Here is a 57,186-nt window from a genome sequence, read left to right as displayed (position 1 = left end):
TCCTCGCCGTCGAAGGGCGTCACCACCACCCGCCAGGTCTCGCCGTGGCGGAGCACGTTGGGCGGCACCCGGTCGCCCTTCACGTCCACCGGGACGCCGTCGCGCGTCCAGGCGTAGCGGTACTGGATCGGATCGCCGTCGGGATCGGTGGCCGGCGCCGTCAGCACCGCGGCCACGCCGGTCGCCGCCGAGGGCGCCTCGGGGACGAGCGACACCTGCGGCGCGGAGGGCGGCGTGTTCTCGACCACCAGCTCGGCGGCGGCCGCCGGGCCGGCCTCGGTCGCGTCGCGCGGGGTCACCGTCACGCGGAGCCGCTCGTGCTTCTTGAACTCGCCGGGCTGGAGCGCGTCGCGCCCCTCGACGCCCTTGGCGCCGTCGCGGGTCCAGGCGTAGGCGTACGTGACGGGGTCGCCGTCGGCGTCCACCGACGGGCGCGCCAGCGCGACCTTCACCGGCTGGCCGGCGCGCGGCCGCTCCGGGGAGAGGGCCACGAGCGGCGCGGTGGGCGGGGTGTTCCCGACGCTCGCGGCGGCGCGGGCGCGGGGCCCCTCCGCCTCGCCGTCCGTGGCCCACACCTCCACCTCGAAGCGGTCCCCGCGCGCCACCTCGCTCCCCGGCACCTCGCGCGCGTCGGCCGGGAGCGGGAGCGGCTTGCCGTTCTTGGTCCAGGCGTAGCGGTAGGCGAGCCGGTCGCCGTCGGCGTCGGCCGCCTCGGCGAGGAGCACCGCCCGCAGCGGCCGGCCCCTGCGCGGCGCCTTCGGCTGGATCGCCACCGGCGGCGCGGCCGGCGGGGCGTTGGCGAGGATCACCTCGGCGCGGGCCGCCGGCCCCTCGAGCTCGCCGTCGAAGGCGCGCACCTCGACCGCGACCTTCTGGTGCTTGCGGGCCACCCGGGCCGGGAACTGCGCGGCCGAGAGCGGGAGGTTGCGCGGCTGGCCGTCCACGGTCCAGCGGTAGTGGTAGGCCAGGGCGTCGCCGTCGGCGTCGGTGGCCGGCGCGAGGATGCGGGCCAGGATCACGTCGGAGCGGGAGGCGCGGTCGGGCTCGAGCGCCAGGCCGACGGGCCCCGGCGGCGTGTCCACCACCCGCCCCTCGACCGTGGCGAGCTCCGACTCGGAGACGGTGTCGGCGGCGACGGCGCGGAGCGAGAGGAGCTGCCCCTTCCTGAGCTTGTCCGCGGGGAAGGTCTCGCCCTTCACGCCGGTGGGCTGGCCGTCGAGGAGCCACTCGTAGCGGTAGGTGAGCGGATCGCCGTCCACCGAGACCGAGGGCTTCACGAGCTTCGCCTGCACCGGCCCGGCGCGCGAGGGGGCCTTCGGCTCGAGCGCGAAGCCGGGGGGCGTGGGGGGCGTGCCGAGCACGGTGACGGTGGCGCTCCGCGCCACGCGCGAGCCGACCCGGGGCACGAGCACGAAGCTCCAGCGCTCGCCGCGCTTCGCCGTGCGGGGCGGGACGGTGCGGCGGCCGTCGAGCTCCTCGACCACCTGCCCGTTGCGGTACCACTGGATCTCCACCTCCGGCTCGGGATCCTCCGGGCCGGCGTCGAGCGACACCCACTTCCAGGTCGCCGCCAGCGCGTCCTCGGTGCGCGGCTTCTCCGGCGCGAGCCCGAGGGCGCGGAAGCTGGGGGGGTTCGGGCCGAAGTGGCCGCTGCGGGCGGCGTCGTGCCCGCTCGCGAGCCAGGGGCCGCTCGCGGGGACGGTGCCCATGCGCGGGGCGCGGATGGCCTGCAGCATGGGGCCGGCCCCGACGAAGATCGAGTAGCCGCCGTCCTGGGCGAGGTCGAGGAGCAGCGGCGTGGCGCCGACGTCGGCGGCGTCGAGCCGGGTCGGGAAGCCGTGCAGCATGCGCCCCTCGGCCGAGAGCGCTGCCACCTGGCCGTCGGAGGTGACCGCCACCACGTCCGGGCGGCCGTCGCGGTCCACGTCGCCGAGCACCGGCCCGCCGAAGATGCGCGAGCCGATCCGGACCGGGAAGCCGGGGAGCGGCTCGCCCTGCCGGTTCACGGCGTAGACGCTGCCGTCGGCCGAGGTGAAGACCACGTCGAGCTTGCCGTCGCCGTCGAGGTCGCCGATGGCCGGCGACTCGTAGACGCGGTAGCCGGTCGAGACCGGGAACCCGCGCAGCGGCTGCCCCTTCGCGTCCACCGCGTAGAGCTTGAAGTCCTGGCTGCCCACCACGAGGTCCATCGCGCCGTCGTCGTCGAGGTCGGCGAAGGCCGGCGCGCCGGTGACCTCGAAGGAGGTGGCGAGGGGGAACCCGGGCTTCTCGGCGCGGGTGGCGAGGTCGAGGACGTGCACCTTGCCGTCGGCGCACCCGACCGCGACCACCCGGCTCCCGGCGAAGCGGCTCGAGGAGGCGGTGCTGCTCACCGGCGCGCCGAGCGACACCGGCCACCCCTTCGCCTCCTGCCCGCTCTTCTTGAAGGCGTGGAGCCGGCCCGACTCGTCGCCGACGAGCAGCTCCGGCTTGCCGTCGCCGTCCACGTCGGCGAAGGAGGGGCCGGCGCGCGAGCCGGCCCCGAGCCGCACCGGGAAGCCGGGCGCGATCCGCCCCTCCGACCAGAGGAAGAGCCGGCCCGAGAGCGTCACCACCGCCACCTCGGTCCGGCGGTCGCCGTCCATGTCGCCGGCCGCGGGGGCGCCGCTCGCCGCCTCGTCCCGGCCGAGCGAGAAGGGGAACCCGCGCGGCGAGGAGCCGTCGGCGCGGAAGGCGACGACCTGCTCCCCGGCCACCGCCACCACCGCCGGCGCGCCGTCCACCTGCGCCCCGATGGCCGACTGGGTCACCGCGCCGCCGGCGTCGCGGGGGAAGTTCGTGAGCGCTCCGGCACCGAGGACGATGGAGAGGAGCAACGCGTTCATGCGCTCTCGCGATCAGTTGGCGGAGAAGACGAACCCGTGCTCCACCGTCACCACGCCCGACGGGTGGAACTGGGTGCGCCAGGTCCGCATGGTGGCAACGATGCAGCTCGCGACCTCGCTCGAGCCGATCCCGTTCTCCACCGCCTGCACGTCGGAGAGGGCGCCGGTCTCGAGGATGGTGAAGCGGATGCGGATCTTGCCCCGGAGCCCCGGGTTGCGCTTGAGCTGGCTCTCGTAGCAGGCCTTCACGGCCGACATGCGCGCGCGGATGAAGGCGCCGAGCCGGGCCTGGTCCACGTCGGGGGAGTCCACCTCGGCCTCCTCCATGCCGACCGAGCCCGAGACCTTGGCCTCGGCCCGGGCGCCGTAGTCCACCTTGCCGCCGCCGCCGGTGGTGCCGAGGTCGCCGATGCGCGCCGCCCCGGTGCTGGCCGCCGCGCCGCGCCGGCCGCCGGCGCCCGCCGCGCCCTCGCCGGAGGCGACCGCCACGCCGCCGGCGCCCGCGAGCGCCGCGGCGACGTCGGTCGCCCCGCCCTCGCCGAAGACGTCCTTCACCGCCGCGCCGCCGAGCCCGCCGCCCGCCCCGCCCAGCGCGCCGAGCACCTTGAGGATGCCCTTCGACTGGACCGCCTTCGTCACCTCGGCGGCGTGGCGGGCCTTCTTCTCGGCCACCACCTCGGGCGGATCCTCCGGCGCCGGCGCCTCCTCCTTCGGCTTCTCCTCCGCCTTCTTCTCGGCGACCTCCGGCCGCTTCTCCTCGACCTTGGCCTCGGGCGGCTGCTCCGGCGCCTTCTCGGGGATGAGGATGCGGGCGAAGCGGTCGGGGATCTGCTCCAGCGTCACCTCCTCGCGCGGCGGCGTGCGCGCCAGCGCCGCGTAGGCGCCGACGTGGCTCGCGAGCGAGCAGAGCAGGATGACGAGGAAGGCCCGGTCGAGGCTGCGGAAGCGGTGGCCGTGCGGCACCGCGGGGAGGCCGCTCGCGGGGACCGGCGATGGGCTGTGGGCCTGGTTCGACTTCGCCATCGGCAGTTCCCGCTCCTAGAAGGGGTCCTTCTCGGCCGCCCGGGCCACCTTCGACACGAACGACGGGCTCCGGTCGAGCTCCCCCACGCTCAGGTTGGCCCGGGGCATCAGGAACATCGCCTGCGGCTTCCGGATCCGACCCTCGACCTTCATCTCCTCGAGCCGGAGCACCTTCTTCGGCGCCGGCTTCTTGCTGGGCGGCTCGGCCCGAACGGGACCAGCCCAGATGGTTAGCACGGTGGCGAGTAGCCGTACAAGCGAGCGGAAGGTGGTCATTTCGCGAGCTGGGCGGGGGGTGCTGCCGCGGGCGCGGCGGTGGGTGCGGGGGCGCCGGCGACCGGGGGAGCCGCGGCGGTGGGTGCAGGTGCGCCGGGGGCCGGGGGAGCCGCGGCGGCCGCCTGCTTCGCCGCCGCCTCCTCCTTCTTCTTCGCCTCGGCGACCTTGCGGAGGCGGTCCTTCTCCTCGCGCGCGAGCCGCTTCTTCTCCTTCTCGAGGAGCGCCTGCGCGTCCTTGCGGTACTGCGCGAGCCGCGGCTCCTCGCCGCCCTGCTTCCGGTAGGTGTCGAGCGAGGCGATGGCCTGCTCGTAGCGGCTCGCGGCCGGGAGGGACGGGTCCTCGACGTCGAGGAAGAGCACGCCCAGGTCGAAGTGGGCCTCCACCATCGACGGGTCGAGCGCGAGCGCGCGCTCGTACTCGGCCCGGGCCGCCGGCAGGTCCTTCAGCCCCCGCAGCGCGTTCCCGAGCCCGAGGTGGGCGGGGGCGAGGTCGGGGGCGTAGCGGAGCGCGAGCTCGAGCTCCTTGCGGGCCCCGGGGAAGTCCTCGGCCTCCACGAGCAGGTTGCCGTAGTTGACGTGGGCCTCGACGTAGTCCTCCCGGAGCGCCGCCGCCTTCCTGAAGGCCTCGAGCGCCTGCGGCCGGCTGCCGGAGGCGAGCTCGACGAAGGCGAGCCGGTTCCAGACCACCGGGTCCTGGGGCGCCACCTGGCGGGCGTTGTCCACCACCATGCGCGCGAGCTCGAGCCGCCCCTTCGCGAGGTAGACGGCGCCGAGGGTCGTCATGGCCCGCATGTCGCGCTCGTCCTGCTTGAGGACGGCCTTCGCCTCCTGCTCGGCCTCGTCGAGGCGGTCGCCGGCGAGGAGCACGGTCAGGAGCTGATCGCGGAAGGCGAGCGCCGCGGGCTGGGCGGCGATCCGGGCGCGCAGGTCGGCCTCCGCCTCCTTGGCCCGGCCGGCGCGGAGCCGGAGCCGGGTGAGGTTCTCGCTCGCGCCGGCGTGCCCGGGCGCCGCCGCGAGGACGGCGCGGTAGCTCCGCTCGGCCTGCTCGGGCTTGCCGAGCCGCTCGGCGGCGACGCCGGCGTCGAAGCCGGCCTCGACGAGCGTCGGATCGGCCTGCCAGCCCTGGTCGAAGGCGGCGAGGGCCTCGCCGAGGTCGCCCTTCGCGGACGCGGCCAGGCCGCGGTCGAGGAGCTGCCGCGCCCGGGCGGCGTCCTCGGGCTTCACGGAAGGCGCCGCGGCGCCCGGCCGGCCCGGCGCGGCGTCCGCCCCCGGCCGCTGCGCCCCGGCGCAGGCCGCCGCGAGGGCGAGGGCGAGGAGCCCTGCCCGCGAGGCGAGTGCCGGCACCGGAGCGCGCGTCCGCATCGGGATCACTTCCCCTTGGGGGCCTTCTTGAGGCGCGCCTTGGCGAGGGCGATCTGCGCCTTCGCGTCGGCGACCTGCGACTTCGCCACCGTGTCGGTGACGCCCTTCAGCGAGGAGAGCTGGCTCCAGGCCTCGATGGCCTTCTGGTCCTGCTTCGCCTCGGCGTAGAGCGCGCCGGCGCGGTAGAGCAGCCGGGCCGCCGAGTTCGGGTCCTCGGCCGCGCACTTCGGGTCGCTCGCGAAGTCGTGGTAGCGCCGCGCCCCCTCCGCCTTGCTCCCGCCGAGGTCGGTCTCGACGCCCAGGTTCTGCAGGGCGAGGCACCGCTCCTCCGACTTCGGGTACTTGGCGAGGTAGTCGGCGTAGAGCTTGGCGGCGGCGCCGTGCTCCTTGGCGTGCGACCGGGCGCTCGCGAGCGCCAGCATCGCCTTCGGGGCGAGCTTCGAGTCGGGGTAGTCGGCGAGCAGCTTCTCGCGGACGGCGGCGGCGCTCTTGTGGTTGCCGGCCTTGTCCCAGGCCACGCCGGCGTTGTAGAGCGCGCCGGCGGCGTCGGGGTCGTCCTTGTTGTCGGCCGCGTAGCGCTCGAAGGCCTGGGCCGCCTCGGCCGCCTTGCCGGCGTTGAGCATGGCCACCGCGCCCGCGTAGCCCTGCTGCTGCTCCTGCTTCTGGAGCTGCTCCTCCATCTTGGAGATGCGCTCCGCCTGCTGCGCCGCCTCGGGGTTGGACTTCGCCAGCTCCTGCTGCTTCACCAGGGCGGCGTGGATGGCCGGGCGGGCCTTCTCGAGCGCGGTGCGCCGGCCGGCGTCGTCGCCGGTCATGAGGTAGCTGTTGGCGTAGAGGGCGGCGGCGTCGGCGGACTCCGGCGTGCCGGGGAACCGGTCCATGATCCTGGCGAGCCGCTGCCGGGCCTCCTCGACGTTGTGGTACGAGAGCTCCACCTGGCCGGTGAGCAGCTCGAAGTTGGCCGCGATCTCGGCCGCGTTCTTCACCTGCGCGTCGCTCGCGTGGACCTGCGAGTAGACGTCGGCGAGGTCGATGAAGCGGCGCCAGACCGTCGGCGGCGGGCGCGGCTTCAGGGCCGTCTTGCCGCCCGGGATCTTGAGCGGCTCGAGCCCGCCGGCCTTGATCTGCGCGAAGGCCTCCTGCTGCAGCGCGCCCGCCCCGAAGCGCGAGGCGATGGCGCGGGAGACGTCGTTGGCGGTCGGGTCGGCGCGGAGCTTGTCGGCCGCGTCGGCCGCCAGCGTCCACTCGCCGGCGCGGTAGAAGTTCTCGAGCGCCGCGCGCTGGTAGGTGAGCCGCCACTCCGACGAGCGGAACCGGTCGGCGAGGTGCTGGAACTGCTCGCCGCCGACGCGCCACTCCGCCCGCGCCTCGTCCATGCGGCCGGCGTCGCGCATCTGGCTGCCGCGCTCGATGTGCAGCTGGGCGTCGCCCACCGCGGCCCGCTCGGCCTCGTCGTCGATCTCCCGCTTCTGCGGGACCACGTGATCGGCCTGGTACTTCTTCAGCGCATCGGCCCGGGCGACCTCGCTCCCCGCCCCCGCGGCCAGCAGCGCTCCCAAGAAGATGGCATTCCACGTCCTGTTCATCTGCCCCTCACCTTTCCTCGTTCGTTCGGGCACCCGCGCCAGGCGACTCGCGCCCCGCAGCGGCTCCGGCCAGCGCCAGCGGCGAGAGGTCCTGGGGGACCATCCGACCCTTGGCGTCCTTCAAGATGGGATACTCCTTCGGCCGGTAGCGGGCCAGCGATTCGCTGATGCGCCGGGTCCACTCGTTCTTCACGTGAAGCTCGCGCGCGGCCTGGATGGCCTGCACGTACACCGCGACCGCCTGGTCCTCGTACGGCTGGGCGAACTGCGCCAGCTGATCCTGGTAGGCGGCGAGGTACTCCTCCTGGCCCGGCTCCTTCAGCTCCGGCGGGACCGGGGCCTCGTACAGCGTCTGCGCCAGCCGCTCCAGCAGGAACGCCTGGCGGTAGAAGGCGGCCAGGGTCCAGTCGGGGCGGCGGTACTTCTTCACCTCGTTGTAGAGCGGCGCCAGCCGCTTCATCTCCGAGAGCTTGGCCTCGAGCGACTTCTGCAGCTTCTTCGGGTTGGCGGTGGCCGGCAGCGCGATCCGGTCCCAGCGCTCGAACTCGTGCTCGGCCAGGCGGAAGCGGGCCTCGGCGGCGGCGGCGGCGCCCAGCAGGTGGGTGGCCGGGTCGAGCTTGCGGCGCGCGAACTCGGCGACGGCCGCGCCGTACGTCTCCCGGGCCTTCGCCTCCTCGCCGAGCGCGCGCCAGGCGAGGGCCACCTTGAGGTGCGACTGCACGATGAGCTCGTGCTCCCGCCCCCCGGCGAAGCGGCGCTGGAACGCCTGCAGCGCCTCCACCTCGCGGCGCCACTCGCGCGTCTTCTCGTAGACGAGGGCGGCGTGGAACTGGGTGCGGGCGGCGTCCTCGGCGTCGGGGTAGAGCGCCGCGTAGCGCGCGAAGGCGCGCGCCGCCTCGTCGTAGCGCTGCAGGTTCTCGAGCGAGCGGGCCGCGTTGTAGAGCGCGTCCTTGCGCTGCCGCGAGCGCGGGTACTCGTCCACGAGCCGCAGGTAGTTCGCGACCGCCTTGTCGAAGTCGTAGGCGTTCTCGGCGGTCCAGGCGACGCGGAAGAGCGACTCGTCGGCGTAGAACGAGCCCGGGTACTCCACCGGGATCCGCTCGTGCAGCCGGAGCGCCGACTCGAACCGGCGCGCCTGCTCGAAGCAGGCGGCGGCGTTCCAGAGCGCCTTGTCGGCGTGCTCGTGCTTCGGGTCCTCGGCCACCAGCGCGAGGAAGAGCTGGGCCGCCTCGTCGGGCCGCTTCTGCTCCATGAGCTGCATGGCCCGGTTGAAGCGGCCGCCCAGCTTGAACTTCTGCAGGCTGCGCTCGAGCGCCGGGGCGGCGCGCGCGGTCTCGGTCTGCTGCAGCCGCGCCGCGGTGGCCTCCACCGCCGCCCAGTCGCCGCCGGCGAGCTCGAGCTCGACGAGGAGGTTGGCGGCGTACCCGGCCACCTCGGCGCGCGGCCAGCGCGCCACCACCGCCTCGAGCCGGCGGCGCGCCTCGGGGAAGTCGTCGTGCGCGTAGGCGAGCTCGCCGGCGCGGTAGGCGATGGCGGGCGCCTTCGGGTGCTCGGGCACCTTCGCGAGCAGCGCGTCCGACTCGCGCACCAGCGCGGCCCGGGCCGGCGCGAGCGGCGCCGCGCGCGGTGCCTCGCCGGCCTTGCGGTCCTTGGAGAGGAGCACGCGCACCGGCGCGAGCTGCCCGGCCTTCTCGAGCCGCCGCGCCTCCGCCTCCCAGGCGACGACCGCGCCGAGGGCGGCGTCGGCGCGGAAGCGGGCGTCGGACGGGTCGTCGCGGACCTGCGCGTACACCTTCGCGGCGCGCGCCGGCTCGCCCGCCTCGAAGAGGCAGTCGGCGAGGGCGTAGGCGAGCTCGTAGGCGCTCGGGTCCTGCGGGAACCGGCGCACGAAGTCGCCGTAGGCCCGCGCCGCGCGCTGGTACTCGCCCACCGCGTCGGCCCCGCGGCCGGCCGCCTTGAGCGCCTGGGCCCGGCCGTGGTGGAAGGCGCCGACCCGCGCCAGGCTCTTCTGGACCTGGTCGCGGACCTCCTTCGAGAGCGCCGGGTCCTTGCCGTGGCGCTTCCACCACGCGCCCGGCTCGTCCCAGGCGGCGAGCCAGGCCTCGCGCTCCGCGACCTCCTTGTCGGGGTCGCGGGCGCGCACCCAGGCCTGCACGATCCGGGTGTGGACGCCGGGGGCGCCGGCCGCGAGCGGGTCCTCGTCGATGGAGGCGCGCCAGGCCGCGGCGGCAGCCGGGTAGCGGGTCTCCTCGAAGTAGAACTCGCCCAGCCGGGCGTAGACCTCGGCCTCGTAGGGGCGGCCCCCGAGCTTCTCGAAGAAGGCCCGCGCGCGCTCCACCCCGCCCCACCTCTCGTCGGAGAAGCAGAGGGCGACGTACTGCACCGCCTCCGGCCACAGGTCGCCGCCCGCCGGCTTGCCAGCCTTACGCCCCTCGGCGGCGTAGAAGTCGAGCAGCCTCGAGAAGGCCTCCACCGCGCGCGGGTAGTCGTCGAGCCGGTAGAAGGTCCAGCCGAGCTTGTAGACCGCCCGGGCGTAGAGCGGGTGCGTCGGGAACTCGTAGAGGTGTCCGAAGGCGGCGGCGGCGCGGGCGAGCGAGTCGCGCCGCGTCCCGTCGAAGTGCCAGTCGCCCATCCGGACCCAGGCCTCGGGGACGAAGGGGCTCTTCGGGAAGCGGACCACGAGCTCGGCGTAGACGCGCTGGGCCTCCTCGCCCTGCCCCATCTCGCCGAGGCAGTAGCCGAGCAGGTAGTGGATGCCGTGGTTGAAGCGGTAGGAGGGGAAGCCGGTGATGAGCCGCTGGTAGAGCCCGATGGAGCGGGCGAAGTCCTTCTGCGGCTCGGGGAGCTCGCGCCCCTCGGCGCCCGGCCGGCGGCTCTCCTCGCGCCACTGCTCGACGGCCTGGGCGTAGGCGTCGTTGGAGGCCTCGTAGTAGAGCTCGGCCAGCCGGAACATGGCGTCCGGCGTGAAGGCCGGGTCGGAGGGGTGGCGGGCGAGGAACTCCTCGAACTCCGCGATCGCCTCCTGCCGCTCCTTCCGCTCCTGCAGCTCGAGCTCGCGCAGGGTCCGCTCGTAGCCCTCGGCGACGGCGCGGCGGCGCTCGGCCCGCGCCTTCGCGGCCGGGTCCTGCGGCTCGGCCGGGGACGGCCCGGGCTCCGCCTCGGCGCGCCTCACGGCCGCGACGGCGGCGTCGAGCTCGGCCTGGGTCACCGGGCCGGCGCCGGGCCGCGGCGAGGCGGCCGCGCCGGTCGCCGGCGTCGCGGGCGCCGGCGGCTGCGCGGCGCCGGCCGCCGGCGCGGCGGCGAGGAGGGCGGCGAGGGCGAGCGCGGCCGGGATCACCGCTCCACCTTCCCGGGCGCGCCGCGGGCCTCGGCGTCGAGGCGGTCGAGCTCGGCCTGCTTCTGCGCCGAGAGCTGCTGGATCCTCTCCGCCCGGTCGCGCTTGCGCGCCCAGGCGACGTCCACGAGCCCCACGTCGGCCTCGAGCACGAGCTGCTGGAACTGTCCGCGGACCCGCTCCAGGGAGCGCGTCGTCACGCGCCCCACGGCGCGGCGCACCTCCTCCTGCAGCCGCTCCAGCTCGGCCTGCTCGCGGCCGAGCTCGTCCGCCTGCGCCTGGGCCTGGGCCCGCAGCGCCTCCCGTCCGGCGGCGGCCTGCGCCGCGAGGCGGGACCGCGCCGCGGCCGTGGCCGCCTCGAGCGCGGCGGCGCGCCCGCGGGCGGCGTCCACGGCCTCGAGCCGGCCCGCGGCCGGGCGGCCCTGGCGGGCGCGGGCGAGGAGGGCCTCCTCCTCCGCGAGCCGCGCGGCGAAGGCGCTCCGGAGCTTCTCGTCGCCGGCCGACGCCGCCTGGGCGCGCGCGGCGTCCTCGGCGAGGGCGAGGTCGAGCCGCAGCTGCCGGGCCTCCTCGGCGTACCCGCTCACGATCTCCCGCTGGCGGCGCAGCTCCTCCGCCACCGCGGCGCGGTCGGAGGGGTCGCGCGCGGCCGGCGCCCTCCGCTCCAGCCAGCCGCGGGTGCCGGCGATGGCGGCCGACTCGGCGCGCGCCTCGAACCCGAGCCGGAACGCCTCGGCGTCGAGGGCGTCGATCCCGGCGCGGGCCCGCCGGACCCGCTCGTCGGCCGCCGCCGCGCTCGCGGGGAGCGCCGCCAGGCGGCCCTCGAGCGGCTGGCGGGCGGCGCGCAGGCTCGCGAGCTCGGCGCGGTCGCCCGCCTCGAGCCCGAGCTCGGCCTCCTCGGCCCGGGCCAGGGCGGCCCGCGCGAGCAGGAGCCCGTTCGCCACCGCGTCGGCGCGGGCCAGCGCCTCGCGGGCGCGGGGCGTCCCCTCGCCCTCCGCCGAGAGCGCGGCGCCGAGCCGCGCGGAGAGCTCGGTCGCCTCGCCGAGGTCGCGCCGCCCCTCCTCCAGCGCGCCCACCACGCCGAGGGCCCGCTCCAGGCCGCCGTCCTCCGCGGCCCAGCGCCGGGCGAGCGGCGGCAGCACCGCCGCGGCCTCGAGCCCGGCGTCCGGCCGGCCCACGATCTCGTTGAAGGAGCGGAGCGGATCCTCGCCGGCGGCCAGGATCGCCTCGAGCTCGTCGCGCACCGGGCCCCAGCGGCTCACCACGCGCTCGTAGCTCTCCACCGCCGGGCGCCAGTGGCCGAGCTCGAGCTCGAGCCGGCCCTGCAGCAGCAGCGCCTCGGGCGCGAGCGGCGACTCCGGGGCGAGGTCGGCGAGCAGGGCGGCCGTCCGGAGCGCGAGCGCGTGCTTCTTCGCGCGGACCCAGGTCCAGGCGAGCTCGTAGAGCGCCTCGTCGAAGCGCGGCGAGTCGCGCGAGACGCGCTGGTACTGCGAGATCGCCTCGGCGGTCCGCCCGGCGTCGCCGTACAGCCGCGCCAGGGCGAGGTGGCAGAGCTCGCGGAGCTCGCGCTGCCGCGGCTCCTTGCCGTCGAGCCGGGTGCAGCCCTCGAAGCGGGCGACCGCCGCGTCGCGGGCGCCGGCCTCGAGCTGCAGCACGCCCTGCAGGTACGCGGCGGCGAGGTGATGCGGGGCCGGCACCGCCTCGAGGGCCGCGAGCGCGCGGCGGCGCCGCTCCGCGTCCGGGAGGTCCCGCCGCCGGAACGCCGCCTTGGCGGCGGTGTAGGCGAGGTCCGGGGGGAGCTTCCCGAGGAGCGCCCGGGCGCGATCGGCGAGCGCCGCCGCCCGGTCGTAGCGCCCCGCCCGGAAGGCCGCGTCCACGGCGCGGGGGAGCGCCTCCCGCTCGCGCGGGCCGCGGAGCGCAGCCACGCGCTCGAAGGCCCGGGCGGCCGCGGCGGTGCTGCCCTGGCCGTCGAGGGCCTGCGCCAGCAGCCAGAGCGCCTCGGCGCCGTCGGCGGTCCCCTCGAGCGCGGGCGCCTCGGCCGCCTCGGCCAGCAGGGCCGCGGCGCGAGCGTGGTCGCTCACGGCCAGCCGCGCCCGGCCGGCGGCGAGGGCGCGGCGGGCGCGCTCGGCCGGGCCGGCCTCCGCCGGCGCCGCGCCGGACTCGAGCCTCGCGGCGTCGTCCTGGAGGGCGCGAAGCCGCGCCTCGACCTCCTCCACGGCCCCGGCGCGGGCCGCCGCGGGGGCGGCGGCGACGAGGGCGAGGGCGAGCGCCGCCGCGAGGCGGGCGGGGGCCCGGCGCGGGCTCACCGGGCGTCGCCCCCTGCGCCCCCGGCGCGCGGAGCCTCCTCGCGCGCGGTGGCGAGGTCGAAGCGGAGCGCCGGCCGGTCCTTCGGCTCCGCGCCCTGCTTCTCGTAGCCGGTCAGCTTCACCCGGCTGACGCTCCCGGCCTGCGCCTCGAACGTGTAGGACGACTCCACCTTGAACCGGTAGCCCTCGAGGTAGTCGAAGAGCCCCGAGCCGTGGCCGCGGTACACGAGCCGCACCGAGAGCTGGTGCTTGCCGGGGTCCACCCGGCCGCTGAAGACCTCGAACTCCTCGCGCCGGTCGAGGCTGCCGTTGGCGTCCACCTGGGTGAACACCGGGGCGCCGTCGAGCGCGAAGGCGGCCGACTCGAGCACGTAGGAGGAGCCCATCTCGTTGCGGTGCACGAGCACCGCCTTGGCGCCGGCGGAGACGTCGCCGCCGAGCACCAGCTCCTGCAGGTGCTGCAGCCGCGCCTTCGTCCGGAAGATCCGGTCCTTGAGATCGGTGACCCGCTCCTGCAGCGCGCGGACCTGGGCCTCGGACTGCTCGTCGCCGAGGGCCGGCGCCGCCTCGCCGGACGGCTCCGCGGCCGAGGCCGGCAGGGCGAGCGCGAGGAGCAGGGCCAGGCGGCAGGTACGGTGCGGGTTCACCATCGCCTCCGGGGAGCGGCCGGCGGGACGCCGGCGACGGCTTATACCACCTCGAGAGCGGGCTCAGCCGCCCTTCTTCAGCTCGGTGAGCACCAGCTTCGCGACCGCCTTCAAGGTGTCGAAGACGCCCTTCCCGACCGGCGCGACCGCCTCGAACTCCGGCACGCCGCGCGGGTTGAGCTCGCGCCGCAGCTCCTCGAGCGGCAGGGCCGAGGGGAGGTCGCGCTTGTTGTACTGCACGACGTAGGGGAGCTTGTCGAGGTCGTAGCCCTGCTCGCCCAGGTTGGCGCGCAGGTTCTCGACCGACTCGAGGTTCGCGTCGATGCGCTCCTCCTGCGAGTCGGCCACGAAGACCACGCCGTCCACGCCCTTGAGGATGAGCTTGCGGGACGCGTCGTAGAAGACCTGGCCCGGCACCGTGTAGAGGTGGAACCGGGTCTTGAAGCCCCGGATCTCGCCCAGCGCCAGCGGGAGGAAGTCGAAGAACAGGGTCCGCTCGGTCTCGGTGGCGAGACTGATCATCTTGCCCTTCGACTCGGGGTTGGTCTTCGCGTAGACGTACTGGAGGTTCGTCGTCTTCCCGCAGAGGCCCGGGCCGTAATAGACGATCTTGCAGTTGATCTCGCGGGAGCTGTAGTTGATGAAGCTCATGACCGGTCGCTGAAGAGGTTGTCGATGTCCTCGTCGGTGATCTCGGCGAAGGGGCTCTGGGCGGCCGTGGAGGCCTGCCGCTTCGCCACCTTCTCCAGGACCCGGCCGATCTCCTCGCTCGCCTTCTTGACGCGGAGGCGCACGAGGCCGAGGGAGCTGCGGGCGTCGAAGACCACCACCAGCACCACCCGGCCAGCGACGATGCTCATGTGGAGCGACTCGCGCTCGCCCTCGTGGAACTGGGTCGGGAACTCGCGCTCGCCGATGAGCTTGGCGAGCCCGCCCATGGCGGCGACGTTGCCGGCGGTGAGCGAGGCGAGGGAGGTGGTGTCGAGCTCGCCCTTGGCGTGCCCGCTCGAGGTGATGAGCTGGCCGTTCTTGTCCACGAGGAAGACGACGTTGGCGTTCGCGTCGCGGCACAGGTGCTCGCAGACGGCGGTGATCGCCCGAAACTCCTCGTCGTACATGACCAAGCCGGAATTCATGGCCGCTCCAGAGCCCCTCGGAGCGTCCAGAGGTACCAGGGAACCCGTCCCGGGGCAACGTTCGGACCCTGCGCCGGTGAAGGCGGCCGTCCCACATCCGCGCCGCGCCGGGCGGCCCGGCTACAGCTCGCGCCGGCCGCTCAGCGCGCGCGCCAGGGTCACCTGGTCGGCGTACTCGAGATCGCCGCCCATCGGGAGCCCCTGCGCGATGCGCGTCACCCGCACGCCCGACGGCGAGAGCAGCTTCTTCAGGTACAGGGCGGTCGCCTCCCCCTCGACGTCGGGGTTGGTGGCCACCACCACCTCGTCGGCCGGCTCCCGCTCGAGCCGCAGGAGGAGCTCGCGGATCTTGAGGTCGGAGGGGCCGACGCCGTCGAGCGGCGAGAGCGCCCCGTGGAGCACGTGGTAGCGCCCCCGGAACTCGTGGGTGCGCTCCACCGCGACGAGGTCCGGCACGCTCTCCACCACGCAGACGAGGCGCGGGTCGCGCTTCGGGTCGGCGCAGATGGCGCAGGGGTCGCGGTCGGTGAGCGTCTGGCAGACCGAGCAGCAGCGCACGTCGCGCACCACGCCGGTGATCGCCTCGGCGAGCGCCCCGGCCCGCTCCGCCCCCTGCTCGAGGATGTGGAAGGCCAGCCGCTGGGCGGTCTTCTCCCCGATGCCGGGCAGGCGCGCCAGCTCCTTCACCAGCCGGGCGATGGGATCCGCGACCGCCATGGGCGCTAGAACTGCAGCGGCATCTTGAGCCCGCCGGTGGCCTTGTTCATCGACTCGTTGGCGGCGGCGCTGGCCTTCTCGGACGCGGCGTTGATCGCGGCGGCGATGAGGTCCTCGAGCAGCCCCTTGTCGTTCGGGTCGATCGCCTTGGGGTCCAGCTCGATCCGCTGGACCATGTGGCGGCCGTCCATCTTCACCTTCACGAGCCCGCCGCCGCTCTCGGCGTCCACCGAGAGCTCGCCGAGCTTCTCGCGGGCCTGCTCCATGGCCTGCTCCATCTTCTTGGCCTGCCGCATGAGGTACTGGATGTCGATTCCGGGCATGTGGGCTCCTCGCGGCGCCGCCGGGCGGGCCGCCGTGGTCTGGTCCTAGAGGTCGTCGACGCGGTGGATCTCGCCGTCGAGGATCCGGACCGCGTCCTGGATGTTGGGGTGGCCGCGGGCCTCTGCCTCGCGCTTCGCGTGGAGGGCGGCCCGCTCCGCCTTCTCGGCGGCGAAGATGGAGGTCGGCGCGCCCGGCGCCGGGCCGGCGGCCGCCGCGGCGGGCGGCGGCGCGTCGCCGAGGGAGAGGACGAGCTTCATGGCGCGCCCGAAGAAGCGCGACAGCGACGCCTCCGCCTCCGGCCGCTTCCGCTCGGCGGCGGCGGCCATGGTGGAGCCCCGCGGCAGGGAGAGGGAGATCGCGTCGGCCTCGATGCCGAGCAGGGCGGCGTGCTTGAGCGCCTGGGCGACGAAGGGGCTCTGGCGCTCCATCGACTCGACCGCGGCGCGCCAGCGCTCGGCCGGCGGGGCGGAGGGGTCGTCGCACGGGCCGGGGGCGGCGGGCGCCGCGGGCGCGACCACCGCCGGCGCGGCCCCGCCGGCGCAGCCGGGCGTCCCGAAGGACGCGATGGGCGAGAAGCCCGCGGGGGCGGCGGCGTCCCCGGCCCGGGCCGGGGCGGCGGGGGCCGGCGCCTCGGCGCGCTGGGAGTGGAACGAGGGCGCCGGGGCGGCCTGCGCCGGCGCGGCGGAGCGCGGCGCCCCCGGCCCGCCGGAGCCGGGGCCACCGGCGCCGGGCGGGCGCGGCGGGAGGGGCGCGCCCGCGGCGAGCGACTCGAGCCGGGCGACGAGCTCGCCCACCTCCTGCCCGGGGGCGAGGTAGGCCGCCTTGAGCAGCGCCACCTCGAGCGCGTGGCGCGGCTGGTCGGAGAGCTTCACCTCGGAGATGGCGCGCTGGGCGATGTCGAAGAGGCGGGTGAGCTGCGCCGGCTCGGCGGCCTGCCCCTGCGCCACCACCTCGGCCCGCTCGTGGTCGGTGAGGTCGAGCGGCGCCTGCGGCACGAGCCGGGCCACCACCACGTCGCGCAGGTGGCGGGCGAGCTCCTCGGCCACCCGGCGCATCTCCTGGCCGCGGCCGTGGAGGGCCTCAATCTCGGCGAGGAGCGCGGCGCCGTCACGGGTGACGAGGGCGCGGCCGAGCCGGGCCACCGCCGCCGCGTCCACCGCCCCGACCGCCTCGGCCACGGCGGCGTCGGAGGTGTCGTCGCCGCAGGCGGCGCGGACCCGGTCGAGCGAGGAGAGCGCGTCGCGCATGCCGCCCTCGGCGGCGCGGGCCACGAGCGCGAGCGCGGCGTCGGAGACGCGCATCCCCTCCGCCTCGGCCACCTTGCGCAGCTGATCGACGATCTGCTGCTGGGTGAGCCGGCGGAAGTCGAAGCGCTGGCAGCGCGAGACGATGGTCTCGGGGACCTTGTGGACGTCGGTGGTGGCGAGCACGAACTTCACGTGCTCGGGCGGCTCCTCCAGCGTCTTGAGGAGCGCGTTGAACGCGCCCGTCGAGAGCATGTGGACCTCGTCGACCACGAAGACCTTGTAGCGGTCGCGGGCCGGCCGGTACTTCACCGCCTCGATGATGTCGCGGACGTTGTCCACGCCGTTGTTGGAGGCGGCGTCGATCTCCACCACGTCCACGCAGCGCCCCTCGGCGATCTCGACGCAGGGCGGGCACTCGCCGCACGGCGTGGCCGTGGGCCCCTTCTGGCAGTTGAGCGCCTTCGCGACCAGGCGGGCGCTGGTGGTCTTGCCCACCCCGCGCGGGCCGGTGAAGAGGAAGGCGTGGGCGAGCTGACCGCTCTTGAGCGCGTTCGCGAGCGTCCGGACCACGTGCTCCTGGCCGGCCATCTCTCCGAAGCTCTGGGGGCGGTACTTGCGGGCGAGGACGAGGTAACCCATGGGCCTCTCGGGAAAGCCGAATCAGGTACCAGCTTTAGCCCTGGAACGGAAGTGGCGCTCGCGCAGGCCGCCGGGGCAGCGGAGGCGTTTCGGGAAGGAGGCGCTTCGCGCAAATAAAAAGCCGGCTCACAATCCCCGGGCGCACGGAGAACCTCCCACCGTTGCTCCCTTCCGGGCCTGGCGGGGTTCGGAAGCGCCCACGTCGCCCGAGGATTCTGAGCCGGCTCGACTGCCGGGTACAGCTTGGCGGAGAGGGTGGGATTTGAACCCACGGTACCGTTCCCGGTACACACGATTTCCAGTCGTGCACCTTCAGCCGCTCGGTCACCTCTCCAAGATGTACGGAGAGCGTGGGAGTCGAACCCACGGTACGGTTACCCGTACACCTGATTTCGAGTCAGGCGCCTTCGGCCACTCGGCCAGCTCTCCGCGGACCGATCTAACCGATCTCCCTCGGCCGGCCAAGGGGGTTCGCGGCTCTCCCCCTCCTTTTTCAGTCGGCCTCCGGCTCCCCGGCCGCCACGGGCGCCCGCGCGCGGCGCCGTTCCTGGAAGAACGCCCGGAGCAGGGCCCCGCACTCCTCGCCGCGGAGCCCGCGCTCCACCGGGAACCGGTGGTTGAGCCGCGGATCGGAGGTGAGATCCATGAGCGACCCGACCGCGCCGGCCTTGGGATCGCTCGCGCCGAAGACCAGGCGGTCGATCCGGGCCAGCACCAGGGCGCCGGCGCACATGGCGCAGGGCTCGAGCGTGACGACGAGGGTCACGCCGGTGAGCCGCCAGCTCCCGAGCGCGCGCGCCGCCTCCTGGATCGCCAGGAGCTCGGCGTGGGCGGTCGGGTCGTTGGCCCGCTCCCGGGCGTTCCGGCCGCGGCCCACGATCCGGCCCTCGAAGAGGGCCACCGCGCCGACCGGGACCTCCCCCTCCCCGGCCGCCTGCCGGGCGAGCGCCAGGGCCTCCTGCATGGCCTCGTCGATGGTCACGGAGGTGGTGTACCCCGGCCGCCGGGCCGACGCGAGCACCTCGGCGGCGGCGCGGCCCGGACCCGGGGCGTGTAGGCGGACCTCCGCCAACTTGACCCCCTCCTGTGTGTCCCGGATACTTCGGGGGCTCCCCTTCCGAGGTCACGCCATGTCCATCCGCCGCATCCTCGCAGTTGCCTTGGCCCTGCTCGCGGGCGCCGCCTGCTCGGGGAGCAAGACGACGAGCGTCCCGTCGCAGCCGCTCGCGGTGACCGTCTCGGCCGCGACCGTCATGGCCGACGGCACGAAGACCGTCACCGTCCACGTGGCGAACGCCGCCGCGGGCGCGGTGGCGCTCACCACCACGCGCGGCACCTTCCAGGAGGGGACGCGCACCACCGCGGTGCAGGGCCCGGCGTCCGACGCGGTGCTGACCACCTGTGACGCGACGCTCGACGCGAGCTGCCAGGGCACGGCGACCATCACCGCCACCGACGCCGCGCTCCGCACCGCCTCGGCACAGGTCTCCTTCCTCGGCGCCGAGGTCTGCAACAACGGCGTGGACGACAACGGCGACGGGCTCGTGGACTGCCAGGACTCGGCCTGCGACAGCAAGGCCTGCGTGACCGCCGGCGGGGTCGCCGGCACCTGCCAGGCGCTCACCTGCGTCGCGCCGGTCTGCGCCCCCACCGCCTCCTCCGAGACCAACTGCCAGGACGGCCTGGACAACGACTGCAACGGCACCATCGACTGCCTCGACAGCGCCTGCGACGGCCAGGCCTGCAAGGCCGGCTCGCCCACCTTCCGCTGCCAGAGCCAGAAGTGCGTGGACATGGGCTCGGGCTACGGCCTCTCCATCACCCCCGCCCGCGCCCGCATCCCGGCCGACGGCAAGGCGAGCACGCTCGTGACCCTCTCGGTCTCGAAGTCGGGCAGCGCGGCCGCCAACGCCACCGTGAACCTCTCGACCACGCTCGGCACGCTGTCGGCCCCGTCGGTGCAGACCGACTCCACCGGCAAGGCCACCGTGCTCCTCACCTCCGACGAGAACGGCGGCATCGCCACCATCACCGGCACGGTCGCGCAGGCGCCGCTCGTCTCGATGACGGCCACGGTCGCCATGCCACTCCTCGGCTCGATCACGGTGGTCCCGGTGACCGCGCCGGTCCTGGGCGCCAAGTACTCGGGCTTCAACGAGCAGATCCCGATCTCGGTCCTGCTCCTCGACACCAACCAGCAGCCCTACCCCGACGGCCTGGCGGTGCGCTTCGAGCACCAGCAGCTCGGCGGGTCGGAGATCTCGAAGCCCTTCACGGCCGACACCTCCACCTGCACCGCCGCCACCCACTGCCTCGGCTACCTCGGCGCGACCGCCTCCACCAAGACCGGCAAGGCCGACTCGGACGGCCTCGCCGCGGTGAACCTCTACTCCGGCACCGTCGCCGGGCCGGTCGCGATCAAGGTGACCGCCACCGCGGGCGGGCTCCAGCGCAGCTACGTGATCCAGAACCTGGCGGTGGTGGGCGCCAAGGCGAGCGGCGCGCAGGTGTCGATCGACTGCACGCCGAAGAACCTCCCGGCGCTCATGGACACCAACTGCACCCAGACCTTCTACGCCAAGCAGGACGTGACCTGCACCGCCTACTTCGCCGACCGGTTCGGCAACGTGCTCGGCGTGCCGACCCTCGCCACCTTCCGGAGCGAGGCCGGGGCGGCCGGCCAGCCGGTCACCACCACCGCCTACGACCCGTCGAAGGGCACCGACCAGACCTCGACGCTCGGCTTCGCCAAGAACACGGTCCTGGTGGGCGGCTACGGGCTCCCGCTCGACGTGGAGCCCTTCACCGGCGAGCCGAGCCACGCGCTCGCGGCGCCCGACGCCTGCGGCGTGAGCACGCGGAACCCGCGCGACGGCCTCGTCACCATCCTCGTCGCCGTGAAGGGCGAGGAGGGCTTCGTGGACCTGAACGGCAACGGCATCTGGGACCAGGGCGAGCCGTTCGTCGATCAGGGCGAGCCCTACCTCGACGAGAACGACAACGGCGTGCACGACGCCAACGAGCCGTACATCGACGTGAACGGCAACGGGCTCTACGACGGGCCGAACGGCAAGTGGGACGCCGACACGACCATCTGGGCCGAGACGCGGGTGCTCTACACCGGCCTGCCCGACCTCGGGGTCTCCACCTGGTCGGCCGCGACCTTCAGCGTGGCGGCCTCCCCGGCCACCTCGAAGCTGGTGAGCGCCACGCTGCTCGACCCGAACCTGAACATCCTCACCTCCGGCGCCAGCTTCGCGGTCTCCTCCGTGATGCAGAACGCCAGCGCGACCATCGTGAACGGCCCGATCACCTTCGTGGACAGCCTGGGCATGGGCTTCAGCCAGCTCTACTGCTCGACCGAGGCCCCGACGACGCTGGCCGGCTGCTCCGCCACGTGCCAGACCTCGCCCTGCTACCGGGTCTCGACCGTGAGCGGCTTCAGCACCGGCGACGTCATCCCGGTGCTCGTGACCGGCGCGAAGGCCGGCGGAGAGACGGTGGACCTCAAGATCACCGTCGACGGGATCTACGAGTTCTTCCCGCTGAACGGCACGGTCAACTAGAGGGCGCGCCAGCCCGATGCGTCCGAGGAGGGCCGGCCGCCGCGCCGGCCCTCTTCTTTTCTAGCCCTGCAGCACCGGCAGCCCGGGCCGCAGCTCCGGGTGCCCGGCGCAGTCGAGCCCGCAGGCGCGGCAGGTCTCGACGTGGCACTTGGGCGTGATCTTCGCCCCGACGCCGCGCCGGTACTCGCGCGCCAGGAAGCGCTTCTCGAGCCCCTGGTCGATGAAGTCCCAGGGGAGCCGGTCCTCGACCGGGATCTCGCGGCCGGCGAACCACGCGGGGTCGTGCGGCCAGGCCGGCAGCGCCTTGCGCACGTCGCCGCCGTGGTCGCGGGCCGCCGCCTCGAGGAGGTCGGCCACCCGGCGGTCGCCGCGCGAGAGGAGCGACTGGAGCGTCGCCTCGCGCGGCGAGAGGAAGTCCACGTCCACGCCGCGGGGCCGGAGCGTCTTCTCGAGCAGCCGCCGCTTCTCCTTGAGCCGCTTCTCCTCGCACATGGGCGCCCACTGGAACGGCGTCCAGGGCTTCGGGACGAAGGGGTTCACCGAGAGCGTGATGCGCCCCATGCGCCCGCGCTCCTTCGCGTAGCGCATCATCACCTCGTCGCGGATCCGCAGCGCGAGGCGGGCCATCCCGAGCACGTCGTCCTCGGTCTCGGTGGGGAGCCCGCACATGAAGTACATCTTCACGTGGGCCATGCCCTGCGAGAGGGCGTTCTCCGCCGCCCGCACCACCAGGTCGTCGGGGAAGTCCTTGTTGATGACCCGCCGCATCCGCTCGGTCCCGGCCTCCGGGGCGATGGTGATGGAGCGCTCGCCGCCCTCCGCCATGCGGCGCGACAGCGCGGGGGTGATGGCGTCCACGCGCAGCGACGAGGGGCTGAAGGTGCCGCCGCCCTCGCCGATGAAGCAGGTGAGCGGGTCGAGCCCGGTGTGGTCGCTCGTGTCGGGGCCCACGAGGCCGACGCGCAGCCCCCGCTCCATCCCCTTGCGCGCCTCGGCCCGCAGGGTCTCGAGATCCACCTCGCGGTAGGGGCGCTGCACGAACCCGGCGGCGCAGAAGCGGCAGCCCCAGAGGCAGCCCCGCGCCACCTCGGTGAGGAACAGGTCCCCGAACTGGGCGTCGGGGGAGTCGAGCACGCGCGAGGTGGGCCGGCCGCGCAGGTCGGCGACGTACAGGCGCCGGGTCCGCTCCGGCGCGCCCTCCCTCGGCGCGAAGCGGGTCACCCAGCCCGGGCCGCCGGAGCGCGTGTCGGCGTACTCCACGTCGTAGAGCGACGGGACGTAGGCGCCCGGCAGGGAGGCGAGCCCGGCGAGGAGCTCCTCGCGCGAGAGCTCCCGACCGGCGAGCGCGCGGACGCGGGCGACGAACGGCGCCGCCAGCTCCTCGGCCTCGCCGACCAGGAAGGCGTCGAAGAACGGCGCCACCGGCTCGGGGTTGATCTGCACGGCGATGCCGCCGGCCACCACCAGCGGCTCGCCGCCCCGCCGGTCGGCCGCCCGCACGGGCAGCCCGGCCCGCAGCAGCAGCTCGACCACGTGCACGTAGTCGTCCTCGAAGGAGAGCGAGAACGCCACCACGTCGAAGTCGGCCAGGGCGAGCCCCGACTCCTCGCTGCGGGGCGGCTCGCCGGGCGACTCGGGGAGGAAGACCCGCTCGCAGAGCGCCTCCGGCTGATCGTTCAGGATCCGGTAGACGGCGTGCAGGCCCAGGTTGGCCATGCCCAGGCGGTAGGCGTTCGGGTACACGAGCGCCACGCGCAGCCTGCCGCCGCGCTCCTTGCGCACCGCCCCGCCCTCGAGGTCCCGCCGTTCCCGATCCACGATCCCCTTCTAAACGAGCGGCCCGCCCCCTACAATCCAACCCCTCCTCCGACACAGCCGGACGGCACCACCCATGAAGAAGATCGCCCTCCCCGCCCTCGCCCTCGCGAGCGCCCTCGCCCTCCTCGCCGCGGTGCGCCCGACCCGCGCCCGCGCCGCGGCCGCGCCCGACCTGTCGCAGCTGCTCCCCGAGCTGCCGCTCGAGCGGCTGACCCCGGCCCAGCGCGAGGAGCTCACCAAGGCCCTCTCGGGGCAGTACTGCTACTGCGGCTGCCCGCACACGCTCATGGGCTGCCTGAAGGAGCACAAGGGCTGCCACCACGCCCCGCGGATGGCCGCGGTGGCGGCGCGGCTCGCCGCCGGCGGCCTGCGCGCGCCCGACATCTCGAAGGCGCTCTCCGAGTACTACGCGAGCTTCGAGAAGAACAAGCGGGCGAAGCTCGACGTGAAGGACTTCGGGCCGCCGCAGGGCAAGGCGAGCGCCCCCATCACCATCGTCGAGTTCTCCGACTTCACCTGCCCGTACTGCCAGCTCCTCCGGCCCCAGCTCGAGGACTTCGTGGACCAGCGGCGCGACCGGGTGCGGCTCTTCTACAAGCCGTTCCCGCTCCCCATGCACCCGCGGTCGATGGAGGCGGCCCAGGCCGGCGAGTGGGCGCGCGAGAAGGGCTTCTTCTGGCCCATGCACGACGCGCTCTTCACCCACCCGCACGACCTCAAGGACCAGGACCTCTCCACCTACGCGCGGCAGCTGGGCGGCGACCCCGGCGACCTGCTCAAGGCGCTGCAGGCGAACCGCTACAAGGCGAAGGTGGAGGGCTCGAAGGCCGAGGCGACCGCCGCCGGCCTGACCGGCACCCCGACCCTGTTCCTGAACGGCCGCCGCTACACGCTGCCGGACTACTCCCCCGCCACCCTCGAGTTCACGCTGCAGGACGAGGAGGAGTGGCACAAGCACGGCGGCTGGCAGCACGACTGACGACCCCGCGCCGCCAGGGCTCCCCGTGAGCGACCGCCCCGCCCCGAGCGCGCCCTTGACCCTCGACGTGGACGCGCACGGGCGCGTCGCGCCGGGGGACGACCTCGCGCGCCGCGCCCTCGCCGACCGGGCCGGGCGGTTCCTGCTCCTGCCGAGCGCGCCCGACCTGCTGGTGGCGCGGCGCTCGCCGGGCGGGGGCGGGGCGGTGGCGCCGCCCCGCTGCGTCCTCGCCGGCGACCTCTCCGCGTTCCCCATCGCCGACCTCGTCACCTTCATCCACCAGTCGCGCCTCTCCGGGCGGCTGGAGGTGGCGGCCGCCGGGGTCGAGCGGGCCATGGTCTTCAAGGACGGCGAGGTGACCGGCGCGACCAGCGCCGCGCCGGGCGAGCGGATCGGGGAGGTGGCGGTGCGGCTCGGGTACGTCACCGCGGCGCAGGTGCGCGCCGGGATGCGCTCGGGGCGGCCGCTCGGGAAGCACCTCGTCGAGGCCGGCGCCATCAGCTCGGCCGACCTCTGGAAGTGCTTCCACGAGCAGGTCTCGGCGGTGTTCCACGCGGTGCTCCTGGCGCGCGAGGGCGTCTTCGTCATGCTCGACGGGGCGCCGGACGACCTGCACGGCACCCCGCTCTCGATGAGCACGCAGGCGCTGCTCATGGACGCCATCCGGCGCATCGACGAGCTGAGCCTCTTCCAGTCCCGGATCCCGGGGCCGCAGGCCTTCCTGCGCCGGCGCGAGCCGCGCAGCCCGGTGGCGCTCAAGCCCCTCGAGCAGCAGCTCCTCGACCGCGTGGACGGGCGCACCCGCGTCGCGGGGATCGCGGCGGCGCTGCACCTCAACGAGTTCGACGCGATCAAGGTGCTCTACCACCTCGCCGAGGCGGGCTACGTGGAGGCCGCGGCCGAGCCGCTGGCCGGCCCGGCGGAGGCGCCGGCGGAGCGGCTCGGGGCCATCTGCGAGGGGATGAACGAGCTCTTCCGGGTCATCGGCGCCGCGGTGGGCGCGGGCGGGATCGAGCCGGTCCTGGCCGGCAGCCGCCCCTTCCTCTCCGACCCGGCGAGCCGCTTCGCGCCGCTCTACCGGAAGCTCCAGCCGGCCCGCGACCTCTCGCTCGAGCCGGCCGCGCTGCTCCTCAACCTCGAGGCGCTCGACCCGAAGCGGCTGCGCGAGCTCGAGCCCTCCGGCGACCGGGCCGGCTACCTCTTCGACGCGCTCGCCGAGCTCATGTTCTTCTACCTGTTCCAGGCGGGCGAGAAGCTCCCGCGCGCGGCCGACGAGGCCCTGGCGCGCGAGGTGAAGCGGCGCTTCGACGCCCTCGCCAGCCTCAAGGCCACCCCATGACCCTCCCCTTCGTCACCGCCGACCTGCCCGGCTCGGGCGGCGCCATCAAGCGCTCGCCCGAGGACTTCCGGGTGGACGAGGTGCCCGCCTACCTGCCGCAGGGCGACGGCCCGCACCTCTACCTCCTGGTCGAGAAGCGGGGGCGGACCACGCCCGACGTGGTGCGCGGGATCGCCCGCGCGCTCTGCGTGCCGGAGCGCGACTGCGGCTACGCCGGCCTGAAGGACCGCGAGGCGGTGACGACGCAGTGGCTCTCCTTCCCCTGCCCGCGCGACCCCGACCCGGAGAGGCTCGCCGGCGAGGGCTACCGCGTGCTCCGGGCCTCGCGCCACCAGAACAAGCTCAAGGCGGGCCACGCCCGCGGCAACCGCTTCGGCATCGCCGTGCGCGGCGGCGACCTCGCGCGGGCCGCCGCCTGCGCCGAGGGGCTCGCCGCCCGCGGGCTCCCCAACTTCTTCGGGGCGCAGCGGTTCGGGCGCGACGGGGACAACGCCGCGGTGGGGAAGCTCCTCCTGCAGGGGCGGCTCGAGGATCCGCGCGCCCGGCGCGCCGCGCGCGACCGCTTCCTGCGGCGGCTCACGCTCTCGGCCTGGCAGTCGGCGCTCTTCAACCGCTGGCTCGCGGAGCGGCTCGCCGACGGCCTCTTCGCCGCGGCGCTCGCGGGCGACGTGATGAAGAAGCTCGACTCCGGCGGGGTGTTCGACTGCGCCGATCCCGCGGCCGACGCGCCGCGCGTGGCGGCCTTCGAGATCTCGCCGGCGGGCCCGATGTTCGGCCACAAGCTGCGCCCGGCCTCGGGCGAGGCGCTCGCGCGCGAGGAGCGGCTCCTCGCCGCGGAGGGCGTGACCCTCGACGACCTGCGCCGAGGCGGCGGCGAGGCCGAGGGGACGCGCCGGGCGGCGCGGCTGCCGGTGCAGGTGTCGCTCGAGCCGATGGAGGGCGGCTACCGCGCGAGCTTCGAGCTCCCTAGGGGCTCGTACGCGACGGTGGTGATGGGGGAGCTGACGAAGTCGGAGGCGGACCTCGGGGAGGCGGAGTAGCGGCGCAGCGCCGGTGCGCCCGCAGGAGGGCGCGCGCCGCGTCGGCCACGGCCCGCGCGTCCGCCGGGGCGAGCCCCCGGGCGTCGTCGAACCACCCGGTCTCGCGGGCCACCGACCCCTCCCGCGCCAGGGCGAGCCGGGTGGAGACGAGGTCGCAGCAGCCCCGCGGGTTCCCGGGCTGGACGTAGCGCGGCGCCCAGCGGCCCGGCCGGGCCCGGCGGACCGCGCGCGCGAGGGCGGCGAGCCGGGCGGGATCGGCCTTCAGCCCGGCGCAGGTGCCCGCCAGCCGCGCCAGCGTCACCTCTCCCGCGCTGGTGACGGTGACGGTCGCGTCGGAGAGCGGGCCGGCGAGCCCGCCCGACTCGGCGTAGGTGACCTGCCAGGCGGGGGCGGCGGCGAGCGCCGCGAGCGCGAGCGGGGCGACGACCATCGGCGCGAACATCGGCGGGCCTCCGACCGCAGCCTACCGCAGCCTCGGCCCGAGAAGTTGCGCTCACCCGCCCGGGAGACGTAGAACCGCCGGGCCGATGGAGCCGAACCTCACACGGCCCGCCCCGGCGTCGCGCGCGCGGCGGAGGCGCCGGGCGTGACCGCCTTCCTGGCGGCCCTGGCCCTCTTCGCCGCGGGTGCGCTCGCGGCCGTCGCGCTCTCCTCGCGCCCGCGCCTGGCCCTCGCCGCCGCCACCGCCGCCGCCGCGCTCGGCTGCGCCGCCGGGCTCCTCCCCGCGCTCCGGGTGCTGGCGGGCGGCCCGGCGCTCGACCTCTCGCTCGCCTGGAACGCGCCGCTCGCCGGGTTCCACCTGCGCCTCGACCCGCTCGCGGCCCTCTTCCTCGCGCCGCTCTTCGCGCTCGGCATCCCGGCCTCGCTCTTCGGGGCCTGGTACCTGCGGCCGAGCCTGGGCCGGCGCGGCCTCGGCGCCTTCCTCTGCGCCTACGACCTGTTCCTCGCCGCGCTGGCCCTGGTGTTCGCAGCGCGGCACGCCGCGCTCCTGCTCGCGGCCTGGGAGGCGATGGCCGTCAGCTCCTTCCTGCTCGTCTCGTTCGACCACGCCGACGCGCAGGTGCGGCGGGCCGGGCTCGTCTACCTCGTCGCCTCGCACCTCGGCGCCGCCTTCCTCTTCGCCCTCTTCCTGCTGCTCGGGCGCGAGGCCGGCTCGTTCGACCTCGACGCCATCGCCGCGGTCCGGGGCGGCGCGGTCGCCCCGGCGCTCGCCTTCGGCCTCGCGCTCGTCGGGTTCGGCGTCAAGGCCGGCCTCCCCCCGCTCCACCTCTGGCTCCCCGAGGCCCACCCGGCCGCGCCGAGCCACGTGTCGGCGCTGATGTCGGGCGTGCTCGTGAAGGCCGGCCTCTACGGCATCCTGCGGGTGGTCACGCTGCTCCCGCCGGCGCCGGCCGGCCACGGCGCGGTGCTCCTCGGCCTCGGGCTCGCGGGCGCGCTCGGCGGCATCACCCTCGCGCTCGGACAGCGCGATCTCAAGCGCGCGCTCGCCTGCTCCACCATCGAGAACGTGGGGCTCGTCACCGCCGGGCTCGGCGCGGCCCTCTCGGCCCGCGCCCTCGGCGCCCCGGCGGTGGCCGCCCTCGCCGCCCTCGCCGCGCTGTTCCACGTCTGGAACCACGCGCTCATGAAGGGGCTCGCCTTCCTCTCGGCGGGCGCGGTGGTCCACGCCACCGGCACGCGCGACCTCGAGGCCATGGGCGGGCTCCTGCGCCGCATGCCGGCGGTGGGCGGGCTGCTCCTCGCCGCCTGCGCCGCCCTGTCGGCCCTGCCCCCCTGGAACGGCTTCGCCTCGGAGTGGCTGCTCTTCTCGGCCCTCCTGCGCGGCGCCGTGGACGCGCCGGGCGCGGCGGCGCTCGGGGCCGGGCTCGCGCTCACCGCGCTCGCCCTCGTGAGCGGCCTCGCCGCGCTCGCCTTCACCCGCGTCGCCGGCGTGGCGCTGCTCGGCGAGCCGCGCAGCGAGGCGGCCCGGACGGCCCACGCGCCCGGGGCGGCCGCCTGGGGGCCGCTCCTCGCCCTCGGCGCGGGCTGCCTCGCGCTCGGGCTCTTCCCCGGGGCGGCCCTCCGGCTCGTCGCCCCCGCGGCGGCGCAGCTCCTCGACCGCCCCGCCGAGGAGCTCCTCCTCGCGGCCGGCCCGGCGGTCCGCGCCGGCGGCGGGCTCCAGGCCGGCGTGCTCGCCTTCGTGGCCCTCGCCGGCGCGCTCGAGCTGTGGCGCCGGCTGCGCGTGCGCCGCCAGGGCCAGGTCGCGGGCGAGACCTGGGGCTGCGGCTTCACCGTCCCATCGGCGCGGGTGCAGTACACCGCCTCCTCCTACGCGCAGCTCCTCCTCTCGACGGTGGCGCCGCGGCTCCTGCAGCCCCGCGCCCGCGTGACGCCGCCGCAGGGCGTCTTCCCCGGCGCGGCCCGCTTCGAGCAGCGCGTCCAGGATCCGGCCGAGGAGCGGCTGTTCGGGCCGCTCTTCCACGCGGCGGCGCGCCGCTTCCGGCTCCTGCGCGGGCTCCAGTCCGGCAAGCTCAACCTGCAGCTCCTCTACACGCTCGTCACGCTGGTGGTGCTGGTCGCGATCCTCGCCCTCCGGAGCCGGCCGTGAGCCACGACCTCGCCCGCGCCGGGCTGCAGCTCGCGCTGCTCGCCGTCGTGCCCCCGCTCCTCCCCGGCATCGTCTCCCGCGTGAAGGCCCGCGTGGCCGGCCGGAAGGGGCCGCCGCTCCTGCAGCTCTACTCCGACCTGGCGCGGCTCTGCCGCAAGGGCGAGGTGAAGAGCACCACCGCCGGCGCCGCGTTCCACCTCGGCCCGGTGGTGGCCGCCGCCGGGGCGCTCGCCGCCGGGCTGCTCGTCCCCGGCCCGGGGTCGCCCGCCCTCCTCGCGTTCCGCGGGGACCTGTTCCTGCTGGCCGGGCTCCTCGCCGCCGGCCGGTTCTGCACCGTGCTCTCGGCCCTCGACACCGGCTCCGCCTTCGAGGGCATGGGCGCCGCCCGCGAGGTGACCTTCGCGAGCCTGGCCGAGCCGGCGCTCTTCCTCTGCCTGCTCACGCTCTCGCGCGCCACCGGCGAGCTCTCGCTGTCGGCGATGCTCGGCCCGGCGCTCGGGCCGGCCTGGGCGCTCTGGGCCCCGGCGCTCCTCCTCTGCGCGGTGGCCCTCTTCGTGGTGGCGCTCGCCGAGAACTCGCGCATCCCGGTGGACGACCCCACCACCCACCTCGAGCTCACCATGATCCACGAGGTCATGGTGCTCGACCACTCCGGCCCGGACCTCGCGCTCGTGCTCTACGGCGCGGCGGTGAAGCTCTACGTCTTCGGCGCGCTCCTCGCGCGGCTGCTGCTCGGCGGCGGCGGCCAGGGGCTCCTCGGGGGCAGCCTGTCGCTCCTCGTCGGGCTCGCGCTCTTCGCCATCGCGGTCGGGCTCGTCGAGTCCACCATGGCCCGCCTGCGGCTCGCCCGGGTGCCGCAGCTCCTCGTCGGCGCCGGCGTCCTCTCCCTCTTCGCCTTCGTCCTCCTGGTCCGATGAGCGCGCTCCGCCTGGCCACCATCGCCGAGACGGTCTTCATCCTGGTGGTGATGATCGACTTCTTCGTGCTCGCCTCGTCGCGGCTCAAGGCGGCCATCCGCGCGGTGGCGGCGCAGGGGGCGCTGCTGGCGCTCTTGCCGCTCCTCCTCGCGCCGCAGGAGCTGCACGTCCTCCATGTGCTCGCGCTCTCGCTGGGCGCGCTCCTCGTGAAGGGGATCGCCATCCCCTGGATGCTCGGCTGGGCCATGCGCGAGGCCTCGGTGTCGCGCGAGGTGGAGCCGGTGGTCGGGTACGTGCCGTCGCTCGTGCTCGGCGGGCTCGGCGTGATGCTGGCCTTCGCCTTCTCCGCCACCCTCCCGCTCCCCACGCCGGAGCGCCACCCCTACCTCGTCGCCACCTCGCTCTCCACCGTCTGGACCGGGATGCTGCTGGTGGTGAGCCGGAAGAAGGCGGTCTCGCAGGTGCTCGGGTTCCTGGTGCTCGAGAACGGCGTCTTCGTCTTCGGCCTGCTCCTCAGCGACTTCATGCCCTGGATGGTCGAGGCGGGCGTGCTCCTCGACCTCTTCGCGGCGGTGTTCGTGATGGGCATCGTCATCTTCCACATCCACCGGACATTCTCCTCGATGGACACCGAGAAGCTCTCGGCCCTGCGAGACTGAGCGCGATGCTCCTCGTCGTCCTCTTCCCGCTGCTCCTCGGCGCCCTCGCCTTCGCGCTCCCCTCGCGCCGGGCGCGGCCGCTGCTGCTGCTCGCGGGGGCGGTGGGGCACGCGGCCGGCGTCGCCTGGCTCTTCGCGGATCCCGGCGAGGCGATCCCGGGCTGGCTCGAGCTCGACGCGCCCGGCAAGGTGGTGCTCGCCACCGTCTCGGCCCTGTTCCTCGCCTCGGCCGCCTACGCCCAGCGCTACCTGCGCCTGCGCGAGGACCGGGAGAACCGGGTCTTCGTGGGCGGCCTCCTGGTGCTGCTGGCGGCGCTCTCGGTGGTGGCGCTCTCGCAGCACCTCGGGCTCCTCTGGGTGGCCATCGAGGTGACCACCCTCACCACGGCGCCGCTCATCTACTTCGACCGCGACGCCCGCTCGCTCGAGGCCGCCTGGAAGTACCTCCTCGTCTGCTCGCTCGGCGTGGCGCTGGCGCTCCTCGGCACCTTCTTCCTCGCGCTCGCGAGCGCCGCGCCCGGCGGCCCCCGCTCGCTGGTGCTGCGGGAGCTGGTCGCCGCCGGCCCGGCCCTCTCGCGCCCCTGGGTGCGCGCCGCCTTCGTCTTCCTGCTCGTCGGCTACGGCACGAAGATGGGGCTCGCCCCGCTCCACTCCTGGAAGCCCGACGCCTACGGCGAGGCCCCGGGCCTCCTCGGCGCGCTCCTCTCCGGCGGCGTCACCAGCGCCGCCTTCCTGGCGCTGGCGCGCGTGCTCCAGGTCTGCGGCGCGGCCGGCGAGGGGGACTTCTCGCGGCAGGCGCTGCTCGTGATGGGGCTGCTCTCGATGGCGCTGGCGTGCGTCTTCATCGTGGGGCAGCGCGACTACAAGCGGATGCTGGCCTACTCCTCGGTGGAGCACATGGGCATCCTCGCCGTGGGGCTCGGCGTGGGCGGCGCGGCCGGGGCGGGCGCGTTCTTCCACGCGCTCAACAACGGCCTCGTGAAGGGCGTGCTCTTCCTCGCCGCCGGCTCCATCCACCGCTCCTACGGCACGAAGCGGGTGGACGAGGTGCGCGGCGCGCTGCGCCGGCTGCCGCTCTCCGGGCCGCTCTTCCTGGCCGGCTTCTTCGCCGTCACCGGCGCGCCGCCGTTCGGCCCCTTCTTCAGCGAGCTCGCCATCCTGCAGGGCGCCTTCGGCTCCGGCCACGCCGTGGCCGGCGCGCTCTTCCTCGCCTTCACCGCCGTGATCTTCGTCGGCATGGGGTCCATCGTCCTCGGCGTGGTGCAGGGCGACCCGGAGGGCTGCCCGGAGCGGCCGGGCCAGGCCGACGGCTGGGGGAACGCCGCGCCGCCGCTGGCGCTCCTCGCCGCCTCGCTCGTGCTCGGGCTCTGGCTCCCGCCGTCCTTGCGGGACCTCTTCGCCGCCGCCTCCGCCACCGTGGGGGGCCGGCCGTGAGCGACCGCCTCCTCCCGGTCCGCAACGGCGCGGTGGTGCCGCTCTCCGAGATCCCGGTGCTGCCGCCGGCCGGGTTCCAGCTGCTCCTCGGCGAGACCCTCGAGGCGGGCGGCCGGCTCGCGGCCTACGTGGGCGAGCGCGACGCCGGCGGCCAGGTCCGGCTCACGGCGCTCCTCGCCGACGACGCCGCCGGCCGGCTCGGCCTCGCCGCCACGCTCCCCGGCGACGCGCTCCCGTCGCTCGCCCGCGACTTCCCGCAGGTGGAGCGGTTCGAGCGGGCCCTCTTCGAGGAGCACGGGGTGCGGCCCGAGGGGCACCCCTGGATGAAGCCGGTCCGCGGCGCGCTCGCGGACGGCGCCCCGCGCTGGGCCATGCAGGGGCCGGAGCTGCACGAGGTGGCGGTGGGCCCGGTCCACGCCGGGATCATCGAGCCCGGCCACTTCCGGTTCCAGTGCCACGGCGAGCACGTGTTCCACCTCGAGATCCAGCTCGGGTACCAGCGGCGCGAGGTGGAGCGGCTCCTCGAGGCGGCGCGCGGGCCGCGGGCGCTCGCCCTCGCCGAGTCGATCGCCGGGGACACCGCGGTGGGCCACGCCCTCGCGCACGTGAGCGCGGTCGAGGCGCTCGCCGGCATCGAGGCCCCGCCGCGCGCGCAGGCGCTCCGGGCGGTCGGGCTCGAGCTCGAGCGGCTCGCGAACCACGTCGGCGACCTCGGCGCCATCGCCGGCGACGTCGGCTTCCTCCCCTCGGCCTCCTACCTGGGCGCGCTCCGCGCCGAGTTCCTGAACGCGCTCGCCGAGCTCTGCGGCAACCGCTTCGGCAAGGGGCTCCTCGCCCCGGGCGGCGTCCGCTTCGACCTCGACCCGGCGGAGACGGCGCGGCTCGCCGACCGGCTCTCCGGCGCCTTCGCCAAGGTGCGCGAGGCGGCGGGCCTCCTCTTCCGCTCGCCCTCGGCGCGCAACCGGACCGACGGCACCGGGGCGCTCACGCGGGCGCTCTGCGACGAGCTCGGGCTGGTCGGCCCCTGCGCGCGGGCCTGCGGCGCCGGCCGCGACGTGCGCCGCGACCACCCGGCCGGCCACTACCGGCAGGACCGGCCGCCGGTGGCGAGCGCCGACTCGGGCGACGTCTACGCCCGGGCGCTGGTGCGGCTGCTGGAGGCCGAGCGGAGCGCCCAGTTCGTGGACCGCACCCTGCAGCTCCTCCCGGAGGGACCGGCGCGCGTCACCTGCCCGCCGCCCGCGCCGGGCCACCTCGCGGTGGCGCTCGTGGAGGGCTGGCGCGGCGAGCTCGCCCACGTGGTCACCGCCGGCGAGGGCGGCCGCTTCGCCCGCTACGCCGTGGTGGACCCGTCGTTCCACGACTGGGCCGGGCTCGCGCTGGCGCTCCGCGGCGAGCAGATCTCCGACTTCCCGCTCTGCAACAAGAGCTTCAACCTCTCCTACGCGGGGCACGACCTGTGATCGATCTGCTGCGCCTGCGCGCCCGGCTCGGCCGGCAGACGGTCGCCTACCCGGAGGGCCCGGCCCGCTTCCCGGAGCGGTTCCGCGGCCGGCCGGCGCTCGACCCGGACCGCTGCGAGGCCGGCTGCCGCGCCTGCGCCGACGCCTGCCCGGTGGACGCGGTGCTCCGCCCCGGCGAGGCCGGCATGGCGCTCGACCTCGGGCGCTGCACCTTCTGCCCCGGCTGCGAGGAGGCCTGCCCCACCGGCGCGGTGCGGTTCACCCGCGACTACCGGCTCGCGGCCCGCGACCGCGAGGCGCTGGTCGTCTCCGGCGACCGGCCGCTCCTCGCCGAGGCCCTCGGGGCCGAGCTCCGCGGGCTCCTCGGCCGCTCGCTGCGGCTGCGGCAGGTCTCGGCGGGCGGCTGCAACGCCTGCGAGGCGGAGCTCAACGCCACCGGCAACGTCCAGTTCGACTTCTCCCGCTTCGGCGTCCAGTTCGTCGCCTCGCCGCGCCACGCCGACGGGGTGGTGGTGACCGGGCCGGTGTCGGATCACATGCGCGAGGCGCTGCGCCGGACCTGGGAGGCGACCCCGTCGCCGAAGATCCTGGTGGCGGTCGGCGCCTGCGCCATCTCCGGCGGGCCGTTCCAGGGCGGCTCGGTCGCGGGCGGCGCCGCCGAGGCGCTCCCGGGCGTGCCGGTGGACCTGTTCATCCCGGGCTGCCCGCCGCACCCGATCACGCTGCTCGACGGGCTGCTCCGGCTCCTCGGGCGGGTGAAGGGCGAGGCGCTCTCGCTCTCGCCGACCGGGATCGTGGGCCCGGCGCGGCGGGGGTGAGCCGGGCCCCGCCCGGCCCGGGGCGAATTCGAGGTCCCCGGCCCGCTCGGTGGTAGGCTCCCCCGCCCATGGCCGCCGCCTCTCCCGCTCCCCGCTGGCTCCTGCCCTTCGCGACCGCCGCGGTGCTGGCCGGCGCGGCGCTCCGGCTCGCCTGGCCGCAGGACATGGAGTGGAAGGGCGACGAGCAGGCGATGTACGCGCTCGCCTCCGACCTCGCCCACGGCGGCCCGCTCCCGTGGGTGGGGCTCGGCTCCGGCGTCGGCACGCGCAACCCGGGCATGAGCGTCTGGGTCTTCGGCGCGCTCCACCGGCTCTTCCACGTGCGCACGCCGGTGGACCTCGGGCGCGCCGTGATGGTCCTCGACGCCGCCGCTCTCGTGGGGCTCCTCGCCTTCGCCCTGACCCGGCGGCGCGAGGAGCAGGAGGGCTGGGCCTGGGCGGCGACGCTCGGCGCGCTCAACCCGGGCGCGGTGCTGCTCCAGCGCAAGATCTGGGCGCAGTCGGTGCTGCCCCTGCCCACCCTCGCCTTCCTGGCCGCCTTCGCCTGGCGGCGCACGCTGGCGGGCGCCTTCCTGTGGGGGCTCCTCGGCGCCTGCCTGGGCCAGATCCACATGAGCGGCTTCTTCTTCGCGGGCGGGATCGCGCTCTGGACGGCGCTCCTCGACCGCGGCCGCCGCGCCGAGGAGAAGCGGCCGGTCCGGTGGGGCGCGTGGCTCGCGGGCTCGGTCCTGGGCGCGCTGCCGCTCGTGCCCTGGGCCCGCGCGGCCCTGCTCGCGCCGGGCGGCGCGCCGGCGCGCCAGCTCGCCAACGCGCAGGAGCTCGGCTTCTGGCGCGACTGGCTCCTCGACCTCGGCGGCCTGCAGCTCCGCTACACGCTGCGGGGCGACTACCTGCGCTTCCTCGCCGGGCCGCGGCTGCTCGGGTGGCCCACCTACGGCGCGGCCGCGGCGCAGGCGGCGCTCCTCACCGTGGCGGTGGCGGCGCTCCTCCTCGGCGCGCGCGGGCTCCTGCGCGGGGCGAGCCTGCGGGGGCGGCTCCTCTCCGCCTCCACCTCGTCGCTCGCGCAGAACGGCGCCTTCGTGGTGATGGGGCTCGCCATCACCCTCGCCGGCATCAAGTTCCGGCCGCACTACCTCCTCGTCGCGTTCCCGCTCACCTACCTCTGGTTCGCCCGGCTCGCGCTCTGGCACGCGCTCGGCCGGAGGCTCCTCGTCGCCACCTGCGCGCTCTACCTGGCGCTCTCGGGGGCCTTCCTCTTTTACGTGCACACCCACGGCGGCGCGCCGGGCGGCGAGTACGGGAGGTCCTGGTCGGCGCAGCAGCGGTGAGCGCCCCTCCCTGTCCCTCCCCCGCTCCGCGGGAGAGGGGAAGAGGGACGCCGGGTCGGATGCGTCGAAGAGCGCGCCGCGCGGCGCTCCCTCCCCGCTCGGGCGGGGAGGGCTGGGGAGGGGCGGCCCAGGGCCCGCTGCCTCCGCTCACGCGCTCGGTGGCGACTGGATCTGGGTGCCGGGGGCGGGAGGGGGCGTGACGATCGGCTGCGTGGGGAGCGCGGCCGGCTCGGGCTCGAGCGGCATCGCGATCCAGAACGCGATGTAGACGAGGAGGCCGATGCCGGCGCCGAAGAGGAGCGTCAGCAGGAAGGCCACGCGGAGCGCCGCCACCGGGAGGTCGAAGCGGTTCGCGAGGCCGCGGCAGACCCCGGCGATCATCTTGCCCTCACGGGCCCGCTCCCACTCGCGGGCCGGGGTGTGCGCGCCGATCCAGCTGCCGCACGCGGCGCACTTGACGGCCTGGGGGTGGTTGCCGGTCTTGCAGTAGGGACAGGTGGTCATGGAGAGGCCTCCGTTCGGACGATCCTACGTCCGGGCGGAGGCCTTATTTCAGTCCCCAGGCGGGACCCTCCGCGGAGGTCAGGACTCCTTCGCGAAGGGGTCGTCCTCGAGCGGGATCACGTCCCTCGGATCGAGCGCCAGGCCCTCGCCCACCATGGCCGCGAGCTCCTCCGACTGCCCGGAGAGCTCGCCACGATCTCGGAGAGCCGGGCGGAGGAGCACCCGCCATGCCAGCCGCGGGCCGGGCCGGGACCCTGGACTGGACGCGGGCCCCGCCGCCGCCCTGGGCGCGCCCGCGCGCGCGCCGGGATGGCGCGGGTCAACGCTCTTCGGCGGTCGACCGCGGAGTCGATCGACCGCCGAAGAGCGGGTCCGCGAGGCCCCTGGATCGGGTTCACACCCGGGGTGAGAACGGCGACCGGTGCTTCATCGACCCGCCCGCTCCAGCACCATCTCGCTCGACGCGAACGTTCGCTTCCAGGCGCTCACGTCCTTGAAGCCGAGCCGGGCGTAGAGCGGCTGCGCGTCCTTGGTGGCGAGCCGCACCGCCGCGGCGCTGCGCACGGCGGGGTGGTCGAGCAGGAGACGCATGAGCGCCGTTCCCAGGCCGCGGCCGCGCCAGGGCCGGTCCACCACCACGTCGTAGATCCAGGCGGTCTTGCCGTCGCTCACCGCGCGCGCGCTCGCGATGACGAGCCCGTCGTCGCGGGCGCCGACCCAGGCCTGCGAGAGCTCGTGGGCCCGCGCGATGCTCTCCGGCCGCAGCCCGGCGAGCCAGTACTCGCCCTCGAGGAGCTTCACGGCCTGGGCGAGGTCGGCCGGAGCGGTGCCGAGCGCGCAGGTGAGCGGCAGGCCTCCCGCCCAGTCGAGGAACGCCGGCACCGGCGCGCCGGGGTTGGCGGACCGGATCACCTCGATGGCGCGTGGATCGCCCGGCAGCCCCCGCTCCCAGAGCTTCTCCATCATCCGCGCCAGCTCCTCCGGCTCGCGGTTCTGGCCGAGCTTGGCCTTGCCGTCGAGGTGCTCGATCGGCATCCGCAGCACGAGCATCTCGTCGAGCGCCGCCCCGTAGAGCGGGCTCTCGGCCTCGAGCGGCTCGAAGCCTCCCTCGGGCTGGTACTTGGCCATGAAGGCGCGGAGGATGCGCGCCTTCTCCGCCCGGTCCTTCACCTGCTCGAGGTGGCCGTGGGCCTGCACGCTCCGGTAGAGCGTGGTGGCGACGCAGGCCCGCCGGGCGTCGATCATGAAGCTCGGGATCTCCGCCACCACCTCCTCGGCCGAGACCACCGCCGGCATGCCCACCGTGGTCCCCTTCTCGCCGGCGCCCGAGCCGTGGAAGAAGACCGCGCCCTCCATCACCACCGCGTTCGAGGCGCGCAGCACCGGCTGGCGCACCGGGGTGGTGGTGGCGAGGTGGACCACGCGGGCGTCGGCGAGGAGGTCGAGGGAGTCCTCGCGGCTCATCCCGAAGAAGGCTTCCTTTCGCATGCGTCAAAGTCTGTCACGACTCGCCGCGCGCGGCGAGGACGAGCGCGGTGCGCCGCTCGAAGAGCCCCTTCTCGAGCCCCACCGGGAGCTGGTGAGGGTTCACGAACCGCTTCACGCCCGGATGGAGCAGCGCGAGCTGCTGGCGCACCCGCGCGCGGGCCTCCTCGAGCGTGGGGCGCGGGCCGACCAGCGCGCCGCCGCGGAAGACCGGCCGGAGGAGGTCCTCCCCCTCGAGCGCTCCGTCGAGCGTCTTGCGGCGGGTGAGGTCGAGCGGGTCCACGATGGTGGCCGGCGACGGCAGCCCGCTCCACTCGTCGTAGATGGCGTCGGCCACGAGCACCCCGTCCTGCACGAAGCGCCTCACCTGGAGGAGCCCCGGGATGGTGGTCTTCTGCACGCGCTCGGAGAGCTTGACGCGGTACTTCCAGGGCTCGCCCGGCCGGCGGACCGCGGTGAGCTTGTAGACGCCGCCGAGCGCGCCGTCGGGCTGGCCGGTGACGAGCCGGGTGCCGACGCCCCACGCCGCGATGCGCGCCCCCTGCTCCTTCAAGCTGTCGATGATGAGCTCGTCGAGCTCGTTGGAGGCGAAGACGGTCGCCTTCTGGAAGCCCGCCTCGTCGAGCAGCCGCCGGGCCTGGATGGAGAGCCAGGCGAGGTCGCCCGAGTCGAGCCGGATCCCGAGCAGCTCCTTCCCCTGCGCGCGGAGCCACTTCCCCACCTCGACGGCGTGGCGCACGCCCTCGAGCGAGTCGTAGGTGTCCACGAGGAAGAGGCAGTTCGCCGGCAGGGCGCGCGCGTAGGACTCGAAGGCCTCCCGCTCGTCGTCGAAGAGCATCACCCAGCTGTGCGCGTGGGTGCCCTTCACCGGGATCCCGAAGAGCCGGCCTGCGAGAACGTTGGAGGTCCCGGCGCAGCCGCCCAGGTAGGCGGCGCGGCTCGCCGCCAGCGCGCCGTCCACGCCCTGCGCGCGGCGCAGCCCGAACTCCACCACCGGCTCGCCCCGCGCCGCGAGGCAGACCCGGGCCGCCTTGGTGGCGATGAGGGTCTGGAAGTTCACGAGGTCGAGGAGCGGCGTCTCGAGCAGCATGCAGGGGATGATGGGCCCCTTCACGCGCACGACCGGCTCGTACGGGAAGACGGCCGTCCCCTCCGGCACCGCGTCCACGTCCACCTCGAGCCGCAGCCCGCGCAGGTGGTCGATGAAGCCGGCCTCGAACAGCGGCGCGCCGTCGGCCCCCCGCTGCGCGGCGACGAAGGCGAGGTCCTCCTCGTCGAAGCGGAAGTGCTCGAGGTAGTCCACCGCCAGCTCGAGCCCGGCGGCGATGGTGAAGCCGCCGCCGTACGGGTGGCGCCGGAAGGAGATCGTGAACACCGCCTCGGTGTCGGCCAGCCCCTCCTTCCAGGCCGCGTAGGCCATGGTGAGCTGGTAGAAGTCGGTGAGGAGCGCGAGCGAGGGGCGGTACAGGGCGGAGGGGAGCGGCATCCCCCCATGCGTACGCCCGCCGCCCCGGCGCGTCCACGCCTTCGACGGGCGGAGCCGGGCGCGCCGCCGCTACCCGAGCCGCTCGTACGCGCTCTTCACCGGGCCCGCGCCGTACCTGCGCTCGAGGCGCCGCACGGTGAAGTGGGCGCGCGCGGTGCCCTGGTAGTGCTCCATGAAGAGCGAGTTGACCGCGGCGCCGCCGGCCGCCCCGAGCACCGGCACGAGCTGCGCCGCCGCCTTCTCCGAGACGGCGAGGCCGAAGCGCTGGGCGACCCGGGCGAGGAGCTGCACCAGGGCGGGCGCGGCGCGGTCGCCCACCGCCTCGGCGATCCCGCGCTGCGCCACGTACTCGGCGGCCCCGGAGACCGCCTTCGCGAGCGCCGCCCGGACGGCGAAGTAGGCGGTCTCGGAGGCCTCGTCCTCCGCGGTCTCGGTGCCGTAGGCGAAGACGGTGAGGCACTCGAGCCGGCCCTCGATGCGCGAGAGGTCCTCGCCCTGCGCCCGCGCGTGATCGGCGATGGCGCGGAACATGAGCGTGGTCGAGACCGGCAGCTCGACCATGAGGCCCGGCAGGCCGATCGCGCCGCCGAGGGCGCCGCTGGCGACGGCGAGCCCGCGGTGCAGCCAGCGGTTCGGCGCGCGGGCCGGGCCCGCGTCGAGCGTCCGGAGCGCGAGCGCCAGGGAGGCGTCGAGCGCCTTGCCGGTGCCGCGGGAGATGAGCTGCTGGCTCGCCGCCGGGAGCGCCTTCACGAGCGCCTCGACGGGCCGGCCGAGGTAGTCGGCGAGGCGGATGGCGAGGCCGGGGTGCTCGAGGATCCGCTTCGCGGCCGTCAGCTCGGTCTCGTCGGCGGGGGTGAGGGGCGGCGAGGGCATGCGCCTCCATTGTGGCCGAGGCGGCGCCGGCGCGCATGCCCCGCCCTCACCCCCCGCAGACCGCCGACCCGACCACCAGGAGGAGGAGCACGATCCCCGCCGCCACCCCGGCCGGCCGCCACGGCTCGCAGCGCCACGCGAACCAGCGCTCGGCGCGACGCCGGAAGCGGGGGAGCTGCGCGTACTCCCGCCAGGCCTCGGCCCGGAGCCGGCGCGCGCCCGCCGGGTCTCCCTCGCCCGCGGCGACCTGCGCGAGCCAGTAGCGACCCTCGACGCTGCCGGGCCGCACCGAGAGGAGCCGCTCCAGCGCCGCCCGCGCGCCGGCGAGGTCGCCGCTCGCGAGCCGCAGCCGGCCGAGCTCGAGGTCGATCTCGCCGTCGCGGAAGCCGGGCTCGAGCTCGCGCGCGGCGCCGAGCACCTGCTCGGCCTGGGGGAAGAAGCCGGCGCGGGCCATGGCGGCGCCCATCGTGTACGCGGTGTAGACGTCCTCGTCGCCGGCCTCCACGTTGGGGCGCAGCACCTCCACCGCGGCGCGCGGGCGCCCCTGATCGAGCAGCAGCTCGGCGAGCTCGAAGCGGGCGCGGCGGTCGTGCGGGTTGGCCTCCAGCGCGCGGCGCAGCTCGGCGCGGCGGCGGAAGCGCGCCAGGTGACGGAGCGGGTCGGGCAGCAGCCCGAAGGTGACGCGGTCCGCCGACCACCAGATGACGATGACCAGCAGCGCGGCCAGGAGCGGGTTGCCGGTGACGAAGCTCAGGAGCCAGAAGCCGAGGAGGTAGGACACGGCGGCGCCCTTAAAGCACGGAGGCGGCGCCGGGTCGAGCGGCGGCGCCGTACGGCGGCCCCTCCCCGGCCCTCCCCGCGCGGTGGGGAGGGTGGACCTCGGGGCCATCGGACGCCCGCGGCTGCAGCTCGTTCCGCCCTCCCCGCCGTTGCGGTAGAACCCGCGCATGCCCTCCGCCGGACCGGCGCTCGCCGGGCCACGCCGCCGCCCCGCTCCGGGCCCCGCCGCCCGCCCCGCGCCCGGCTGGCTCCTGCGCGACGTGCTGCTCCCGTTCGCGTGGACGCGGGCGGCGCTCCTCGGCGTGGCCTGGTTCGCGCTCCAGTTCGGGCAGAGCTGGACCTACCCGCGCCCGGCGGTGGCGCTCCGCGGCTTCTCCTACACCCGCCAGCTCTGGCTCGACGTGTGGGGGCGCTGGGACACGATCTGGTACCTCGACCTCGCCGCCTGGGGCTACAAGGCGACCGGCCCCATCGCCCACGCCCAGAGCAACATCGCCTTCTTCCCCGCCTACCCGCTCCTCGTCCGCGCCGCGCACGCGCTCCTCCCCCGCGCCTGGCAGGGCGAGCTCGGCCGCTTCGCGGTCGCCGTCGCGCTCTCGAACGTCCTCGCCGTCGCGGGGCTGGCGCTCGTGCACGCCTACGTCCGCGCGCGCTTCGCCGACCCGGCGCTGGCGCGCCGGACCGTGCTCTACCTGCTCGCCTTCCCGGCCGGCTTCTTCCTCTCCTGCGCCTACTCGGAGGCCCTCTTCCTCTTCTGCTGCGCCGCCGCCTTCCTCGCGAGCGCGCGCCACCGCTTCTGGCTGGCCGGGCTCGCGGCGGCGGCGGCGAGCCTGGCGCGCCCGGCGGGCGTGCTCCTCGCGCTCCCGCTCGCCTTCCACCTCCTCGAGGCGCGCGGCTGGGATCCGCGCCGCACCTTCCCCCAGGCGCTCGCCCTGCTCCTCCCGCCGCTCGCCCTCGCCGGGCACGCCGCGAACCTCTGGCGCGTCACCGGCGAGCCGCTGGCCCTGTTCCACGCCCAGGCGGCCTGGGGCCGCCACCTCACCTCGCCCTGGCGCACCTTCTTCTTCCCCTCGGGCTACGACCCGCACATGGGCCCGGTGGAGCAGGCCGCGCTGGGGCTCTTCCTGGCGCTCGGCCTGTGGCTCCTCCGCGAGCGCCACTTCGCCGGGGGCGCGTTCACCCTGCTCTCGCTCGTGCCCATCCTCACCTCGGGCACGCTCATGTCGAGCGTCCGCTTCCTGGCGGTGCTCTTCCCGGCCTTCGTCGCCCTGGCGGAGGTCGCCGAGGGCGAGGCGGCCGACCGCTCGGTGCTGACGCTGTTCGCGATGGGCCAGGCGGCGCTCTTCGTCGCCTGGACCCGCTTCTACTGGGTCGCCTGATCGGCCGATCCCCTCCGCGGGAGAGCCCGAAGGGCCAGGCTCCGCCGCGGCGCCGGGGGCGTACGCTCGTCCACCGCGGAAGCCGCGCGGGAAGGAGGGCGTATGAAGGCGCTCGTGTATCACGGCCCCGGGAAGCGCGCGTGGGAGGAGCGGCCCCGGCCGGCGTTGAAGGAGCCCGGCGACGCGGTGGTGCGGATCGCGAAGACCACCATCTGCGGCACCGACCTGCACATCCTCAAGGGCGACGTCGCCACCGTCGCGGAGGGGCGGATCCTCGGCCACGAGGGGGTGGGCGTGGTCGAGGAGGTGGGCCCGGCGGTGAGCGCGTTCAAGAAGGGCGATCGGGTGCTCATCTCCTGCATCACCGCCGACGGCCGCTGCGAGGCCTGCCGCAAGGGCATGTACTCGCACTGCGCCCACGGCGGCTGGATCCTCGGCCACACCATCGACGGGACGCAGGCGGAGTACGTGCGCATCCCGCACGCCGACACGAGCCTGTACGCCGTGCCGCCGGGCGCCGACGAGGAGGCCCTGGTGATGCTCTCCGACGTCCTCCCGACGGGCTTCGAGTGCGGCGTGCTGAACGGCGCCGTGAAGCCGGGGGACACGGTGGCGATCGTGGGCGCCGGCCCCATCGGCCTCGCGGTGCTGCTCACGGCGCGCTTCTACTCGCCGGCCGAGATCGTGATGGTGGACGTGGACCCGAACCGGCTGGAGGTGGCGCGCCGGCTCGGCGCCACCCAGGTGGTGTCGAGCGCCGACGGCAAGGCCGCCGAGCGGGTGCTCGCGCTCACCGGCGGGCGCGGCGTGGACGTGGCGGTCGAGGCGGTCGGGGTGCCGGCCACCTTCGACCTCTGCCAGCAGGTGGTGGCGGCGGGAGGGCACCTCGCCAACGTGGGCGTGCACGGCAAGCCGGTGTCGCTGCAGCTCGAGCGACTCTGGGCGCACAACGTCACCCTCACCACCCGGCTCGTGGACACGGTCTCGACGCCGATGCTGCTGAAGACGGTCCTGTCGGGGAAGCTCGCGCCGCTCCAGCTCGTCACCCACCGCTTCCCGCTCGGCCGCATCGATGAGGCCTACGAGACCTTCGGCCACGCCGCCCGCGAGCGGGCGCTGAAGGTGCTGCTGCTCGCCGGTTGAGCCGGTCGCGCCGGTCGCGCCGGGCCCTCGCGGCGGGCGGGGGCCCTTTCTCCGGTTGCGCCCGGGCCGCTTCGGCGTCATTCATGCACCAGGCGAACAGGGGGTCACACGATGAGCGCGGCGACGGATCGACTTGGGGTGAAGCGGGAGTTCGAGCTCGGCGGGGGGCGGAAGGGCCGGCTCTACTCGCTGCCGGCGCTGGAGGCGCAGGGGGCGGGCCCGATCTCGCGCCTCCCGGTGAGCCTGCGCGTCGTGCTCGAGTCGCTCCTGCGCAACTGCGACGGCCAGCGGGTGCGCGAGGAGGACGTGCGGGCGCTGGCGGGCTGGAGACCGGCCGCCGAGCGGACGGCCGAGGTGCCCTTCGTGGTCGCCCGCGTGCTCCTGCAGGACTTCACCGGCGTGCCGCTCCTCGTGGACCTCGCCGCCATGCGCTCGGCGGTGGCGCGGCTCGGGCGCGATCCCGGCGCCGTCGAGCCGCAGGTGCCGGTGGATCTCGTGGTGGACCACTCCGTCCAGGTGGACGTGGCCGGCGTGCCCGACGCGCTCGCGCGCAACGAGGCGATGGAGTTCCAGCGCAACCGCTCCCGCTACGAGTTCCTCAAGTGGGGGACGCAGGCGTTCGAGACCTTCCGCATCGTCCCGCCCGGCTTCGGCATCTGCCACCAGGTGAACCTCGAGTACCTGGCGAAGGGCGTCCTCGAGAAGGACGGGGTCTGGTACCCCGACACGCTGGTCGGGACCGACTCCCACACCACCATGGTGAACGGCATCGGGGTGGTCGGCTGGGGCGTCGGCGGCATCGAGGCCGAGGCGGCGATGCTCGGCCAGCCCAACTACCTGCTCACCCCGGACGTGGTCGGCGTCCACCTCACCGGCGCGCTGCGCGAGGGGGTCACCGCCACCGACCTCGTGCTGGCCCTGACCGAGCTGCTCCGCAAGACCAAGGTGGTCGGGAAGTTCGTCGAGTACCACGGCGAGGGAGCCCGCACGCTCCCGGCGGTCACCCGCGCCACCATCGCCAACATGGCGCCCGAGTACGGCGCCACGCTCGGCTTCTTCCCGGTGGACGAGCAGACCCTGCGCTACTACGCCGCGACCGGCCGGAGCGCCGAGCAGGTGGAGGCGATCCGCGGGTACTTCACCGCCCAGGGCATGTTCGGCATCCCGCGCCGCGGCGAGGTGGACTACTCGACCGTGGTCGAGCTCGACCTCGGGTCGGTCGTCCCCTCCGTCGCCGGGCCGAAGCGGCCGCAGGATCGGATCGCGCTCGGCGGGCTCAAGGAGCGGTTCCGCTCGCTGCTCGCCGCGCCGGCGGAGGGCGGCGGCTTCGGGCGCAAGCCCGAGGAGCTGGGCCGGAAGTTCGGGGTGGCGAAGGGCGCGGACGGCGCGGCGAGGCCGGGCGGCGGCTCCCAGGAGCCGCGCACCGCGCCGGTGCTGCAGGTGGTGCAGAACACCAACCCGCTCACCGAGCTCGAGATGATGAACAACCGGCCCACCCCGGACCGGCCGGAGTCGTCGCTCGGGCGCACCGCCACCGACGACGAGATCCGGCTCGGCCACGGCGACGTGGTCATCGCCGCCATCACGAGCTGCACCAACACCTCCAACCCCGGGGTGATGCTCGCCGCCGGCCTCCTGGCGAAGAAGGCGGTGGAGCGGGGGCTCACGGTGAGCCCCACCGTGAAGACGTCGCTCGCCCCCGGCTCGCGAGTGGTCTCGGACTACCTCGCGAAGACCGGCCTCCAGCCCTACCTCGACGCGCTCGGCTTCAACGTGGTCGGCTACGGCTGCACCACCTGCATCGGCAACTCCGGGCCGCTCGACCCGCGGATCGAGGACGTGGTGACCCGCAACGACCTCGTCTGCGCCGCGGTGCTCTCCGGCAACCGGAACTTCGAGGCGCGCATCCACCAGGCCGTGAAGGCCAACTTCCTCATGAGCCCGCCGCTCGTGGTCGCCTTCGCGCTGGCGGGCCGGGTCGACCTGGACGTCGAGAAGGAGCCCATCGGCCTCGCCAAGGACGGCCAGCCCGTCTTCCTGCGCGACCTCTGGCCCACGGTGGCCGAGGTGGACGCGCTCCTCGGGACCGGCAGCGACCCGGCCGCCTATCGCCAGAACTACGCCGACGTGGCCGGGCAGAACCGGGCCTGGCTCGAGATGCCGGCGCCCGCCGGCGAGGTGTACGCCTGGGACGCGCAGAGCACCTACATCCGCGAGCCCCCTTACTTCCTGCCCTTCCCCGCCCAGCCGGCCCCCATCGCCCCGGTGCGCGGCGCCCGGGCGCTGGCGGTCTTCGGCGACTCGGTCACCACCGATCACATCAGCCCGGCCGGCAGCATCAAGCCGAGCTCCCCGGCCGGCGGCTGGCTGCAGGAGAACGGGGTGCAGGTGCCCGACTTCAACAGCTACGGGTCGCGGCGCGGCAACCACGAGGTGATGGTGCGCGGCACCTTCGCCAACGTGCGGATCAAGAACCTGCTCGTGCCGGGGGTGGAGGGGGGCGTCACCGTCCACCAGCCCTCCGGGCGGCGGATGTCGATCCACGAGGCGGCGCTCGCCTACGAGCAGGAGGGGGTGCCCCTCGTCGTCTTCGCCGGCCAGGAGTACGGGACCGGCAGCTCCCGCGACTGGGCCGCCAAGGGCACCCGGCTCCTCGGCATCCGGGCCGTGGTGGCGCGCTCGTTCGAGCGGATCCACCGGTCGAACCTGGTCGGGATGGGGGTGCTGCCCTGCCAGCTCCCCGACGACGTCACCGCCCAGAGCCTCGCCATCGACGGCAGCGAGACCTTCGACCTCGAGGGCGCCGAGGGCGCGCTCGCGCCGCGGCAGCGGGTGACGCTCGCGATCCACCGCAAGGACGGGCGGACCGACCGGGTGCCGCTGACGCTCCGCATCGATACGCCGATCGAGGTGGAGTACTACCGGCACGGCGGGATCCTGCCCTACGTGCTCCGGCAGATCGTGGGGCGGTGAGGCCCCCGCAGTTCCTGTAGCCCCCTAGCCCGGCCGCGCCAGCCGCCACCGGAGCAGGGGCGGCGTGACCATCGTCGTCACGAGCACCATCGCCACCACCGCGGCCAGCTCGCCGGGACCGAGGAGCGGCGCGCCGCCGAGCTTCAGGCTCATGCCGATGCCGGCGAAGATGAGCCCCACCTCGCCCCGGGGCACCATCCCGATGCCGACGGCGAGCCGGTCCACCCCGCGCTGCAGCACGGCGAGCCCGCAGGCCTGTTTCCCCAGGAAGGCCGCGAGGATGAGCGCCAGCGCGAGGAGCACCGGCCCGCCGGCCAGGGCGCGCAGGTCCACCTGCAGCCCCATCCGCACGAAGAAGAGCGGCACCGTGGCGGTGGAGAGCGGCAGGAAGAGATCCTCGATCCGGTCGCCCTCGGGCAGGAGCTCGTCCCAGGGGACGCCCTCGAGCACGAGGCCCGCGGCGAAGGCGCCGACGATGGGCGCGAGCCCGGCCACCTCGGCGAGCCAGGAGAGCCCGAGGCAGGCGACGAGGGCGGCGGTGAAGAGCACCCCCTTGCCGTGCATCCGGGAGGCGCCGCGGAACAGCCGGGGGGCCGCCCAGCGGCCGACGACCAGCGCCAGGGCGAGGAAGGCGACGGCCTTCCCGCCGACGAGGCCGAGGGTCGGCAGCGGCGCCCCCTGCCCCTCCACGAGCCCCACCATCACCGCCAGGACGAGCAGCCCGAGCACGTCGTCGATCACCGCCGCGCCGAGGATGATCTGCCCCTCCACCGAGCCGACCCGCCCCATGTCCTTGAGGACGCGGGCGGTGATGCCGACGCTGGTGGCGCAGAGCGTCGCGCCGAGGAAGAGCGAGACGAAGGGGTGGCGGCCCGGCAGGAGGAGCTGGCCCGCCCCGTAGCCGAGCGCCATCGGCACCGCCATCCCGACGACCGCGACCAGCAGCGCCGACGGGCCCACCTTCAGGAGGTCGGCGAGCCGGGTGGAGAGCCCGACCTCGAAGAGCAGGAAGATGACCCCGAGCTCGGCGATGGCCCCGACCACCTCGTCCCTGGCGGCGTACTCGAGGCCGTGGAGGCCGGCCAGCGGCAGGGCGCCGAGCAGGATCCCGGCGGCGAGCTCCCCCAGCACCGCCGGCTGCCGGAAGCGCTCGGCGGCGCTGCCGCCCACCCGCGCCGCGGCGAGGAGGACCACCAGCGCGAGGAGGACGGGACCCATGGGCACGGGAGTGTGTCAGCGGCCCGGCGCGCGATCCAGCATTACCGCCTGTCAGGGACCCCTGGTATGAACGTATCGGGCCCGCGCCCCGCGGACAGGTGGCGCGGGCGGGCCGGCCGGCCCGAGCAGGAGGTCGTTCGAGATGGCAGTCAAGGTGATGGTCGCGACCGCGATCGCGCGGGAGCCGGAGAAGCCGGAGAAGAAGCCGCGCGCGCAGGGCGAGGAGAAGCCGAAGCGTCGCCGGTCCTCGGTGTACGACGCCGACGGCAACGAGGTCTTCATCACCCTCATGTGCCTGAAATGTCACAAGATGCGGCCGCTGTCGCAGTTCGGGCTGCGCAAGATGGCCGACGGCGCGATCCGGAACCAGCCCTGGTGCCGGGGCTGCCGCTCCGGCGCGGGCGCCGGCGCCGGGAAGAAGAAGGAGGAGGCAGTTTCTGCCGCCCCCTCGCTCGAGCCGGTGGCCGCTCCTCCCGTCCTCGCCGCGCCCGAGGCCCCTGCAGTTCCTGCCGCCTCCCAGGCCGCGCCCGCCCGGCCGGCGAACCCCTCCGCCCAGATCGCCGCCGCGCTCGCGGCGGGACTCGGCCGGCGGTAGCCGCGGCGCGGCCAGGCCCCGCGACCGCCCGCGCTCCCTCCATCACCCTCCCCGCTGCGCCGGAGGGAAAGGCCGCGTCTCGCCCCCGCGACCGGCGCCTGAGCCGGCGTCCGGCCGGGCGCCGTGCCTCCGCCCCGCAAGCTATGCGCCCCTCCTGGGGAGTACGCCGCACACTCGCACCAACTGTCACGGTGCGGCCGCTAACGAGTAAGTGTGAAAACCGAAGTAGCCCCCTTTGGGGCAGTCCCTCGGTATCGCCGGGAAGTCCGGCCACATGGCGTATTAGACCCGTGAACTCGACCATTTACGCGAGCCCGAGCGGTTGCTTTACACCATGAGCGTAGGTAGCATCACCGCGCCTCAAAACAGACCCTCCCGCGTCATCCACCGGCCTGGGGAGCCACTCCCTTCGGAGTTTCCACATGAACGAGCCGAAGAAGACCAGTCTCAAGCTGAAGCTTCAGGAGAAGATCGAGGCGTTCCGCCCGAGAATCACCAAGCTGAACAAGGAGTTCGGCAACGTCCAGATCGACACGGTGAACATCGGGCAGGCGATCGGCGGGGCGCGAGACGTCCGCTGCCTGGTGACCGACATCTCCTACCTCGACCCGCAGGAGGGCATCCGGTTCCGCGGCAAGACCATCCCGGAGACCTTCGCCGCCCTGCCCAAGGTACCGGGCTCGGACTACCCGTTCGTCGAGGGCTTCTGGTACTTCCTGCTCACCGGTGAGGTCCCGACCCTCGCGCAGACGCTCGAGGTGGTGCAGGACTTCCGGGCCCGCTCCCAGGTCCCGCAGTACGTCTTCGACGTGCTCCGCGCCATGCCGCGCGACACGCACCCGATGACGATGCTCTCCACCGCCGTGCTGGCGATGCAGCGCGAGTCGAAGTTCGCGCACCGGTACGCCGAGGGCATGAAGAAGAACGACTACTGGGATCCGATGTACGAGGACTCGACCGACCTCGTCGCCCGGCTCCCGGTGATCGCGGCCTACATCTACCGGATGAAGTACAAGGGCGACATCCAGATCGCCCCGAACCCCGAGCTCGACATGGGCGGCAACTTCGCCCACATGATGGGCATCGCGCGGCCGTACGACGACGTCGCGCGCATGTACTTCATCCTCCACTCGGACCACGAGTCGGGCAACGTGTCGGCCCACACCACGCACCTCGTGGCCTCGGCCCTCTCGGACGCCTACTACAGCTTCTCCGCCGGCCTGAACGGCCTCGCCGGCCCGCTCCACGGCCTCGCCAACCAGGAGGTGCTGTCCTGGGTGCAGGGCGTGATGAAGAAGATGGGCGGCAAGCTGCCCTCCGACGAGGAGCTCGAGAAGTTCCTCTGGGACACGCTCAACTCCGGCCAGGTGGTCCCGGGCTACGGCCACGCGGTGCTCCGCAAGACCGACCCGCGCTACACCTCGCAGATGGAGTTCTGCCAGAAGTACCTGCCGGACTACCCGATGTTCAAGCTCGTGAACGCGATCTACCGGGTGGCCCCGAAGGTCCTCACGGCGCACGGCAAGACCAAGAACCCGTGGCCGAACGTGGACGCGCAGTCGGGCGTCATCCAGTACTACTACGGCCTCACCGAGTACGACTTCTACACCGTGCTCTTCGGCGTGGGCCGCGCGCTCGGCGTGCTCGCCAACATCACCTGGGACCGCGGCCTCGGCTACGCCATCGAGCGGCCGAAGTCGGTCACCACCGAGATGCTCGAGAAGTGGGCGCTCGAGGGCGGCCGCAAGCCGGCCGCCGGGTAGCTCCCGGCGCGACTCCCTGAAGCGCTGCGGCGCGGCCTCGCGAGGGGCCGCGCCGCGCTCTTTTCGGGCCGCGGGGGCCTGCCCAGGGCACCCGGGGAGCCTTCTTCCCTCCCCCGCTGTCGCGGGAGACGGGATACCACCAGGAAACAAGAGCGGCGCGGCCCCGCCGAAGGGCCGCGCCGCCGGTGCTTCGAGGCTCTCTCGCCCGCCCTACTTCGCGCTCGCCTGGGCCCCGGAGAGCACCGGCTCGAGCCGCGCCTTCTCCTTCTCGAAACCGTCCTTGGCGGCGCCCTCGAGGGCGAGCCGCTTCGTGGCGTGGATGGCGAACGGGTCGAGCACGCGGCCGTCGCCGGCCTCGAGCTGGTAGTGCAGGTGCGGCGCGGTGGAGTGGCCGGTGTTGCCGGAGAGCGCGATCTGCTCCCCCTTCTTCACCTTGCGCCCCTGCCCCATCTCCTTCGGCACCTGCTCGAGGTGGAGGAAGATGGCGTGCCGCCCGCTCCGGGCGTCCACGAGCTCGAGGCAGTTGCCGTTGGCCGAGAAGTGCCAGTTGCGCCGCTCGATGGTGCCGTCGAAGGGGGCCACCACGGGCGTGCCGACCGGCGTCTTGAAGTCCACGCCCTTGTGGCGGCGGCCGTCGCGCAGGAGCGAGGTGACCTGCTCGTAGGTCGCGATGGGGCTGTCCACGAGCCGCTCCTCCACCTCCTGGCCGTCGGCCTGGTAGTAGCGGGCGAAGGCGGAGCCGTCGGGCTTGTAGCGGTACGCGGCGATCACCTTGCCGAGCTTCTGGGCGCTGTAGCGGAGCGCGTCCACGATCGGCTCGCGCGAGGGGAGCTGCCCGAGCGGCACCGGCGCGTTCGGGTCCGGCATCCGGTAGACGACCTCGATCTTGTCGCCGCGGCGGCCGTCGCGGGCCACCTGCAGGTACCAGACGAGCAGGCGGTTCACCACCTGCGTCAGCTCGCTCGTGATGGCCTTGTCGCTCTCCGGGAGCGCGCGCCCGATGCTCTCCTCGAGCGAGCCCTGCAGCGTCGCCTCGATGCGGCGCGGCGCCTGGGGCTGCTGCGCGGCGGCCTGCTGCTGCGCGAGCTGCGGCCGGACGCCGGCGAGCGCCGGGGCGCCCGCCGCGCCCGGGAGGGAGGGCGGCGCGGGGAGCTTCTCGGGCGCGGGCTCCGCGGCCGCGGCCTGCGTCGCGCCGGGAGTCGGGGCCGGGGCGGTGGCCGGCGCGGCCGGCGCCGGCGCCTCGCCGACGACGGCGGTCTTGAGCCGCGCCAGGAGCCCCTTGTGCGGGGGCGGCGCGGCGTCGGCCGGCCCGTGGCGGCGGCCGGCGAAGTACCCGCCCCCGCCCACGCCGGCGACGACGAGGAGGAAGATGAGGAAGCGGCCCCAGCCGCCCCCGGACTTCGGGGCCATGCTGGTGCGGAACGACGAGGGAGGATCGATCGAGAGACGGACCATGGACCACCTGTGTTGCGGTGCGAACTAGCAACGCCCGGACGTCGGCGTCTGTTCCTTTAGACCAGAGACGGCGCGGGCGACGCGACGCGCCATCGGGGGAGTGCCCTCGGGGTCAGAAGAAGAAGCGATCGACGACGCCGCGGCTCCACTCCATCACCGTGGGCCATCCCACCACCGCGTCGAAGGTGGTCTCGGCGGCGTCGGGCGAGACCTTCTGCTCCACCAGGCTCGCGCTGCACGCGAGCAGCCGGCACCCCTCGGCGGAGGCGCGGGTCTCGACGAGGAGCGCCGCGCCCCCCTCCCGCTCGCCGTGGGCCGCCGCCTCCACCAGCGCGGGGAGGGCGGGACCGAAGGCGAAGACGTCCACGCGATCGCCGCGGGCCGCGGCCGTCGCGGCGCAGGAGCCGGCGAGCCGCAGGGCGACCGGGTCGTCGTGGGACAGGAAGATGGCGACGCGCGCCTGGGGCATGGACGCCTAGTACACCACTTCCCGGCGTGCTTCCAAGGCGTCCGGCCGGGCGGGCGCCGCGCCGCGGCCGCCGCCCTCGAACCCGCGCCGCCCGGGGAGCCCGCGGGCCCCTGCGACGCGCTGTGACCTCCCGCGGCGGCTCTGCTATAAGCCACGCCGCAATGAGCGACGAGAAGAAGACGCGCGCCGGCGAACGCCCACCCCCCATCGTCATCCGCAAGGGCCAGGTCGGCCCCCTCCCGCCGGAGGTGATCGCCGGCCAGTCCGCCCGCGCGGGCGAGGCGAAGCGGGACGACCGGCCGCTCTGGAAGCGGCTCGCCGAGGAGAAGTCGAGCGGCGCCGCCGCCCCCCCTGCCGAGGGGGCCGCCCCCGAGGCGCCCGCGCCGGCCGCGAGCGGCAAGGACCGCCCGCGCCAGGAGCGCGGCCCCCGACCCGGCGGCCCCGGACCGCGCGGCCCGCGCCGCGAGGGCGAAGGGCGCGGCCGCGGCGACCGCCCCCGCGAGGAGCGCCGCTCCGAAGGCGGCGGCCGGGCCGAGCCCGCGCTGCTCGACGTCGCCCCGCTGCCGCTGCCCGAGGCCCCGGCGCCCGACGAGGGCTCCTTCGCCGACATGTTCGCCGAGGCCGAGAAGGCCCCCCGCCGCCGCTTCCAGATCGGCGAGAAGGTGGCCGGCAAGATCCTCCAGCTCGGCCACGACGTCGCCTTCCTCGAGCTCGGCTCCGGCACCGCCGAGGGCATGATCGACGTGGTCGAGCTCCAGGACGAGAACGGCGTCGTGACCGCGCAGGTCGGCGACATCGTGGACGGCGTGGTGGTGAAGGGCGGCGAGCGCGGCGTGGTCGTCTCGAAGGGGCGCGGCCAGCACAAGGGCCACGACCGCGAGGCGCTCGTCGAGGCCGCCCGCACCGGGCTGCCGGTCGAGGGGCTCGTGAAGGCGGCCAACAAGGGCGGGCTCGAGGTGGAGGTGATGGGGCAGCGGGCCTTCTGCCCGATGTCGCAGATCGACCTGCACTTCGTGGCCGACCCGGCCGCGTTCGTGGGCCAGAAGCTCGCGTTCAAGGTGCAGCGCGCCGACGACCGCGACGCGGTGCTGTCGCGCCGGGCCCTGCTCGAGCAGGAGCGGGCCGAGAAGGCCCGCGCCACCCGCGAGAAGCTCGCCGAGGGGGCCGTGTTCGACGGCACCGTCACGAGCGTCCAGGACTACGGCGCCTTCGTGGACCTGGGCGGCATCGAGGGGCTGGTGCACGTCTCCGAGCTCTCCTGGGACCGGGTCTCCAAGCCGCAGGACCTCCTCAAGGCCGGCGACGCCATCCAGGTGCAGGTGCTCAAGATCGAGCAGGACGCGAAGAAGGGCGAGCGCATCGGCCTGTCGGTCCGGTCGCTCACGCCGCGCCCCGAGCCGGAGAAGCCGGCCGAGGGCGCCGCCCCCCCGCGCCCCGCCCGCGCCGCGCCGCCGCCCCCGCCGCGCGTCGGCGACGTGGTGGTGGCGAAGGTGGACAAGATCGAGCCCTTCGGCGTCTTCGTGCGCTTCGCCGGCGGCCGCGGCCTCGTGCCCGCGAGCGAGACCGGCACCCCGCGGGGCGCCGACCTGCGCAAGAGCTTCAAGGTCGGCGACGACGTCACCTGCCTCGTCTCGGCCATCGACGAGCAGGGGCGCATCCGCCTCTCCAAGACCGGGGCCGAGGCCGCCGCCGAGCGCGCCGAGGCGCAGGAGTATCTCCAGAAGTCGGCGCCCAAGGGCGGCGGCAAGGGCTTCGGCACGCTCGGGGACCTGCTCAAGGCGAAGCTGGGGAAGTAGCGCCGGCGGGCGCCCCAGGGAGGGGGCGCGGCGAGCGCGCTGTCCCCCTGCCCGGCGTGTCCGCCCCCTCCGCTAACATCGGGCGCTCCGGTGGACGGAGCCGGGCGGAGGGCACATGGAGCCGGTCTTCATCGTGGTGATCGCGGCGGCGGTCGTCGCCGCGGGCGTCGGGCTGGGGCTCTGGGTCGGGCGGCGCGGAGGCGCCGTGCGCGACCAGGAGCGGCTCGTCGCGCTCTCCGCCGACCTCGCCCGCGCCTCCGCCGTCGCCGAGCAGGAGCGGCGCCGGGCCGGGGAGGGCGCGGCCGAGGTGGCCCGCCTGCGCGAGGGGGCCGAGGCGCTGCGGCGCGAGGTCACCGCGCTCCTCGAGGAGAAGGCCCGGCTCGCCTCGGAGCTCGAGGCCGAGCGCCGGGCGGCCGCCGAGCGGCAGGCCGAGGCGGAGCGCTCGCGCGCGCAGGTCCGGGCCGAGATCGAGCTGCTCGCGGCGCGGCTCCTCGACGAGAAGGGCGCGGCGATGCTGCACCAGAGCCGCGAGGGGCTGGCCGCGCTCCTCGCGCCGGTCGCCGAGAAGCTCCGCGCCTTCGAGGCCAAGGTGGACCGGACCTACGACCAGGAGAGCCGCGATCGCGCCTCGCTCCTCTCCTCGCTCCAGCGGCTCCAGGAGACGCAGTCGAGGCTCCACGAGGACGCCGAGAGCCTCGCCCGCGCCCTCACCGGCGACTCCAAGGCCCAGGGCGACTGGGGCGAGCTGGTGCTCGAGCGGGTCCTCGAGACGGCCGGGCTCACCGAGGGGCGCGAGTACGACCTGCAGGTGAGCCACGCCGACGAGGAGGGCGGGCAGAAGCGGCCCGACGCCCTCGTCTACCTCCCCGGCAACCGCGTCGTCATCGTGGACGCGAAGTGCTCGCTCACCGCCTTCGTGGAGGCGATGCGGGCGCCCACCGAGGCGGAGCGCGAGGCGGCGCTCGACGCGCACGTCGCCTCGGTGAAGAAGCACGTGAAGGAGCTCGCCGGGAAGAGCTACCAGGACGTGGTGAAGGAGCGCACGGTGGACATCGTGCTCCTCTTCGTGCCGAACGAGGCCGCCTTCCACGCCGCCATCTCGCGGCGGCTCGGGCTGTACGAGGAGGCCTTCCGGCAGCGGGTGGTCCTCTGCAGCCCCACCACCCTGCTCGCCGCGCTCCAGCTCGTGAGCCACGTGTGGCGCTCCGAGAAGCAGAACGCCAACGCCCAGAAGATCGCCGACGAGGCCGGCAAGCTCCTCGAGAAGCTCACCGCCTTCGTGAAGGACCTCGACGGCGTGGGCGCCAGGCTCGACCAGGCGCAGAAGAGCTTCGCCGACGCCCGCGGGAAGCTCGTCTCGGGGAAGGGCAACGTCCTGCGGCGCGCCGCCGCCATGGTGGAGCTCGGGGCGCGCGCCAGGACCGACCGGGTGGACGCGCTCTTGCTGGAGGTCACCGGCGAGGACGGGGCCGAGGAGGTCCTGGCGCTCGAGGCGGTGGCGGAGGGCGGGGCGGGGAAGGCGCCGACGGCGTGAGCCGAGCCCGCCCTACCCCTCCTCCACCCCCCAGCCCCACCCCGGCATCCCTCCCGCCGGCTCGGGCCCGAGGTTCGCGCGCAGGGTGAGCCCGGGCCTCCGCACCGTGAAGGCCCGCCCGTCGCGCGCCACCTCCGGCCAGTGGGCGCCGATCGCGGCGGCGTGGCGGCGGCGGACGGCGAGGAGCTGCCGGTAGACCTCCCGGAGCGCGCCGTGCCGGCCCGACCTGCGGTGGGTCAGCCGGCTCTGCTCGAAGGTCTGCGGGTCCTGCGGATCGGGGATGGGCCGCCCGGCGGCGACGGCGATGAGCTCCTTCTTGCGCCCCTCCGACACCGCCCGCGCCAGCGCCGGGTCGCCGTGGCTGGTGAAGTAGAGGAACGGCCGCGACTCGCCGTACTCCTCGCCCATGAAGAGGAGCGGCAGCGCCGGGCCCAGGATCAGGATCGCGGCGGCGGGCGCGAGCGCCTCCCAGGGCACGAGCGCGGTGAGCCGCTCGCCGAAGGGCCGGTTCCCCACCTGATCGTGGTTCTGCAGGCAGGCCACGAACCGCAGCGGGAGGAGCCCCTCGGTGCTGGTCCCGAACGGCCGCTTGCGGAACTCCGAGCGCTGCCCCTGGTACACGAACCCCTGCAGCAGCGCCCGCTGCACGTCCTCCGGCCGCCCGTAGTCGGCGTAGTAGTGGCCCCGCTCGCCGGTGAGGAGCGCGTGGAGCGCGTGGTGCAGGTCGTCGGCCCACGCCGCGCACGCGCCCCAGCCGCCGGGGCCGGGCTCGACCACCTTCCGGTCGTTGAGGTCGCTCTCCGCGATGACGTGGATCTGCCGCCCGGTCTCGCGCGAGACCTCCGCCACCCGGTCGCAGAGCTCGCCCACGAGGTGCCGGGGGCTGTCGTCCTGGATGGCCTGCACGGCGTCGAGCCGGAGCGCGTCCACCCGGTAGTCCCGCGCCCAGCGGACCGCCGCCTCGAGCATGAAGTCGCGCACCGGCCGCGCGTCCTCGCCGTCGTAGTTGAGGCCGTCGCCCCACGGCGAGCGGTGGCGAGAGGTGAAGTAGGGACCGAGCTCCGCGAGGTAGTTCCCCTCCGGGCCGAGGTGGTTGTAGACGACGTCGAGGCAGACGGCGAGGCCGAGCCCGTGGGCCCGGTCCACGAAGCGCTGCAGCGCCTCCGGGCCGCCGTAGCCCTCGTGCACCGCGTGCAGCTCCACGCCGTCGTAGCCCCAGTTCCGATCCCCCGGGAACGGCTGCACCGGCATGAGCTCGACGCAGGACACGCCGAGGTCCACCAGCTCCGGCAGGCGCGCCGCCGCCGCGTCGAGCGTGCCCTCGGAGGTGAAGGTGCCGAGGTGGAGCTCGTAGAACGTGAGCGCCTCCAGGGGCAGCCCGCGCCAGCCGCCGGCGGTCCAGCGGAACGCGCCGGGATCGAAGACCTGTGACGGTCCGTGCACGCCGTCGGGCTGGCGCAGGGACGCCGGGTCGGGGCGCGTCCGTCCGTCGGGCAGCACGAGCACGTAGCGGGCGCCGGGCGCGACGCCCGGCACCTCGGCGCCGAACCAGCCGTCGGGCGAGCGGGCCAGCGGAACCTCTCGCCGTTCCAGGCGGATGGAGAGCCTGTCCAGGCGGGGGGCCCAGACCTGGAATCGGGTGCTTCCCGGGAGGGTTTCGGTACCGTGAAGGGGCGGTCGCATCGCACCAAATGTACGGCTACCTGTACTGGCGCACCGGCCGCCAGCGGGGTAACCTCGCCGCCCCCAGTACCTCCATTCCAACCGACAGAAGGGGAGCATTGATGCCTGCGCCGATGAACCACCACCTGCGCTCGTGGGTGGACGAGATGGCGAAGCTCTGCAAGCCGGACCAGGTCTACTGGTGTGATGGGTCCGACGAGGAGCGCCAGCGCCTCACCGCCGAGGCGGTCAAGGCCGGCGTCCTCCAGCCGCTGAACCAGCAGAAGCTCCCCGGCTGCTACTACGGCCGCTCGAACCCCAACGACGTGGCGCGCGTCGAGCACCTCACCTTCATCTGCACGCCGACGCAGGAGGAGGCGGGCCCCACCAACAACTGGATGGACCCCAGCGAGGCCTACGCCAAGCTGTCGAAGCTCTACGACGGCGCGATGAAGGGCCGCACCCTCTACGTGGTGCCGTACATCATGGGCCCGGCCGCCTCCCCGTTCTCGAAGGTGGGCATCGAGCTCACCGACTCCGTCTACGTCGCGCTCAACATGGCGATCATGACGCGCATGGGGAAGGTCGCGCTCGACCGCCTGGGCGAGGGCGCCGACTTCAACAAGGGCCTGCACTCGGTCCGCGACTGCAACCCGGACAACCGGTT

45 protein-coding genes, 2 tRNA genes and 1 other RNA gene (2 of these 48 only partly in view) are annotated in these 57,186 nt (G+C 74.9%); 19 read left to right on the top strand and 29 right to left on the bottom strand.

Going from position 1 to position 57,186, the window contains the following annotated elements:
* The 17 genes from AMPC_RS18120 to tadA all read right to left on the bottom strand — a co-directional run.
* Positions 1-2,864: the 5' portion of an FG-GAP repeat domain-containing protein gene (locus AMPC_RS18120; protein WP_248342920.1), read on the bottom strand. The gene continues 940 nt to the left of window position 1, outside the view; only the first 2,864 of its 3,804 coding nucleotides appear in the window; the start codon lies at positions 2,862-2,864; its stop codon lies off the left edge, out of view.
* Positions 2,865-2,876: 12 nt separating this feature from the next.
* The gene (locus tag AMPC_RS18115; RefSeq protein ID WP_248342919.1) at positions 2,877-3,887 is read right to left on the bottom strand and encodes an AgmX/PglI C-terminal domain-containing protein; all 1,011 of its coding nucleotides are present in this window, start codon (positions 3,885-3,887) and stop codon (positions 2,877-2,879) included.
* Positions 3,888-3,902: 15 nt separating this feature from the next.
* Positions 3,903-4,124 (bottom strand): hypothetical protein, encoded by a 222-nt coding sequence (locus AMPC_RS18110; protein WP_248342917.1) that lies wholly within the window; start codon positions 4,122-4,124, stop codon positions 3,903-3,905.
* Between the two features lie 35 nt (positions 4,125-4,159).
* The gene (locus tag AMPC_RS18105) at positions 4,160-5,506 is read right to left on the bottom strand and encodes a tetratricopeptide repeat protein (protein WP_248342916.1); all 1,347 of its coding nucleotides are present in this window, start codon (positions 5,504-5,506) and stop codon (positions 4,160-4,162) included.
* Positions 5,507-5,529: 23 nt separating this feature from the next.
* The gene (locus AMPC_RS18100; protein WP_248342915.1) at positions 5,530-7,083 is read right to left on the bottom strand and encodes a tetratricopeptide repeat protein; all 1,554 of its coding nucleotides are present in this window, start codon (positions 7,081-7,083) and stop codon (positions 5,530-5,532) included.
* A gap of 34 nt (positions 7,084-7,117) precedes the next feature.
* Positions 7,118-10,447, bottom strand: coding sequence for a tetratricopeptide repeat protein (locus AMPC_RS18095; protein WP_248342914.1), 3,330 nt, complete (start codon positions 10,445-10,447; stop codon positions 7,118-7,120).
* Complete coding sequence (locus AMPC_RS18090; RefSeq protein WP_248342913.1) at positions 10,444-12,747, bottom strand: tetratricopeptide repeat protein; 2,304 nt, start codon at positions 12,745-12,747, stop codon at positions 10,444-10,446. Before AMPC_RS18090 ends, AMPC_RS18095 begins: the two co-directional genes overlap by 4 nt.
* Entirely contained in the window at positions 12,744-13,394 is a 651-nt protein-coding gene (locus tag AMPC_RS18085) for a dihydrolipoamide acetyltransferase (protein WP_248342912.1), read from the bottom strand. The genes AMPC_RS18090 and AMPC_RS18085 overlap by 4 nt, the downstream gene beginning before the upstream one ends.
* Positions 13,395-13,457: 63 nt before the next feature.
* Positions 13,458-14,045, bottom strand: coding sequence for a GTP-binding protein (locus tag AMPC_RS18080; protein ID WP_248342911.1), 588 nt, complete (start codon positions 14,043-14,045; stop codon positions 13,458-13,460).
* Positions 14,042-14,530: a roadblock/LC7 domain-containing protein gene (locus AMPC_RS18075; RefSeq protein WP_248342909.1), complete on the bottom strand. Its 489-nt coding sequence runs from the start codon at positions 14,528-14,530 to the stop codon at positions 14,042-14,044. The genes AMPC_RS18080 and AMPC_RS18075 overlap by 4 nt, the downstream gene beginning before the upstream one ends.
* A gap of 120 nt (positions 14,531-14,650) precedes the next feature.
* Positions 14,651-15,247 carry a recombination mediator RecR gene (gene recR, locus AMPC_RS18070; protein ID WP_248342907.1) on the bottom strand — a complete coding sequence of 199 codons (597 nt, stop codon included), beginning with the start codon at positions 15,245-15,247 and terminating at the stop codon, positions 14,651-14,653.
* 5 nt (positions 15,248-15,252) lie between these two features.
* Positions 15,253-15,561, bottom strand: coding sequence for a YbaB/EbfC family nucleoid-associated protein (locus AMPC_RS18065; RefSeq protein WP_248346354.1), 309 nt, complete (start codon positions 15,559-15,561; stop codon positions 15,253-15,255).
* A 54-nt stretch (positions 15,562-15,615) separates the two neighbouring features.
* Positions 15,616-17,457, bottom strand: a complete 1,842-nt coding sequence (gene dnaX, locus AMPC_RS18060; protein WP_248342905.1) for a DNA polymerase III subunit gamma/tau — start codon at positions 17,455-17,457, stop codon at positions 15,616-15,618.
* A gap of 124 nt (positions 17,458-17,581) precedes the next feature.
* An RNA gene (gene ffs, locus AMPC_RS18055) (signal recognition particle sRNA small type) lies at positions 17,582-17,675 on the bottom strand.
* A 26-nt stretch (positions 17,676-17,701) separates the two neighbouring features.
* Positions 17,702-17,791: transfer RNA gene (locus AMPC_RS18050), tRNA-Ser, on the bottom strand.
* 8 nt (positions 17,792-17,799) lie between these two features.
* Positions 17,800-17,886 (bottom strand) — tRNA-Ser (locus AMPC_RS18045).
* Between the two features lie 64 nt (positions 17,887-17,950).
* Entirely contained in the window at positions 17,951-18,421 is a 471-nt protein-coding gene (tadA, locus tag AMPC_RS18040; protein WP_248346352.1) for a tRNA adenosine(34) deaminase TadA, read from the bottom strand.
* A 166-nt stretch (positions 18,422-18,587) separates the two neighbouring features.
* Between tadA and AMPC_RS18035 the strand changes: the two genes are divergently transcribed.
* Positions 18,588-21,023 (top strand): Ig-like domain-containing protein, encoded by a 2,436-nt coding sequence (locus tag AMPC_RS18035; RefSeq protein ID WP_248342904.1) that lies wholly within the window; start codon positions 18,588-18,590, stop codon positions 21,021-21,023.
* Positions 21,024-21,083: 60 nt separating this feature from the next.
* Here AMPC_RS18035 and AMPC_RS18030 read toward each other — a convergent pair whose 3' ends face one another.
* The gene (locus tag AMPC_RS18030; protein WP_248342902.1) at positions 21,084-22,841 is read right to left on the bottom strand and encodes a radical SAM protein; all 1,758 of its coding nucleotides are present in this window, start codon (positions 22,839-22,841) and stop codon (positions 21,084-21,086) included.
* Between the two features lie 73 nt (positions 22,842-22,914).
* On the opposite strand from AMPC_RS18030, the gene AMPC_RS18025 reads away from it, so the two are divergent.
* Genes AMPC_RS18025 through truD form a run of 3 tightly spaced genes read left to right on the top strand, consistent with a single transcriptional unit; the run spans position 22,915 to position 26,199 of the window.
* The gene (locus AMPC_RS18025; protein WP_248342900.1) at positions 22,915-23,820 is read left to right on the top strand and encodes a DsbA family protein; all 906 of its coding nucleotides are present in this window, start codon (positions 22,915-22,917) and stop codon (positions 23,818-23,820) included.
* A gap of 25 nt (positions 23,821-23,845) precedes the next feature.
* On the top strand, positions 23,846-25,159 hold the full coding sequence (locus AMPC_RS18020; RefSeq protein ID WP_248342897.1) for a DUF4388 domain-containing protein: 1,314 nt from the start codon (positions 23,846-23,848) through the stop codon (positions 25,157-25,159).
* Entirely contained in the window at positions 25,156-26,199 is a 1,044-nt protein-coding gene (truD, locus tag AMPC_RS18015) for a tRNA pseudouridine(13) synthase TruD (protein ID WP_248342895.1), read from the top strand. Before AMPC_RS18020 ends, truD begins: the two co-directional genes overlap by 4 nt.
* Here truD and AMPC_RS18010 read toward each other — a convergent pair.
* Positions 26,126-26,641 (bottom strand): hypothetical protein, encoded by a 516-nt coding sequence (locus AMPC_RS18010; protein ID WP_248342894.1) that lies wholly within the window; start codon positions 26,639-26,641, stop codon positions 26,126-26,128. The genes truD and AMPC_RS18010 overlap by 74 nt on opposite strands.
* A 144-nt stretch (positions 26,642-26,785) precedes the next feature.
* On the opposite strand from AMPC_RS18010, the gene AMPC_RS18005 reads away from it, so the two are divergent.
* The 7 genes from AMPC_RS18005 (at position 26,786) to AMPC_RS17975 (ending at position 35,404) form a co-directional block, all read left to right on the top strand.
* Positions 26,786-28,786 (top strand): proton-conducting transporter transmembrane domain-containing protein, encoded by a 2,001-nt coding sequence (locus AMPC_RS18005; RefSeq protein ID WP_248342893.1) that lies wholly within the window; start codon positions 26,786-26,788, stop codon positions 28,784-28,786.
* Positions 28,783-29,703: a respiratory chain complex I subunit 1 family protein gene (locus AMPC_RS18000; RefSeq protein WP_248342892.1), complete on the top strand. Its 921-nt coding sequence runs from the start codon at positions 28,783-28,785 to the stop codon at positions 29,701-29,703. Before AMPC_RS18005 ends, AMPC_RS18000 begins: the two co-directional genes overlap by 4 nt.
* The gene (locus AMPC_RS17995) at positions 29,700-30,362 is read left to right on the top strand and encodes an NADH-quinone oxidoreductase subunit K (protein WP_248342891.1); all 663 of its coding nucleotides are present in this window, start codon (positions 29,700-29,702) and stop codon (positions 30,360-30,362) included. Before AMPC_RS18000 ends, AMPC_RS17995 begins: the two co-directional genes overlap by 4 nt.
* A 5-nt stretch (positions 30,363-30,367) precedes the next feature.
* Positions 30,368-31,795 (top strand): proton-conducting transporter transmembrane domain-containing protein, encoded by a 1,428-nt coding sequence (locus tag AMPC_RS17990; protein ID WP_248342890.1) that lies wholly within the window; start codon positions 30,368-30,370, stop codon positions 31,793-31,795.
* The gene (locus AMPC_RS17985; protein ID WP_248342889.1) at positions 31,792-33,258 is read left to right on the top strand and encodes a hydrogenase large subunit; all 1,467 of its coding nucleotides are present in this window, start codon (positions 31,792-31,794) and stop codon (positions 33,256-33,258) included. Before AMPC_RS17990 ends, AMPC_RS17985 begins: the two co-directional genes overlap by 4 nt.
* Positions 33,255-34,076, top strand: coding sequence for an NADH-quinone oxidoreductase subunit B family protein (locus AMPC_RS17980; RefSeq protein ID WP_248342887.1), 822 nt, complete (start codon positions 33,255-33,257; stop codon positions 34,074-34,076). The genes AMPC_RS17985 and AMPC_RS17980 overlap by 4 nt, the downstream gene beginning before the upstream one ends.
* Positions 34,077-34,144: 68 nt before the next feature.
* Positions 34,145-35,404 (top strand): hypothetical protein, encoded by a 1,260-nt coding sequence (locus AMPC_RS17975; RefSeq protein ID WP_248342886.1) that lies wholly within the window; start codon positions 34,145-34,147, stop codon positions 35,402-35,404.
* Between the two features lie 147 nt (positions 35,405-35,551).
* Here the strand turns inward: AMPC_RS17975 and AMPC_RS17970 are convergent, their stop codons facing one another.
* The 6 genes from AMPC_RS17970 to AMPC_RS17945 form a co-directional block, all read right to left on the bottom strand.
* Positions 35,552-35,908 (bottom strand): PspC domain-containing protein, encoded by a 357-nt coding sequence (locus tag AMPC_RS17970; RefSeq protein WP_248342885.1) that lies wholly within the window; start codon positions 35,906-35,908, stop codon positions 35,552-35,554.
* A gap of 78 nt (positions 35,909-35,986) precedes the next feature.
* Complete coding sequence (locus AMPC_RS17965) at positions 35,987-36,130, bottom strand: hypothetical protein (RefSeq protein ID WP_248342884.1); 144 nt, start codon at positions 36,128-36,130, stop codon at positions 35,987-35,989.
* Positions 36,131-36,334: 204 nt separating this feature from the next.
* A complete protein-coding gene (locus AMPC_RS17960) occupies positions 36,335-37,396 on the bottom strand; it encodes a GNAT family N-acetyltransferase (RefSeq protein ID WP_248342883.1) in 1,062 nt (353 codons plus the stop codon).
* Between the two features lie 13 nt (positions 37,397-37,409).
* On the bottom strand, positions 37,410-38,879 hold the full coding sequence (locus tag AMPC_RS17955) for a nicotinate phosphoribosyltransferase (RefSeq protein WP_248342879.1): 1,470 nt from the start codon (positions 38,877-38,879) through the stop codon (positions 37,410-37,412).
* A gap of 69 nt (positions 38,880-38,948) precedes the next feature.
* On the bottom strand, positions 38,949-39,752 hold the full coding sequence (locus AMPC_RS17950) for an EcsC family protein (protein ID WP_248342877.1): 804 nt from the start codon (positions 39,750-39,752) through the stop codon (positions 38,949-38,951).
* Between the two features lie 46 nt (positions 39,753-39,798).
* Positions 39,799-40,533, bottom strand: a complete 735-nt coding sequence (locus AMPC_RS17945; RefSeq protein ID WP_248342875.1) for a tetratricopeptide repeat protein — start codon at positions 40,531-40,533, stop codon at positions 39,799-39,801.
* Positions 40,534-40,699: 166 nt separating this feature from the next.
* On the opposite strand from AMPC_RS17945, the gene AMPC_RS17940 reads away from it, so the two are divergent.
* From AMPC_RS17940 to acnA, 3 genes are all read left to right on the top strand, one after another.
* On the top strand, positions 40,700-41,911 hold the full coding sequence (locus tag AMPC_RS17940; protein WP_248342874.1) for a mannosyltransferase family protein: 1,212 nt from the start codon (positions 40,700-40,702) through the stop codon (positions 41,909-41,911).
* Positions 41,912-42,013: 102 nt separating this feature from the next.
* Entirely contained in the window at positions 42,014-43,054 is a 1,041-nt protein-coding gene (locus AMPC_RS17935) for a zinc-dependent alcohol dehydrogenase family protein (RefSeq protein ID WP_248342873.1), read from the top strand.
* Between the two features lie 111 nt (positions 43,055-43,165).
* Complete coding sequence (gene acnA, locus AMPC_RS17930; protein ID WP_248342872.1) at positions 43,166-46,027, top strand: aconitate hydratase; 2,862 nt, start codon at positions 43,166-43,168, stop codon at positions 46,025-46,027.
* 24 nt (positions 46,028-46,051) lie between these two features.
* On the opposite strand, the gene AMPC_RS17925 is transcribed toward acnA, so the two are convergent.
* Entirely contained in the window at positions 46,052-47,245 is a 1,194-nt protein-coding gene (locus AMPC_RS17925; RefSeq protein WP_248342871.1) for a cation:proton antiporter, read from the bottom strand.
* A gap of 142 nt (positions 47,246-47,387) precedes the next feature.
* Between AMPC_RS17925 and AMPC_RS17920 the strand changes: the two genes are divergently transcribed.
* Both AMPC_RS17920 and AMPC_RS17915 read left to right on the top strand, forming a co-directional pair.
* A complete protein-coding gene (locus AMPC_RS17920; protein WP_248342870.1) occupies positions 47,388-47,840 on the top strand; it encodes a hypothetical protein in 453 nt (150 codons plus the stop codon).
* 422 nt (positions 47,841-48,262) lie between these two features.
* On the top strand, positions 48,263-49,603 hold the full coding sequence (locus tag AMPC_RS17915; RefSeq protein ID WP_248342869.1) for a citrate (Si)-synthase: 1,341 nt from the start codon (positions 48,263-48,265) through the stop codon (positions 49,601-49,603).
* 210 nt (positions 49,604-49,813) lie between these two features.
* On the opposite strand, the gene AMPC_RS17910 is transcribed toward AMPC_RS17915, so the two are convergent.
* Positions 49,814-51,058, bottom strand: coding sequence for a M23 family metallopeptidase (locus AMPC_RS17910; protein ID WP_248342867.1), 1,245 nt, complete (start codon positions 51,056-51,058; stop codon positions 49,814-49,816).
* Positions 51,059-51,170: 112 nt separating this feature from the next.
* A complete protein-coding gene (locus AMPC_RS17905; protein WP_248342865.1) occupies positions 51,171-51,527 on the bottom strand; it encodes a hypothetical protein in 357 nt (118 codons plus the stop codon).
* A gap of 161 nt (positions 51,528-51,688) precedes the next feature.
* Between AMPC_RS17905 and AMPC_RS17900 the strand changes: the two genes are divergently transcribed.
* Entirely contained in the window at positions 51,689-53,323 is a 1,635-nt protein-coding gene (locus tag AMPC_RS17900) for a 30S ribosomal protein S1 (protein WP_248342864.1), read from the top strand.
* Positions 53,324-53,438: 115 nt separating this feature from the next.
* Positions 53,439-54,857 (top strand): DNA recombination protein RmuC, encoded by a 1,419-nt coding sequence (locus tag AMPC_RS17895; protein WP_248342863.1) that lies wholly within the window; start codon positions 53,439-53,441, stop codon positions 54,855-54,857.
* 12 nt (positions 54,858-54,869) lie between these two features.
* Here the strand turns inward: AMPC_RS17895 and treZ are convergent, their stop codons facing one another.
* Complete coding sequence (treZ, locus tag AMPC_RS17890; protein WP_248342862.1) at positions 54,870-56,540, bottom strand: malto-oligosyltrehalose trehalohydrolase; 1,671 nt, start codon at positions 56,538-56,540, stop codon at positions 54,870-54,872.
* 113 nt (positions 56,541-56,653) lie between these two features.
* On the opposite strand from treZ, the gene AMPC_RS17885 reads away from it, so the two are divergent.
* On the top strand, positions 56,654-57,186 hold the beginning of the coding sequence (locus AMPC_RS17885) for a phosphoenolpyruvate carboxykinase (GTP) (protein ID WP_248342858.1). It continues 1,234 nt past the right edge of the window; the window shows 533 of its 1,767 coding nt (coding positions 1-533); it begins with the start codon at positions 56,654-56,656; its stop codon lies off the right edge, out of view.

The sequence above is a fragment of the Anaeromyxobacter paludicola genome (assembly GCF_023169965.1).
Classification (GTDB): Bacteria; Myxococcota; Myxococcia; order Myxococcales; family Anaeromyxobacteraceae; genus Anaeromyxobacter_B; species Anaeromyxobacter_B paludicola.
Note: the sequence above shows the minus strand (reverse complement) of the source record. Positions and strands in the feature narration are given on the sequence as shown.

Bases quoted from the DNA above. Each gene is read 5' to 3' on its own strand.
- AMPC_RS18115 (WP_248342919.1), bottom strand. From the start codon at position 3,887: ATGGCGAAGTCGAACCAGGCCCACAGCCCATCGCCGGTCCCCGCGAGC.
- AMPC_RS18080 (WP_248342911.1), bottom strand. From the start codon at position 14,045: ATGAGCTTCATCAACTACAGCTCCCGCGAGATCAACTGCAAGATCGTC.
- AMPC_RS18075 (WP_248342909.1), bottom strand. From the start codon at position 14,530: ATGAATTCCGGCTTGGTCATGTACGACGAGGAGTTTCGGGCGATCACC.
- recR (WP_248342907.1), bottom strand. From the start codon at position 15,247: ATGGCGGTCGCGGATCCCATCGCCCGGCTGGTGAAGGAGCTGGCGCGC.
- dnaX (WP_248342905.1), bottom strand. From the start codon at position 17,457: ATGGGTTACCTCGTCCTCGCCCGCAAGTACCGCCCCCAGAGCTTCGGA.
- tadA (WP_248346352.1), bottom strand. From the start codon at position 18,421: ATGCAGGAGGCCCTGGCGCTCGCCCGGCAGGCGGCCGGGGAGGGGGAG.
- AMPC_RS18035 (WP_248342904.1), top strand. From the start codon at position 18,588: ATGTCCATCCGCCGCATCCTCGCAGTTGCCTTGGCCCTGCTCGCGGGC.
- AMPC_RS18025 (WP_248342900.1), top strand. From the start codon at position 22,915: ATGAAGAAGATCGCCCTCCCCGCCCTCGCCCTCGCGAGCGCCCTCGCC.
- truD (WP_248342895.1), top strand. From the start codon at position 25,156: ATGACCCTCCCCTTCGTCACCGCCGACCTGCCCGGCTCGGGCGGCGCC.
- AMPC_RS18010 (WP_248342894.1), bottom strand. From the start codon at position 26,641: ATGTTCGCGCCGATGGTCGTCGCCCCGCTCGCGCTCGCGGCGCTCGCC.
- AMPC_RS17995 (WP_248342891.1), top strand. From the start codon at position 29,700: ATGAGCGCGCTCCGCCTGGCCACCATCGCCGAGACGGTCTTCATCCTG.
- AMPC_RS17990 (WP_248342890.1), top strand. From the start codon at position 30,368: ATGCTCCTCGTCGTCCTCTTCCCGCTGCTCCTCGGCGCCCTCGCCTTC.
- AMPC_RS17975 (WP_248342886.1), top strand. From the start codon at position 34,145: ATGGCCGCCGCCTCTCCCGCTCCCCGCTGGCTCCTGCCCTTCGCGACC.
- AMPC_RS17970 (WP_248342885.1), bottom strand. From the start codon at position 35,908: ATGACCACCTGTCCCTACTGCAAGACCGGCAACCACCCCCAGGCCGTC.
- AMPC_RS17960 (WP_248342883.1), bottom strand. From the start codon at position 37,396: ATGCGAAAGGAAGCCTTCTTCGGGATGAGCCGCGAGGACTCCCTCGAC.
- AMPC_RS17955 (WP_248342879.1), bottom strand. From the start codon at position 38,879: ATGCCGCTCCCCTCCGCCCTGTACCGCCCCTCGCTCGCGCTCCTCACC.
- AMPC_RS17950 (WP_248342877.1), bottom strand. From the start codon at position 39,752: ATGCCCTCGCCGCCCCTCACCCCCGCCGACGAGACCGAGCTGACGGCC.
- AMPC_RS17940 (WP_248342874.1), top strand. From the start codon at position 40,700: ATGCCCTCCGCCGGACCGGCGCTCGCCGGGCCACGCCGCCGCCCCGCT.
- AMPC_RS17935 (WP_248342873.1), top strand. From the start codon at position 42,014: ATGAAGGCGCTCGTGTATCACGGCCCCGGGAAGCGCGCGTGGGAGGAG.
- acnA (WP_248342872.1), top strand. From the start codon at position 43,166: ATGAGCGCGGCGACGGATCGACTTGGGGTGAAGCGGGAGTTCGAGCTC.
- AMPC_RS17925 (WP_248342871.1), bottom strand. From the start codon at position 47,245: ATGGGTCCCGTCCTCCTCGCGCTGGTGGTCCTCCTCGCCGCGGCGCGG.
- AMPC_RS17920 (WP_248342870.1), top strand. From the start codon at position 47,388: ATGGCAGTCAAGGTGATGGTCGCGACCGCGATCGCGCGGGAGCCGGAG.
- AMPC_RS17915 (WP_248342869.1), top strand. From the start codon at position 48,263: ATGAACGAGCCGAAGAAGACCAGTCTCAAGCTGAAGCTTCAGGAGAAG.
- AMPC_RS17910 (WP_248342867.1), bottom strand. From the start codon at position 51,058: ATGGTCCGTCTCTCGATCGATCCTCCCTCGTCGTTCCGCACCAGCATG.
- AMPC_RS17905 (WP_248342865.1), bottom strand. From the start codon at position 51,527: ATGCCCCAGGCGCGCGTCGCCATCTTCCTGTCCCACGACGACCCGGTC.
- AMPC_RS17900 (WP_248342864.1), top strand. From the start codon at position 51,689: ATGAGCGACGAGAAGAAGACGCGCGCCGGCGAACGCCCACCCCCCATC.
- AMPC_RS17895 (WP_248342863.1), top strand. From the start codon at position 53,439: ATGGAGCCGGTCTTCATCGTGGTGATCGCGGCGGCGGTCGTCGCCGCG.
- treZ (WP_248342862.1), bottom strand. From the start codon at position 56,540: ATGCGACCGCCCCTTCACGGTACCGAAACCCTCCCGGGAAGCACCCGA.